58 protein-coding genes and 3 pseudogenes (2 of these 61 running past the window's edge) are annotated in these 55,517 nt (G+C 69.3%); 36 read left to right on the forward strand and 25 right to left on the reverse strand.

The features are described 5' to 3' along the window. On the reverse strand, window positions 1-189 hold the 5' portion of the coding sequence (locus ACWDX7_RS20720; RefSeq protein ID WP_451491747.1) for a hypothetical protein. Its footprint begins 15 nt before the window's first position; only the first 189 of its 204 coding nucleotides appear in the window; it begins with the start codon at window positions 187-189; its stop codon lies off the left edge, out of view. Between the two features lie 400 nt (window positions 190-589). Next, window positions 590-1,483, reverse strand: a complete 894-nt coding sequence (locus ACWDX7_RS20725) for a LysR family transcriptional regulator (RefSeq protein ID WP_451491746.1) — start codon at window positions 1,481-1,483, stop codon at window positions 590-592. A 57-nt stretch (window positions 1,484-1,540) separates the two neighbouring features. Between ACWDX7_RS20725 and ACWDX7_RS20730 the strand changes: the two genes are divergently transcribed. The 7 genes from ACWDX7_RS20730 (at window position 1,541) to ACWDX7_RS20760 (ending at window position 10,046) form a co-directional block, all read left to right on the forward strand. Further along, window positions 1,541-2,233, forward strand: a complete 693-nt coding sequence (locus tag ACWDX7_RS20730) for a hemerythrin domain-containing protein (protein WP_451491745.1) — start codon at window positions 1,541-1,543, stop codon at window positions 2,231-2,233. Between the two features lie 135 nt (window positions 2,234-2,368). After that, entirely contained in the window at window positions 2,369-3,376 is a 1,008-nt protein-coding gene (locus ACWDX7_RS20735) for a GNAT family N-acetyltransferase (RefSeq protein ID WP_451491744.1), read from the forward strand. 59 nt (window positions 3,377-3,435) lie between these two features. Then, window positions 3,436-4,026 (forward strand): dihydrofolate reductase family protein, encoded by a 591-nt coding sequence (locus tag ACWDX7_RS20740; protein ID WP_451491743.1) that lies wholly within the window; start codon window positions 3,436-3,438, stop codon window positions 4,024-4,026. Between the two features lie 65 nt (window positions 4,027-4,091). Then, the gene (locus ACWDX7_RS20745) at window positions 4,092-4,847 is read left to right on the forward strand and encodes a VOC family protein (RefSeq protein WP_451751292.1); all 756 of its coding nucleotides are present in this window, start codon (window positions 4,092-4,094) and stop codon (window positions 4,845-4,847) included. Between the two features lie 172 nt (window positions 4,848-5,019). After that, window positions 5,020-6,237, forward strand: a complete 1,218-nt coding sequence (locus tag ACWDX7_RS20750) for a glycosyltransferase (RefSeq protein WP_451491798.1) — start codon at window positions 5,020-5,022, stop codon at window positions 6,235-6,237. A 297-nt stretch (window positions 6,238-6,534) separates the two neighbouring features. Next, a complete protein-coding gene (locus ACWDX7_RS20755; protein ID WP_451491742.1) occupies window positions 6,535-8,832 on the forward strand; it encodes a WD40 repeat domain-containing protein in 2,298 nt (765 codons plus the stop codon). A gap of 578 nt (window positions 8,833-9,410) precedes the next feature. Beyond that, window positions 9,411-10,046: a DUF4190 domain-containing protein gene (locus ACWDX7_RS20760; protein ID WP_451491741.1), complete on the forward strand. Its 636-nt coding sequence runs from the start codon at window positions 9,411-9,413 to the stop codon at window positions 10,044-10,046. A 492-nt stretch (window positions 10,047-10,538) separates the two neighbouring features. On the opposite strand, the gene ACWDX7_RS20765 is transcribed toward ACWDX7_RS20760, so the two are convergent. Then, window positions 10,539-11,273, reverse strand: coding sequence for an SDR family oxidoreductase (locus ACWDX7_RS20765; protein WP_451491740.1), 735 nt, complete (start codon window positions 11,271-11,273; stop codon window positions 10,539-10,541). Window positions 11,274-11,436: 163 nt separating this feature from the next. After that, a complete protein-coding gene (locus ACWDX7_RS20770; protein ID WP_451491739.1) occupies window positions 11,437-11,619 on the reverse strand; it encodes a hypothetical protein in 183 nt (60 codons plus the stop codon). 815 nt (window positions 11,620-12,434) lie between these two features. Here ACWDX7_RS20770 and ACWDX7_RS20775 point away from each other — a divergent pair. Beyond that, entirely contained in the window at window positions 12,435-12,815 is a 381-nt protein-coding gene (locus tag ACWDX7_RS20775) for a hypothetical protein (RefSeq protein ID WP_451491738.1), read from the forward strand. A gap of 433 nt (window positions 12,816-13,248) precedes the next feature. Next, entirely contained in the window at window positions 13,249-13,863 is a 615-nt protein-coding gene (locus tag ACWDX7_RS20780; protein ID WP_451491737.1) for a class I SAM-dependent methyltransferase, read from the forward strand. On the opposite strand, the gene ACWDX7_RS20785 is transcribed toward ACWDX7_RS20780, so the two are convergent. Continuing rightward, window positions 13,835-14,719, reverse strand: coding sequence for a DUF6454 family protein (locus tag ACWDX7_RS20785; RefSeq protein ID WP_451491736.1), 885 nt, complete (start codon window positions 14,717-14,719; stop codon window positions 13,835-13,837). The two genes, ACWDX7_RS20780 and ACWDX7_RS20785, sit on opposite strands and share 29 nt — an antisense overlap. Before the next feature lie 495 nt (window positions 14,720-15,214). Between ACWDX7_RS20785 and ACWDX7_RS20790 the strand changes: the two genes are divergently transcribed. Beyond that, on the forward strand, window positions 15,215-16,483 hold the full coding sequence (locus ACWDX7_RS20790; protein WP_451491735.1) for an alpha/beta hydrolase family protein: 1,269 nt from the start codon (window positions 15,215-15,217) through the stop codon (window positions 16,481-16,483). 364 nt (window positions 16,484-16,847) lie between these two features. On the opposite strand, the gene ACWDX7_RS20795 is transcribed toward ACWDX7_RS20790, so the two are convergent. Beyond that, complete coding sequence (locus ACWDX7_RS20795) at window positions 16,848-17,822, reverse strand: helix-turn-helix domain-containing protein (RefSeq protein ID WP_451491734.1); 975 nt, start codon at window positions 17,820-17,822, stop codon at window positions 16,848-16,850. 72 nt (window positions 17,823-17,894) lie between these two features. On the opposite strand from ACWDX7_RS20795, the gene ACWDX7_RS20800 reads away from it, so the two are divergent. The 5 genes from ACWDX7_RS20800 to ACWDX7_RS20820 all read left to right on the forward strand — a co-directional run bounded on the left by ACWDX7_RS20800 (window position 17,895) and on the right by ACWDX7_RS20820 (window position 23,193). Next, on the forward strand, window positions 17,895-18,218 hold the full coding sequence (locus ACWDX7_RS20800; RefSeq protein WP_451491733.1) for a cupin domain-containing protein: 324 nt from the start codon (window positions 17,895-17,897) through the stop codon (window positions 18,216-18,218). Window positions 18,219-18,363: 145 nt separating this feature from the next. Further along, window positions 18,364-19,326, forward strand: coding sequence for an oxidoreductase (locus ACWDX7_RS20805; RefSeq protein WP_451491732.1), 963 nt, complete (start codon window positions 18,364-18,366; stop codon window positions 19,324-19,326). A gap of 678 nt (window positions 19,327-20,004) precedes the next feature. Then, window positions 20,005-20,493 (forward strand): hypothetical protein, encoded by a 489-nt coding sequence (locus tag ACWDX7_RS20810; protein ID WP_451491731.1) that lies wholly within the window; start codon window positions 20,005-20,007, stop codon window positions 20,491-20,493. Window positions 20,494-21,312: 819 nt separating this feature from the next. After that, entirely contained in the window at window positions 21,313-22,563 is a 1,251-nt protein-coding gene (locus ACWDX7_RS20815) for a PP2C family protein-serine/threonine phosphatase (RefSeq protein ID WP_451491730.1), read from the forward strand. Between the two features lie 462 nt (window positions 22,564-23,025). Further along, the gene (locus ACWDX7_RS20820) at window positions 23,026-23,193 is read left to right on the forward strand and encodes a general stress protein (RefSeq protein WP_451491729.1); all 168 of its coding nucleotides are present in this window, start codon (window positions 23,026-23,028) and stop codon (window positions 23,191-23,193) included. A gap of 69 nt (window positions 23,194-23,262) precedes the next feature. Here ACWDX7_RS20820 and ACWDX7_RS20825 read toward each other — a convergent pair whose 3' ends face one another. The 4 genes and pseudogenes from ACWDX7_RS20825 to ACWDX7_RS20840 all read right to left on the reverse strand — a co-directional run bounded on the left by ACWDX7_RS20825 (window position 23,263) and on the right by ACWDX7_RS20840 (window position 26,392). After that, window positions 23,263-23,571: a hypothetical protein gene (locus ACWDX7_RS20825; protein WP_451491728.1), complete on the reverse strand. Its 309-nt coding sequence runs from the start codon at window positions 23,569-23,571 to the stop codon at window positions 23,263-23,265. An 811-nt stretch (window positions 23,572-24,382) separates the two neighbouring features. Continuing rightward, window positions 24,383-24,979 (reverse strand): annotated as a pseudogene (locus ACWDX7_RS20830) (carboxylesterase family protein); the annotation flags it as partial. A 15-nt stretch (window positions 24,980-24,994) separates the two neighbouring features. Then, window positions 24,995-25,480: a carboxylesterase family protein gene (locus ACWDX7_RS20835; RefSeq protein WP_451491727.1), complete on the reverse strand. Its 486-nt coding sequence runs from the start codon at window positions 25,478-25,480 to the stop codon at window positions 24,995-24,997. A 258-nt stretch (window positions 25,481-25,738) separates the two neighbouring features. Then, window positions 25,739-26,392, reverse strand: coding sequence for a hypothetical protein (locus ACWDX7_RS20840; protein ID WP_451491726.1), 654 nt, complete (start codon window positions 26,390-26,392; stop codon window positions 25,739-25,741). A gap of 675 nt (window positions 26,393-27,067) precedes the next feature. Between ACWDX7_RS20840 and ACWDX7_RS20845 the strand changes: the two genes are divergently transcribed. The 3 genes from ACWDX7_RS20845 (at window position 27,068) to ACWDX7_RS20855 (ending at window position 28,389) form a co-directional block, all read left to right on the forward strand. Beyond that, the gene (locus ACWDX7_RS20845) at window positions 27,068-27,469 is read left to right on the forward strand and encodes a hypothetical protein (protein ID WP_451491725.1); all 402 of its coding nucleotides are present in this window, start codon (window positions 27,068-27,070) and stop codon (window positions 27,467-27,469) included. Continuing rightward, window positions 27,448-28,014, forward strand: a complete 567-nt coding sequence (locus ACWDX7_RS20850) for a hypothetical protein (RefSeq protein WP_451491724.1) — start codon at window positions 27,448-27,450, stop codon at window positions 28,012-28,014. Before ACWDX7_RS20845 ends, ACWDX7_RS20850 begins: the two co-directional genes overlap by 22 nt. Before the next feature lie 87 nt (window positions 28,015-28,101). Further along, a complete protein-coding gene (locus tag ACWDX7_RS20855) occupies window positions 28,102-28,389 on the forward strand; it encodes a chaplin (protein ID WP_451491723.1) in 288 nt (95 codons plus the stop codon). Window positions 28,390-28,606: 217 nt separating this feature from the next. On the opposite strand, the gene ACWDX7_RS20860 is transcribed toward ACWDX7_RS20855, so the two are convergent. After that, window positions 28,607-28,750 (reverse strand): hypothetical protein, encoded by a 144-nt coding sequence (locus tag ACWDX7_RS20860; RefSeq protein ID WP_451491722.1) that lies wholly within the window; start codon window positions 28,748-28,750, stop codon window positions 28,607-28,609. 515 nt (window positions 28,751-29,265) lie between these two features. On the opposite strand from ACWDX7_RS20860, the gene ACWDX7_RS20865 reads away from it, so the two are divergent. Both ACWDX7_RS20865 and ACWDX7_RS20870 read left to right on the forward strand, forming a co-directional pair. Next, window positions 29,266-29,601, forward strand: coding sequence for a hypothetical protein (locus ACWDX7_RS20865; protein WP_451491721.1), 336 nt, complete (start codon window positions 29,266-29,268; stop codon window positions 29,599-29,601). Between the two features lie 76 nt (window positions 29,602-29,677). Beyond that, window positions 29,678-29,853: pseudogene (locus ACWDX7_RS20870) on the forward strand (MerR family transcriptional regulator); the annotation flags it as partial. A 326-nt stretch (window positions 29,854-30,179) separates the two neighbouring features. Here ACWDX7_RS20870 and ACWDX7_RS20875 read toward each other — a convergent pair. Beyond that, entirely contained in the window at window positions 30,180-30,992 is an 813-nt protein-coding gene (locus ACWDX7_RS20875; protein ID WP_451491720.1) for a TetR/AcrR family transcriptional regulator, read from the reverse strand. Window positions 30,993-31,079: 87 nt separating this feature from the next. On the opposite strand from ACWDX7_RS20875, the gene ACWDX7_RS20880 reads away from it, so the two are divergent. Both ACWDX7_RS20880 and ACWDX7_RS20885 read left to right on the forward strand, forming a co-directional pair. After that, window positions 31,080-31,469, forward strand: coding sequence for a VOC family protein (locus ACWDX7_RS20880; protein ID WP_451491719.1), 390 nt, complete (start codon window positions 31,080-31,082; stop codon window positions 31,467-31,469). Window positions 31,470-31,969: 500 nt separating this feature from the next. Continuing rightward, window positions 31,970-32,404 (forward strand): hypothetical protein, encoded by a 435-nt coding sequence (locus tag ACWDX7_RS20885; protein ID WP_451491718.1) that lies wholly within the window; start codon window positions 31,970-31,972, stop codon window positions 32,402-32,404. A 280-nt stretch (window positions 32,405-32,684) separates the two neighbouring features. Here ACWDX7_RS20885 and ACWDX7_RS20890 read toward each other — a convergent pair whose 3' ends face one another. Beyond that, a complete protein-coding gene (locus ACWDX7_RS20890) occupies window positions 32,685-32,915 on the reverse strand; it encodes a hypothetical protein (RefSeq protein ID WP_451491717.1) in 231 nt (76 codons plus the stop codon). A gap of 200 nt (window positions 32,916-33,115) precedes the next feature. Between ACWDX7_RS20890 and ACWDX7_RS20895 the strand changes: the two genes are divergently transcribed. From ACWDX7_RS20895 to ACWDX7_RS20910, 4 genes are all read left to right on the forward strand, one after another. Further along, complete coding sequence (locus tag ACWDX7_RS20895) at window positions 33,116-34,171, forward strand: hypothetical protein (protein ID WP_451751266.1); 1,056 nt, start codon at window positions 33,116-33,118, stop codon at window positions 34,169-34,171. A 117-nt stretch (window positions 34,172-34,288) separates the two neighbouring features. Next, the gene (locus ACWDX7_RS20900) at window positions 34,289-34,582 is read left to right on the forward strand and encodes a hypothetical protein (RefSeq protein WP_451751269.1); all 294 of its coding nucleotides are present in this window, start codon (window positions 34,289-34,291) and stop codon (window positions 34,580-34,582) included. Between the two features lie 788 nt (window positions 34,583-35,370). Further along, on the forward strand, window positions 35,371-35,505 hold the full coding sequence (locus ACWDX7_RS20905; protein WP_451491714.1) for a hypothetical protein: 135 nt from the start codon (window positions 35,371-35,373) through the stop codon (window positions 35,503-35,505). Window positions 35,506-36,464: 959 nt separating this feature from the next. After that, window positions 36,465-37,685 carry a low temperature requirement protein A gene (locus tag ACWDX7_RS20910; protein ID WP_451491713.1) on the forward strand — a complete coding sequence of 407 codons (1,221 nt, stop codon included), beginning with the start codon at window positions 36,465-36,467 and terminating at the stop codon, window positions 37,683-37,685. 456 nt (window positions 37,686-38,141) lie between these two features. Here the strand turns inward: ACWDX7_RS20910 and ACWDX7_RS20915 are convergent, their stop codons facing one another. From ACWDX7_RS20915 to ACWDX7_RS20925, 3 genes are all read right to left on the reverse strand, one after another. Further along, complete coding sequence (locus ACWDX7_RS20915) at window positions 38,142-38,660, reverse strand: NUDIX domain-containing protein (protein ID WP_451491797.1); 519 nt, start codon at window positions 38,658-38,660, stop codon at window positions 38,142-38,144. Between the two features lie 107 nt (window positions 38,661-38,767). Beyond that, on the reverse strand, window positions 38,768-38,986 hold the full coding sequence (locus ACWDX7_RS20920; protein ID WP_451491712.1) for a hypothetical protein: 219 nt from the start codon (window positions 38,984-38,986) through the stop codon (window positions 38,768-38,770). A gap of 71 nt (window positions 38,987-39,057) precedes the next feature. Beyond that, window positions 39,058-39,927 (reverse strand): SDR family oxidoreductase, encoded by an 870-nt coding sequence (locus ACWDX7_RS20925; RefSeq protein ID WP_451491711.1) that lies wholly within the window; start codon window positions 39,925-39,927, stop codon window positions 39,058-39,060. 88 nt (window positions 39,928-40,015) lie between these two features. Here ACWDX7_RS20925 and ACWDX7_RS20930 point away from each other — a divergent pair, with 88 nt between their 5' ends. The 3 genes from ACWDX7_RS20930 to ACWDX7_RS20940 all read left to right on the forward strand — a co-directional run bounded on the left by ACWDX7_RS20930 (window position 40,016) and on the right by ACWDX7_RS20940 (window position 42,365). Continuing rightward, window positions 40,016-40,483 carry a MarR family winged helix-turn-helix transcriptional regulator gene (locus ACWDX7_RS20930; RefSeq protein ID WP_451491710.1) on the forward strand — a complete coding sequence of 156 codons (468 nt, stop codon included), beginning with the start codon at window positions 40,016-40,018 and terminating at the stop codon, window positions 40,481-40,483. 427 nt (window positions 40,484-40,910) lie between these two features. After that, window positions 40,911-41,063 carry a hypothetical protein gene (locus ACWDX7_RS20935; RefSeq protein ID WP_451491709.1) on the forward strand — a complete coding sequence of 51 codons (153 nt, stop codon included), beginning with the start codon at window positions 40,911-40,913 and terminating at the stop codon, window positions 41,061-41,063. A gap of 318 nt (window positions 41,064-41,381) precedes the next feature. Beyond that, a complete protein-coding gene (locus tag ACWDX7_RS20940; protein ID WP_451491708.1) occupies window positions 41,382-42,365 on the forward strand; it encodes an NAD(P)-dependent alcohol dehydrogenase in 984 nt (327 codons plus the stop codon). Here ACWDX7_RS20940 and ACWDX7_RS20945 read toward each other — a convergent pair. Genes ACWDX7_RS20945 through ACWDX7_RS20955 form a run of 3 tightly spaced genes read right to left on the reverse strand, consistent with a single transcriptional unit; the run spans window position 42,356 to window position 44,341 of the window. After that, complete coding sequence (locus ACWDX7_RS20945; RefSeq protein ID WP_451491707.1) at window positions 42,356-42,949, reverse strand: transposase; 594 nt, start codon at window positions 42,947-42,949, stop codon at window positions 42,356-42,358. The two genes, ACWDX7_RS20940 and ACWDX7_RS20945, sit on opposite strands and share 10 nt — an antisense overlap. Further along, a complete protein-coding gene (locus ACWDX7_RS20950) occupies window positions 42,946-43,443 on the reverse strand; it encodes an IS110 family transposase (protein WP_451491706.1) in 498 nt (165 codons plus the stop codon). Before ACWDX7_RS20950 ends, ACWDX7_RS20945 begins: the two co-directional genes overlap by 4 nt. Window positions 43,444-43,471: 28 nt before the next feature. Next, entirely contained in the window at window positions 43,472-44,341 is an 870-nt protein-coding gene (locus tag ACWDX7_RS20955) for an IS5 family transposase (RefSeq protein WP_451491705.1), read from the reverse strand. A gap of 758 nt (window positions 44,342-45,099) precedes the next feature. On the opposite strand from ACWDX7_RS20955, the gene ACWDX7_RS20960 reads away from it, so the two are divergent. Continuing rightward, entirely contained in the window at window positions 45,100-45,402 is a 303-nt protein-coding gene (locus ACWDX7_RS20960) for a hypothetical protein (RefSeq protein WP_451491704.1), read from the forward strand. 502 nt (window positions 45,403-45,904) lie between these two features. Here the strand turns inward: ACWDX7_RS20960 and ACWDX7_RS20965 are convergent. Then, entirely contained in the window at window positions 45,905-46,174 is a 270-nt protein-coding gene (locus ACWDX7_RS20965; protein WP_451751277.1) for a DUF5819 family protein, read from the reverse strand. A gap of 280 nt (window positions 46,175-46,454) precedes the next feature. Beyond that, window positions 46,455-47,576: an ice-binding family protein gene (locus ACWDX7_RS20970; RefSeq protein ID WP_451491703.1), complete on the reverse strand. Its 1,122-nt coding sequence runs from the start codon at window positions 47,574-47,576 to the stop codon at window positions 46,455-46,457. Between the two features lie 456 nt (window positions 47,577-48,032). Here ACWDX7_RS20970 and ACWDX7_RS20975 point away from each other — a divergent pair, with 456 nt between their 5' ends. Further along, window positions 48,033-48,434, forward strand: a complete 402-nt coding sequence (locus ACWDX7_RS20975) for a DUF6896 domain-containing protein (RefSeq protein ID WP_451491702.1) — start codon at window positions 48,033-48,035, stop codon at window positions 48,432-48,434. 5 nt (window positions 48,435-48,439) lie between these two features. Here ACWDX7_RS20975 and ACWDX7_RS20980 read toward each other — a convergent pair. After that, window positions 48,440-49,266: pseudogene (locus tag ACWDX7_RS20980) on the reverse strand (IS5 family transposase). 72 nt (window positions 49,267-49,338) lie between these two features. Between ACWDX7_RS20980 and ACWDX7_RS20985 the strand changes: the two are divergent. The 5 genes from ACWDX7_RS20985 to ACWDX7_RS21005 all read left to right on the forward strand — a co-directional run bounded on the left by ACWDX7_RS20985 (window position 49,339) and on the right by ACWDX7_RS21005 (window position 52,785). After that, window positions 49,339-49,527: a hypothetical protein gene (locus tag ACWDX7_RS20985; protein ID WP_451491701.1), complete on the forward strand. Its 189-nt coding sequence runs from the start codon at window positions 49,339-49,341 to the stop codon at window positions 49,525-49,527. A gap of 52 nt (window positions 49,528-49,579) precedes the next feature. Next, on the forward strand, window positions 49,580-50,707 hold the full coding sequence (locus ACWDX7_RS20990; RefSeq protein ID WP_451491700.1) for a GNAT family N-acetyltransferase: 1,128 nt from the start codon (window positions 49,580-49,582) through the stop codon (window positions 50,705-50,707). Between the two features lie 629 nt (window positions 50,708-51,336). Then, on the forward strand, window positions 51,337-51,855 hold the full coding sequence (locus ACWDX7_RS20995; protein WP_451491699.1) for a transposase family protein: 519 nt from the start codon (window positions 51,337-51,339) through the stop codon (window positions 51,853-51,855). A 6-nt stretch (window positions 51,856-51,861) separates the two neighbouring features. Next, window positions 51,862-52,008, forward strand: a complete 147-nt coding sequence (locus tag ACWDX7_RS21000) for a hypothetical protein (protein WP_451491698.1) — start codon at window positions 51,862-51,864, stop codon at window positions 52,006-52,008. Between the two features lie 414 nt (window positions 52,009-52,422). Next, entirely contained in the window at window positions 52,423-52,785 is a 363-nt protein-coding gene (locus ACWDX7_RS21005) for a hypothetical protein (protein ID WP_451491697.1), read from the forward strand. A gap of 386 nt (window positions 52,786-53,171) precedes the next feature. Here the strand turns inward: ACWDX7_RS21005 and ACWDX7_RS21010 are convergent, their stop codons facing one another. The 3 genes in view from ACWDX7_RS21010 to ACWDX7_RS21020 are tightly spaced (at most 48 nt apart) and all read right to left on the reverse strand, a layout consistent with a single transcriptional unit that may run on beyond the window. Next, window positions 53,172-53,966: an SDR family oxidoreductase gene (locus ACWDX7_RS21010; RefSeq protein ID WP_451491696.1), complete on the reverse strand. Its 795-nt coding sequence runs from the start codon at window positions 53,964-53,966 to the stop codon at window positions 53,172-53,174. Between the two features lie 48 nt (window positions 53,967-54,014). Next, complete coding sequence (locus ACWDX7_RS21015; RefSeq protein WP_451491695.1) at window positions 54,015-55,241, reverse strand: acyl-CoA dehydrogenase family protein; 1,227 nt, start codon at window positions 55,239-55,241, stop codon at window positions 54,015-54,017. Beyond that, a protein-coding gene (locus ACWDX7_RS21020) for a crotonase/enoyl-CoA hydratase family protein (RefSeq protein WP_451491694.1) crosses the window boundary here: on the reverse strand, window positions 55,238-55,517 show its end. It continues 557 nt past the right edge of the window; 280 of the gene's 837 nt are visible here — the last part of the coding sequence; its start codon lies beyond the right edge, outside the window; it ends in the stop codon at window positions 55,238-55,240. Before ACWDX7_RS21020 ends, ACWDX7_RS21015 begins: the two co-directional genes overlap by 4 nt.

Raw genomic sequence — 55,517 nt, forward strand, 5'->3', positions numbered from 1 at the left:
CCGGAGGCCTGGCCGCATCTGCTGCCGCCGGCGGCCAGCACGGCAGCGCAGCCGGATCTGGTCGTGGGTGGAGAGGATGAGCCAGTCCCGGTACGCGCCACCCGCGGGGCAGGCGACCATCTCGCCGTCCAGGACGAGCGGCTGCGCCCAGGGCATCATGCAGCCGTCGAGCTGATCACGGCTGGGCATCCGCAGCTCCGGCGGAAGGAAGTCGTCCACCACGGCGGTCGGCTCGCTTCGCTCTGGCTCGGCCGGCGACCCACCGATTCCCGGCGGCGCCTGGTCCTGCAGCGCCGCCGCCCTGCGCCGACAGCTCGAAGAATCGGCGCTGCGCGTCGCTGGGCTCCACTGCCGGCGGCGTATCCGGTGAAACACCCTGACGCCCTCTTGCCTCGTGCTGCACGCGTCATGGCCGTGCCTCAAGTTCCTGACCTGCTTCAGTTCATAAGGTCCACAGCCACGACTGGCCGCGCTGGGGGCCGATCGGGCCGGTGCCCTCTGCCCCGTGAGTGTCCCATCCGGAGTCATCATGTCGCTGTCCCCGGCTTGCCCTGGGGGACCAGATGACGGGCGGAGTCGGCAGACTGCGTCAGAACCGGAACACGCCGAGGTCGCGCACCGTGTCGGCCAGGGCGCGGATGAGATCGTTCTCGGCTTCGGTCCGCCAGACCAGCGCGAAGTGCATGGTGGCCATGTCGGGGATGGGAAGCCACCGGATGTGTGACAGGCCCCAGTACTTGGTGACATGGCCGGGGAAGGCATTGATGATCTCACCCATGCCGACGTGGCTGATCAGCTCATCGGAGGTGTCCGAGGCCGCGGACGTGAGGCGCTCGATCGTACGGCCCCGTGGCGTGTGGAAAGGCAGGTAACTGTCCTCCCAGTAGTCCGGCAGGCCGAGGGCGGTACCGTGCGGGAAGTCGGCGAGCACCTCCAGCGGCACGGAGTCGCGTGCCGCGAGCCGGTGGTCGGCGGCCACGGCAAGGACCCGGGAGTCGGTGCACAGGATCGGCCCGACGGTGAAGTCCGGCTCCTCCACCGGCAGCCAGAGGACCACGACGTCCATGGCGCCGCTGCGCAGCTGGCCGAACACATCGGTGAAGGTCACCTGACGGATCTGGAGTCCCCAGTGCGGGTACCGCGCCCGGAACGCCTTCCAGTAGGGGTGCAGATCCCCGACGTTGAAGGGCATCAGGCTGACGCGGAGCTGTGCGGTGATGCCGCGGGCGGCCAGCCGGGCGCGCTCCAGGGATTCCTGCAGGCCCGCGTAGACCGGTTTCAGATCGTCGCGGAGCTGCCGGCCGACCTCGGTCAGGCGCACCGTGCGGCTGGTGCGGGTGAACAGCTCGGCACCGATGCGCCGCTCCTGCTTCTTGATGGCCTGACTCACGCGCGCCTGGGAGACGTGCAGCCGCTGTGCGGTCCGGCCGAAATGCAACTCCTCGGCCAGCACCAGGAAGATCTCGATGTCCCGCAGCTCCACCGGCCCCCCAGCCCCCGTCGATAACCCTGCGGTTATCGAACAGCGTCGAAGTCTACATTGATCATCTTCGCGACTCGCAAGAAGGTTGAGGACATGCAAACCGGCCGGCATGACGCGATCGACCTCACCGTGGTGCGGGCGATGCACGATGCCCTGCGCCGGGAACTGGCGCACCTCGACCGGATCACCACCGCCGCGGACCATGACGTACGGCGTGTACTGGCCACCGCTGCCGGATGGAAGATGCTCAAGCAGGCCCTGCACGCCCACCACTCCGCCGAGGACGAGGAGCTGTGGCCCGCGCTGCGCCGAAGCCTGGCCGGCCGCCCGCAGCAGCTGGCACTTTTAGAGGCTTTGGAGGCCGAACACGCCGCCATCCGATCGGTGATTGAGGCCATCGACACTGCGCTGGCCGACCCCCAGGTGGACCCGGTGCGGTTGGGTGCCTTGACCGATGCGCTGGCCACCGGCCTGGCCGGACACCTCGAACACGAGGAGACCCGGGCCCTGCCATTGGTCCAGGGGGCGTTGACGGCCGAGCAGTGGGGCCGATTCGTCCGCGTCCAAGCGCAGCGCGTCGCCCGCGACGACGCACCAGCGTTGCTGCCGTGGCTGCTGGACGGGGCCGACGAGGAGACGGTGGCGAAGCTGCTCGCTCCCTTGCCCGCCGCCACGCGCGCCGCCTGCACCGAGGAACGGCTATCGGCCTACATCGCTTTGGACCGTTGGAGTCCTGGCACCGCTGGCTGACGCAAGCACAGGTCCCACCAGGCGTGCTCGCTCACCTCCGTGTCCGCGGCCGCGATTCCCGCCGACGAGACGAAGGCGACGGCGTGCACGCGCCCCGTCCGGACGTACGTTCAACGCACTGACAGGAGCTTTTACTTGCCCGACCACGCCCGCCTCCACCTCGCTCCGCTCGATCATGTCTCGGTCACCGAGGCCGCCGCGTGGCATCAGGTCGTCGCCGCATCCATGGCGCACGACCTGCCGGACGTTCCGCCTCCCAGTCCCGCACAGATCCACGCCCAGCTCACCCAGCCCGCTCTGGACAGCCGCCGGCTGACCTGGCTGGCCACCGGGGCGGACGGCGTCCCGGTCGGAGTCGCGGCCCTGCGCCTGTTCACCTCCCCGGCGAGGAACCACTTGGCGGAGATGGAACTCCACGTCCACCCCGCGCACCGGCGCCGGGGAGCCGGCTCCCGCCTGCTGTCCGCGGTCGTGGCGGCCTGCCGCACCGAGGACCGGCGCAGTCTGATCGTCGAAGCGGCGGCCGACAGCCCGGGCGAAGCCTTCTGCGCGCGGTGGAACTTCCGCCTCGCACTGGCCGTGGACCATCTGCTCCTGCGCCTCGACGAGATGGACGAGGCGAGGATCCGCCGGCTCGGCGGGGCCGAGCACCCCGGCTACCGGCTGACCGGCTGGACCGGCACGGTGCCCGACGACCTCGCGGCCGCCTTCGCGACGGCCAAGAACGCGATGAACGACATGCCCGTCGGGGGCCTGGACTACGGCAGCGTTGCCTGGGACGCCGAGCGCGTACGGGCCATGGCCAAGGTGGTCGCCGACCGCGGCGACACCCTGCTGACCCTCGCCGCCGTCCACGACGACGGCACGATGGGCGGCTACACCGAGATCGTGGTCCCCCAGGGAGCGTCGGCCCGGGTGCAGCAGTACGACACGGCGGTCGTGCCCGCGCACCGCGGCCGCGGTCTGGGGCTGTGGCTCAAGGCCGCCATGGTGCGCCGGCTGCGCACCGAGTACCCCGGTGTCGTCGAGGTCGAGACGGACAACGCCGAGGACAACGTCCACATGCTCGCGGTCAACCGAGAGCTGGGATTCTGCTCCTACCGCCGCACCCGCGAATGCCAACTCGATGTGCCTACCGCCTGATCCGTACGACCGGGATGCCTACCCGCATCCGCCATCGCTCTCGAAGGAACGAGTAGTCCGTGCGCAAGTTGACCTACTACATCGCCGCCACCCTCGACGGCTATATCGCGGGCCCCGACGACCAGTACGACTTCTTGCCCTTCGAGGGTGAGGAAGCCGCCGCGATCCTGGCCGACTTTCCCGAAACGATGCCCACACCCGCACGCGAGCCCCTGGGCATCGCCGATCGCGCCCCTGAGCGGTTCGACACCGTCATCATGGGCCGCGCGACCTATGACCCTGGCCTGAAACTGGGGTGGACCAGCCCGTACGCCCACTTGAAGCAGTACGTCGTCTCACGTACGCTCGCCAGCCCCGATCCGGCGGTGACCGTCGTCGACGATCCGGTCGCGCTCGTCCGTGACCTCAAGGAGCAGGATGGCACGGGGATCTGGCTCTGCGGGGGCGGCAAACTTGCGGCTTCCCTGCGCGACGAGATCGACGAACTCATCATCAAGCGCCATCCCATCACCATCGGATCCGGCATCCCGCTCTTCGACGGCCCCTTCACCCCGACGAGGTTCGCTCCGGTTGCCACGCGGTCCTTCGACTCCGGCCTGACCATCACCACCTTCTCGAAGACTCCGCCGTCAGCGCAAACGCGGGCCTGAACAACCTGCTGTCACCACACACCGTCCAAGGAGCAGCCCTGAACGTCTCCGCCTCCACCCTCTCCCTGACCGTCGCCGACGTCGACGCCTCGCGTGACTTCCTCTGCACCCACCTCGGCTACCAGGTAGCCATGGCCGACGACGGCTTCGCCTCCCTGGCCCGCGAGGATGCCGCCGTCGACATCGTCCTGCTCCGCCGGGGCACCGACGTCCTGCCCGCCGAGCAGCGCGACCGGGAGGCGAGCGGTCTGATCCTCGCCTTCACCGTCACCGACCTGGCCGCGGAGGAAGCCAGGCTGCGAGCGGCGGGCGCCCCCATCACCATGCCGCTGCGCGAAGAGCCCTGGGGCGAGCGCCTGTTCCAGATGACCGATCCCAACGGAGTCGTCATCCAGCTCGTCGAGTGGACCGCACCCGAACGTCCCACGGACCAGAACGAGGACACCGCCATGCATGTGATCACCCCCACGCCGGAAAACCTCACCGTCTCCCCGAACGCCACCATGAACGGCCTGGCGGCTCCCAGCCGCGGCAGCGCCGAACTCAGCACCTGGACCGTTGCGATGGAAGCCGGTGCGACCGGCCCGGAGCACTCCATCAGCCGTGAGCAGGTCTGGACGGTCACCGCTGGCGCCCTGGAGGTGACCTGCGACGGCCGTACCGAGAGGGTCTCGGCCGGCCAGACCCTGGTCCTGCCGCCGAACCTGGTCCGTCGGATCCACGCTCCGGAGGCGACTGAGGCCCACGTCTCGATGCGCGCCGACGGCGTTGCCTCCGTTCCCGGCTCCGAGGGCACCCGCGAACTGCCCTGGGCCCGGTAGCTCACAAAACGCAGGTGATCGCTCCCCACCGCCTATCGGCGTAGGGGCAAGAAAATCACTCGCTCCCTGCAACGCGCGATGCGCAGCGCACCCGGGGCGAGGCAAGACCCGGGCCGTACCTTTCTGAAGAGCCGGCCCGGCAGTGAATCCACAGAAATGGGAGATCTACGAAGTGCGTGTGCTGTTGTCGACGTATGGGTCGCGCGGGGACGTCGAACCGCTGGTGGGGCTCGCGGTGCGGTTGCGGGAACTCGGCGCTGAGGTGCGGGTGTGTGCCCCGCCGGACGAGGACTTCGCGGAGCGGCTGGCCGGGATCGGCGTCTGCGTGGTGGGCGTCGGGCAGTCAGCGCGTGCGCTGACGACCGCCGCGCCGCCGCCGTCGAAGGGCAACCTGCCGCAGCGCGCAGCTGAACTGATTGCCAGTCAGATCAAGGTGATGCCCGAGGCGGCCGAGGGGTGCGACGTGCTGTTGGCGACGGGCGCGATGCCGGCCATCGCCGGGGCACGGTCGGTGGCCGAGAAACTGGGCATCGGCTACGTATCAGCGATCTTCCAGCAGCTGACCCTGCCCTCGCCGCAGCGCCCGCCACTGGCGTATCCGGGGCGGCCGTTCCCGCCGGAGGTGACCGACAACCGGGCACGGTGGGACCTGGACGCCCAGAGCATCAACGCGCTGTTCGGTGAGGCGCTCAACACCAGCCGCGCGACGCTCGGCCTGCCCCGGGTGGGCAACGTCCGCGACTACGCATTCGGTGACCGGCCGTGGCTGGCGACGGACCCGGTGCTGGACCCCTGGCTGGAGACGCCGGGCCTCGATGTCGTACAGACCGGCGCGTGGGTGCTGCCCGATGAACGGCCGCTCCCGGCGGAGTTGGTGGCCTTCCTGGACGCCGGCGCGCCGCCCGTGTACGTGGGTTTCGGCAGCATGGCCGTACGCGCAGGGCAGGACGCGGCCCGGGTGGCCATCGAGGCGGTCCGAGCGAGCGGCCGCCGAGTCCTGGTGGGGCGTGGCTGGGCGGACTTGGGCCTCATCGACGACCGGGACGACTGCTTCGCCGTCGGCGAGGTCAACCACCAGAAGTTGTTCGGACGGGTGGCCGCCGTCGTGCACCACGGCGGCGCGGGTACGACGACGACGGCCGCCCGGGCCGGCGCTCCCCAGGTGGTGGTGCCCCAGTTGGCGGACCAGCCGTACTGGGCCGGCCGGGTGGCCGAGCTGGGCATCGGCGTAGCCCATGACGGTCCGGTGGCGACCTTCGAGTCCCTGACGGCCGCCCTCAAGACGGCCCTGGACCCCGAAACCGACGCACGGGCGAAGGCCGTGGCCGGCAGGGTCGGCACCGACGGGGCGATGGTGGCCGCGAAGCTGCTGCTCGACGCCGTCAGCTGAGAAGGGTGGCGGGACGAGTCCGCGTGAACCACGCGGACTCGTCCCGCCGGGGACAGCCCCCAGCGCCGGGCTGAAACGCCGACTCATTGCGCCTGAGGAGGCTGCGTTCTTCGCGGGGCTCCGCGCCAGTCGCCCGACCTCACAGCACGCTCGTGATCAATACACCTAGGCCGTTTCCCCCCGGATCTTGCCGGGCTCGCGCCCCGCTGCGGTCGGCGCCACATAATGGGGTCGTGGTCCAACGCCATGGCCGCCGGTGAGCGGCCCGCGCCCGGGAGCTCACGTCGGGAGGCCGAGGTGAACACGCAGGCTTCGCCACCACCGTCGCGGCCTGAAGCCGACCGGTGGGCAGACATCGCCCAGGAGGCCGCCGACACCGGCACGCTCGACGAGCTGCTGACCCGGGCGGAGTTCCTGGTGCGTGCCGATCCGCAGCTGCTGCTGCCCCTGCTGGCCCGGGCCCGCAGTACGCCGGCCCGCCTGGCCGCAGCGGTCTGGCACACCTCCGCGTACCGGCACGCCGAGGCCGGACCGGAGGCCCGTCGGTGGCTGCTCGCACTGGATGCGGCCCGCTGGGGCGCCCGGCAGCTTGCCACGGATCTAGCCGCGGATCCGGTGGAAGGTTCCGAAGTGGCCCTCCCGTGGCGCGTCGGCTGGGCCACCGGATCCCACGTCAGCGCCTACTTGCGGGCCTTTCTCGGCGGCCGCGCCGACCCGGTGACGGCTGTGGCCGTATCGGCGACGGAGCACCGGCCGCTTGCCGTCACCGGACACGCCGACGGCACCGTACGGCGGTGGGACCTGCGCACCGGCGTCCCGCTGGGGCCGCCGCTCGATGCTCACGAGGGTTCGGTGGCCGCAGTGGCCACGGCCGTGCTCGACGGCCGGCCGGCCGCCGTCACCGGCGGTCTCGACGGGACGGCGCGGATCTGGGACCTGCGCAGCGGGGAGAGCATCGGGCCGCCGCTCATCGGTCACAGTGGCCCCGTCTCGGCCGTGGCCACGGCCGAGATCGAAGGCCGGCCCTTCGTTCTCACGGGCGACGACGAGGAGGGCACCGTACGGATCTGGGACCTGCGCAGTGCCCGATGGCTCGGCCGGGCGCTGGAGAACCCGGTCTGGGACGACGGAGTGGAGGCCACGAGCTGGGTGGCGACCGCGGAGGTGGAGGGCCGGCCGCTCGCCGTCATCAGCAGCGATGAAACCCTCCGGGTGTGGGACCTGCCCACGGGCGCGCAGCACGACCACCCCGCGTGCGGAGCGTCCGGCGGCTGGGTCACCGCGCTCGCCGTGAGTACGGTCGACGGCCGCCCCGTCACCGTGACCGGCAGCGGCAACGGCGCAGTCGAGGTACGCGAATTGGAAACCGGCAGGCAGTTGGGTCCGGCCTGCACCGGGCACGAGGGCATGGTGCGAGCCGTGGCCACCACCGCGCAGGCCGAGCGGCCCGTCGCCGTCACCGGAGGTGAGGACGGCGTGGTACGGATCTGGAACCTCGGCACCGGTGCGCAGCCCGGCGCCTGCCTCATCGGTCACATCGGAGCCGTGACCATGGTGGCGAGCGCTGTGGCGGAGGACCGGCCGGTGGCAGTCACCGGCGGCGAGGACGGCACGGCCCGCATCTGGGACCTGGCCCCCGCCCGGCGGCTGGGTGACCCGGTCAGGGGCCACGCCGCACAGGTCACATCCGTCGCCGCCGCTGTGGTGGACGGCCGCCGGGTCGCCGTGACCGGAGGTGACGACCGCACCGTACGCGTCTGGGACCTGGACACGGGGCAGCAGCGCGGCCGACCGCTGACGGGCCATGACGGCGCGGTGGAATCGGTGGCCACAGCCCTTGTGGAAGGCGATGCCGTGGCCGTCACAGGCGACTCCGACGGCGTCCTGCGGATCTGGAATGTGCGTACCGGTACGCAGGCGGCCGAGCCGTGGGCGGGGCACGAGGGCCCGGTGAGGGCGGTGGCCACCGCCGTCGTGGCCGGCCGACCCCTGGCCGTCACGGGCAGCGACGACGGCCTCGTGCGGATCTGGGACCTGGGAACGGGTCGCCAGTGCGGCCGGGCGCTGCCGGGGCAGCACGGCGCAGCCGATGCCCTGGCGACCACGGTGGTGGCGGGCAGACCGGTCGTGCTCGTGGGCGGCGCGGACTGCGTCGTGCGGATCTGGGACGTGGAGAGCGGCGAGGAGCTGGACCGGTCGCTCCGCGGCCACAGCGCCTGGGTGCAGGCCGTGGCGCCCGGAACACTGGAGGGCAGGCCGGTGGCCGCCACCGGCGGCCGGGACGGCACGGTGCGGGTGTGGGACCTGCTCACCGGCGAGCAGCTCGGTCCGCCCGTCACAGCCGGCGACGCCGCAGTGGTCGGCTCCGGATGGGTGAGCGCGATGACCACCGCGGTGGTGGCCGGCAGCCCGGCCGTCATTGCAGCCCTCCCCGGCGAAGCGACGGTACGGGCCTGGGACCTGCGCTCCGGCGAGCCGCTCGGCGCCCCCCTGCCCTTCCCGCAGCCGGTCGCCGACCTGGCCCGGCACACCGACGGCCGGATCGTCGTGTGCTTCGGCTGGGAGGTCGCCGTCCTGGAAGCCCCAGCCCCCTAGGCAGTTTCCTGCGGTCAGACCAACGATCGGACAGGCCGCACATGCCGCAGCAGCACCAGCCGACGGCGGCCTGGTCTCCTCCATGGCAGCCCTGGCTTGGCTGACCGGACCACTCTCGGCGCCACCGTGGACGACCTCCTTGGGACGAACAACATTCGGGACACAACGGCCCCAGGCTCGGTTGGCGACAACGTGGACCGGTTGCTCGGAATCGGCGGAAGCCTCTGACAGCTCCTTGCCCTGCTTGCCGTTCGTCTCCGCCAGACCCTGCTCCGCCAGCTTCCGCATCGCCCGGCGCACGTACGAGCGGCAATCCGCCTGGACCCGAACGTGCATGCGGTTCGAGCCGGTGTCCGCAGGCGCTCCCCGGGGTGCCGGACGTAGCGTAGGAGGGGCAAAGGCCACCGGCCGGCTGTTCGTCGCGTTTCATCCTCTGCAAGGAGGGTCCGCGCATGTCCAGACCTCCGCAACCACCGTCTTCCCCCGAGCCCGATCCGCAGAGGGGGCCGTACGGGCGGCCGGGGCAGCCCGGTCCGCACGGCGGGCCGCAGGGGTGGAACGCGCCGCCAGAAGGACCGTTGCCGTCGCAGAAGACCAACGTGCTGGCCATCGTGGCGTTCGTCCTGTCGCTCACCTGCATCCCGCTGGTCGCGCTGATCCTCGGCTTCATCGCCCTCAGACAGATCCGCGAGCGCGGCGAGCAGGGCAGGGGCTTGGCCATCGCGGCCATCGCCATCAACTGTGCGGCCATGCTGCTCGCGCTGGCCCTCGGGGTCACCGGTGTGCTCGTTGGCCCGGAGCGCGACAGCGGTGGAAAGGTGACCGAATCGGGCACCAGCGAAGTGGCGGACATCCGTGTCGGGGACTGCTTCAACACGGATGACAGCCTGAAGGACGACAAGGAAGAGGCAGAGACCTCGGTAACCATCGTGCCCTGCGAGCAGGCCCATGAAGCGGAGGCGTACGCCGTCTTCGACCTGGAAGAGGGACCGTACCCGGGCAAGGAGAGGATCATCTCGATCGCCGACGAGAGGTGCGGAGGCACGACGCTCAACGACTACGTGGGCGGCGCCCCGAAGATGCCGTCGAACCTGGAGAGCTACTACTACTACCCGCGGTCCGGCAACTGGGACGCCGACGACCGCAGTGTCACCTGCTTCCTGGGCAACCCCGGCGGCACGAGCACCGGCTCGGTCCGCGCCACCGGTTCCTGAGCCGCCTCAGCCGAGGATCCGGCGCACCGGGCTGACCGGTCACGCGGGCGATGGTCTCCCGAAATGTCGGGCCGGGCGGGCCCCGCGGCAGGTGCAGCGAAAACCGTCAGCGACCTCGACCAGCGGCATGCGTCCTGCCAAGATCGCTTTGGAAACGGGGCGCCGTGCTGGTGAACCTGGCGGCGCCCCGTCGCGCTGTGTCAGTGCTTGGTGTTCCACCACAGAATGACGGCGGAGACGAGCAGTGCTCCGAGTGACGTCGCAGCCCCCTTCACGAGGCCTTCGGCAGCTGGCGTGGCCAGGGCGTGTCTTTCGGATCTTGCCGGGCCCGCGTGGCCCGGCACCGTACCTTCCCCCCAGCTACCGCTGGGAGAGGCCCGTTGTCGGGGCTTCCCAGTACGTCCAGTACGAGGCAAGCTCCTCCGCTTTGCGATGCACGGCACCCGGACCACGCGGGCTCAGCCGACAAGATCCGAAAGACGCGCCCCTGGTCTAGGCGGCGTGGCCGCCGTCCACCGCGAACTCCGCTCCCGTGACATAGCCCGCGCCCGGCCCCGCGAGGAACGCCACCACGTCCGCGACCTCCCCCGCCCTACCGAACCGGCCCAGCGCCGTCATCGCCGCCTGCGGGCCCGCGTACGGTCCGTCGGCCGGGTTCATGTCGGTGTCGACGGGCCCCGGATGCACCAGGTTCGCGGTGATCCCGCGCCCGCCGAGCTCCCGCGCCAGGGCCTTCGTCAGCCCGATCGTCGCTGCCTTGCTCATCGCGTACAGTACCCCGCCCGGCCCGGGCACCCGCTGCGCCATGCAGCTGCCGATGGTGATGATCCGCCCGCCCTCCCGCATACGCGCCGCGGCGGCCTGGGCAGCGAGGAACGCGCCCCGCACGTTGACGCCCAGTACCCGGTCGACCTCGGTCAACTCGACGCTCTCCATGGGCCCGACGGCCCCGACCCCGGCGTTGTTCACGAGCACGTCGAGCCGCCCGAACCGCCGTACGGTCTCCCCGACGGCGTTCGCGACCTCCGCCGCGTCCCCCGCATCGGCCCGCAGCGCGACGCCTCGCCGCCCGAGCGCCTCCACGGCCTTGACCACCCGCGTCGCGGCCTCGGCATCGCTGACGTACGTGATTGCGACATCCGCCCCGTCCTCGGCGAGCCGCACGGCAACGGCCGCCCCGATCCCCCGGCTCCCCCCGGTCACCAGCGCCACCGCGTTCCTGTCCATGTGCACGTCCTCCCGCATCGTTTGGTTGCGAGCTCAATCAAATAGCCCCCAGCCCCCCACCGCTGGCAGGAATCCGACCCCGCGTTCCAAGACCGGACGGCGGGAACGCCAAAACCCCGCCGGAGGCAATCTCCGGCGGGGCTTTGGCTACGTGAGGTGGCTGCTATCCGATGGTGAGGTACTTGTTCCAGGCATCCTCGTCCATGCCGGTCGGGCCGCCGACCGCTGTCGTCCCGCCCATGTAGAGCCGCTGCATGCCGAGACTGTCGACGGCCCAGATGTCCGGGATGCCGTCACCGTTGGCGTCGGGCGTGCCGAGGATCTTCGGAACGGCACTCGGCCCCAAACAGTGGTGGCGTAGCCGTAGTCCTGCCCGCCCAAGGCGCTCGCTCCGTCCTTGAGGGAGACGAGGTCGACGCCCCCCGCTTTTGGACCACGCCGGCGCTGATGGGCGGGCCGGAGTCGTCGACGGCGGTGTTGGCACGATGCGGAAGCGGGGCACTCTCCGGTCGGCCTGGGCGATGAGTCGGACGAGCCCCGTCGCCTCGCCATTCCACCGGCTTCCGATCACGTCCGCGCAACCGCGGTCAGGGCGGTGAGGGCGGTGCGCACCCGACCTCGATCCCATGACCGAGTCCATCGGGGGGCGCCCAGATGCGGTTTCGGACGAGTACATCCTGACCAGTCGTCCTGTTGTGCACGACGAGCCACTGTGGCCCATAGAGGCGCGTGGCGCCGCGACCGTACAAGGCGTGGGCGGGCGGGACGCCCGCCTGTATCTCGGTCCTGGGCGAGGTGGCCGCCCCCGGCCACGGGATTGGTCCAGTCCTAGGCAGTGACCGTGCTCGTCCTTGTTCCGCTTCCGTGCGGCTTCCGGCCCACACGCCCAGCCCCAGGAGTCCCGCGCGCAGCAACCTACTGGGCGTACGCGGCAGCCAGTAGGCGGAGCAACGTCTGGCCGCATCCCGTCCCTGCGCAGGTGACCTTGTGACCGATTAGGTGCTGTCGAGCCCAGGGTTTGGATCAATAGATTCGCAACAGTCCACAGGACGTGGCCCCTGGCCGGCGGCCCGGTCAGTGATGCAGTCAGCGACATTGAAGGCAGGTCTCGCAATGAATCTGTTCCGATCCCGCACGGCTCCTGGCAGCGCCCTTTCCCGGATGGGACGTTCCTTCATCCTCGCCACCGTCGCCGCCGGCGGCCTGGTCGTGACGAGCGCGAGCGCCTCCTACGCCGCCCCGGCCGAAGCAGACTGGATATGCGGAAGCATCACCGGCGCGACAGTCTGTTTCGAACCCGACGGCGACGACTTCCACGTCAAGGACACGGCCCACGACAGCGCTTCGGCCCGCGCGGACTGGACGGTCAACTACTCCCGCGAGACCCCGCACTGCGTCAACAACAACGGCTACGACACGTGGGCGGAGTGCAAGTTCGACATGAAGGAGGGGTACACCGTCTGCTTCCGTCCGCAGGTGTACGACTACAGCGCCAACAGGCTGATCCGTACCGCCACAGAGGCCATCTGCACCGTCATCTGACCCGGTCGGCGGGCGGCCTCGGCCCCGGCAATCACCGCAAGGACGCCGAAACCATCGCCGGTCTCTCCAACTGACCGCAGGCCACGCAGCGGACCTCGAAGCCGACCGGCGCCATTCGATAGTGCGTGGGCGCGGCGGACGGCTTTCAGGAGCACGCCGCTGCGAGACGGGCCTTCGGTCGGTAGCGGATGAGTCGATGCCCTCCGCTCTCGCCCTCCGCCTCGTTTCGCAGTTGCGCGTCAGGTGATCGACGGGATTCTGCATCGGGTGCGACTGGGGTTCAGTGGCGGGACCTGCCGGAACGGTTCAGCCCGCGGAAGACCGTCTGGCGCGGACTTGGGCACCTTCGGCCAAAAGCTTTTTCCGGCCGTTCCGCAAGGGGCGAGGGCGCCTGTTGTTTGCCTGCTGTTCGGGCGGGGGTAGCTGTCGGGACATGCGTGACTTAGTGCGGGAGCAGTACTACCGGCATCGTGCCCCGGTCTACGACGAGACCAGCTATCGCGGTGATCCCGTGGTGAACGCCGGCCTGGACCGGGAAACCGCCGCCATCGGAAAACTGCTCACCGCGCTGCCCGAAGGTCGGGCGCTCGACGTGGCTTGCGGGACCGGCGTGTGGACGCAGTTCCTCCGCGGCCCGGTCGTCGCCCTGGACCAGAGCGCGGAGATGCTGGAGCTGACCCAGGCCCGGGCGCCCTGGGCCGAGTGCGTGCGGGCGCTGTGCCCACCCCTGCCGTTCGCCACCGGCGCCTTCGACCGCATCGTCACCGGCAACTTCTACGGGCTGCTGCGGCCCGAGGAGCGTGCCGTGTTCCTCGCCGAGGCACGTCGTACGGCGCGCGAGCTGATCGTGATCGACCTGCGCAGCGACGGCGACCTGCATGAGGAGAAGATAGAGCTGCGCTCGGTGGCCGACACCACGTATCCGATCTACCGGCGCCGGTTCACCCCGCGGAGCCTGTGCTCGGAGCTGAACGGCGAGGTGATGTACGAGGGGCTGTACTTCCTCGCCGTCCGGGTCGTCATGGGGCCAGCGGCGTCTCAAGGGTGATCAGGTGCGACTCGCCCGCGGTTTCTCCGTCGTCGGGGACGGCGAGCATCCGAAGGACGTTCCCGTCCGTCTCCAGGTGCACCGCGTTGTACGTGACTACGCGGCCGGCTGGTGAGAGCACGGTCACCGGCGCTTCGTGCTCGATGCGGCCGGAGGCGATCTCGACGACGGCGATCCCGCCGAGGCTGAAGATGCCCGCCCCGGCCGTGGGGTATTCCGAGATGCCCGTGCACACCACGTGGCCGCCGCCCGCGCTCACACAGGTCTGGTAGTCGACGAAGTGGCTCTTGTTCTCGACCCGGTGGGTGAGTTTCCCGTCGACCGTGAACGTGAGCAGCCGCCGGGAACCCCAGGTAACGGCGTGCAGCAGGCCGCTGTGGCGGTCGCGCACGATCCCGCCGATGTGGTCGTCGAACCGGAAGGCCTCCCGTACCTCCAGGGTGTCGGGGTCCACCCGGTAGACGATCGAATGAGAATCGGGCCGGTACTCCGCCGTCGGCACCCACAGCGATTCGCCGTCGAAGTCGATACCACCCGGGTGGTAGATCGTCCCCTCGCCCACGCTCACCCGGCCCAGCGCCGCACCGTCGGCGTCCGTGACGAACACATGGCCCTGCCCTCGGCCGGGAGTTCGGTCGTAGCCGTCCACAGGACTGTCGTGGAAGCGGGTCGCCTCGGTGATCTCCGCCGTCGACACGTACAGGCGGTGGTCATGGCCACGCGTGACGCCTTGAGGGTGGTGAGCGGGGAAGTCCAGCGGCACCCGCCCGACCACCGTCCACGGCGTGCTCCGGGTCAGCTGCCGCACCGCCACGACCACGGCTTCGTTCGAGTCGTCACACACACCAGTGGACACTGGAGAATCAGAAAGGCTCATAACCCGGTGAACGAGTCTGCGCCCGGCCCCGTAACGGCAGCGAGCAGCGCGCGCCGGTCCGGCAGCAGTTCATCGAGCCGGGCGATCCAGGCCGGTGCGTTGGCAGTGGACCGGCCCGTAGGTGGCCTTGCGGGTGGTGGCTGGTCTCACAGCATGCTTGGGGTGCAGCACGATGCTGCACCGCCGGGGCGTGCCCAAGGTGCCGACCGAGGCCGGTGGAGATGCGATGTGGCGTATCGGTCACAAAGCCGTGTGCGCTGCCTGAGTTCGCCGCCGGCCGCGCCGTGTTGCGCCACCAGGTCAGCCAGGGCCCGGTCCAGCAGCACATCCGCGACAGCCACCACCTCGGGGCAGATGTCCGGCCGTCACGCGTGAGAAGGCCGGCCGCGTATGCGACTTGGGGCTGAGAGGGGAGCGCCCGCTTGCACCTCTGGTGTGACGCGCCGCGCGGATCGGCGGGTCTAGCGTCGGGTCATGGTCACTCGCACTCGCACTCGGACGGCCACGGCCGTCGCGCTTCTTTGCGCCCTCGCCTTACCCGTCTCCACGGCGGCAACCGCTTCCGCCTCCACTTTCATCGCTCGGTTGTCCGCTCCTTCCGGTCTTGCCGCCTATGTGCCCGTTTCGGCGGCTTCGGCGGCTTCGAGGACCCCAGCCGCCTTCGTCTCCGCCGCCCGCGCCGAACTCCCTGCGCCCGCGGGGCCGTACGCGGTCGGGAGCTCCCTCCTCCACCTCGTCGACCGTTCGCGCCCCGACCCCTGGGTCGCCGAGGCCGGCGCGCGGGAGCTGATGGTGACGCTGCACTACCCGGCTGCCCCACGCTCCGGCCGGCCGGGTCCCGGCCCCGCGCCCGCGCCGTACGCCACGGCCGAGGAGACGCGGCTGCTGCTGCGTGGCATGAAACTCGAACAGGCGGTTTCGGCAGAGGAGTTGGCCGCCATGCGCACGCACAGCGGACGCGATGCCCGACCCGCGCGCGGCCGCCATCCTCTTGTTCTCCTCTCGCCCGGCTTTGGCGTCTCCCGCTACACGCTCACCCACCTCGCCGAGGACCTCGCGGCCCGCGGGTATGTGGTCGCGTCCGTCGACCACGCCTACGAGTCCTTCGGTACGGCCGTGCCGGGCGGGCGGGTGCTGACCTGCGTGGCCTGTACGGCGGTCGAGGACGACGGCGTGGACGCGGGCCGGGTCACCGCGACGCGCGCCGATGACATGTCGTTCGTCATCGACCGCCTGACGGGCCGCCATGCCGTGTGGAAGCACGCGGCGATGATCGACAAGCGGCGGATCGGCATGGCCGGTCATTCCATCGGCGGCGCCGCCGCGGCCACCGCGATGGCGGCGGATCGGCGCATCGGCGCTGGCATCAACATGGACGGCGGCTTCCAGGAGGAGCTCCCGTCCGGGAGTCTCGGCGGCCGCCCGTTCATGATGATCGGCACGGACGACGCCGTACACCGGCCCGGCGGAACCGACACGACCTGGGGTGACGCGTGGCCGGCGCTCGACGGGTGGAAGCGCTGGCTGACCGTGGCCGGTTCGGAGCACTTCACCTTCTCCGACAGTCCCGTCATCGCGCGCCACTTCGGTCTTCCGCAAAGCCCACTCCCGGCAGACAGGGCCGTAGCCATCACCCGTACGTACGTCGCCGCCTTCTTCGACCTGCACCTGCGGGGCATGGCGCAGCCCGTGCTGGACGGACCGACCCCAGCTCAGCCGGAGGTGCGGTTCCACCAGCCGTGAGTGTCCGACTCCTCGTCACGCGCGATAGCTAATCCTGGCGTTCCCGGGAACGGCGTCACCTCGCACATGTCGGCTCGAACGATGACAGGTCGTTGCGACGCGGTTCGGACCGATCGACGCCCAGCAACCCCGACCGGACCGGCCACCACTGCCGAAGCCGAGCAGGGCCCGGTCGGCGGCCGCGCGCAGCAGAAAGACGATCTTTGCCGAGGTCGACCGCGCTGCGTGGCGGCGAGCTCGGCGAACGCCCGCGGTAAGGGAATCCACAGGTGCTGGCGCTGTCGGCCGGCAGATGGCCCGAGTGCTGGCTGTCGAAGCCATCTCGCCCATGCCCGCTCCCGTGCTCCGGTGGCCGGCAGGGCGCTTACCCACTTGATCGCGTGCCACTGGTGCGGAGGCCGAAGGAGCGGCGGTACGCGGCGGGCGTGGTGTGCACCATGGCGTGGAAGCGTCTGCGGAGGTTGGCAGCCGAGGAAAGGCCGACCCTGGTGGCGATCGCCTCCACGGGGAGGTCTGTCTCTTCCAGGAGGGCTTGGGCCGCCCTGACGCGCTGCTGGAGCAGCCATCTGCCAGGACCGACGCCGAGTTGGTCGGCAAATCTGCGGGCGAGCGTTCGCGGGGAGATCCTGGCCTGTGCGGCGAGGTCGTCGATGGTGAGAGGCTGGTGCAGCCGCTCGATGGCCCAGTCGAGGATGGGAGCCAGGGATTGCGGCAGGCGCTCGGCGGGGGCCGGAGCGGCGTACTGCAATTGGCCGCCCTCGCGATGCGGAGGCATGACCATGTGCCGGGCGATCTGCGCGGCGTGGGCGGTGCCGTGGTCAGTCCGGGCCAGGTGCAGGCACAGGTCGATGCCTGCGGCGGTGCCCGCGCTGGTGGCGATGTCGCCCAGGTCGATGTACAGCGTGTCGGGCTCGACCTGGATGTCAGGGAATTGAACGGCGAGTTCGGCGGCCATTCGCCAGTGGGTGGTCGCCCTGCGGTGATCCAGCAGTCCCGCCTGAGCGAGGAGGAAGGCACCGGAGCAGATCGCGACGATGCGAGCGCCGCGACGGTGGGCATGTCGTACGGCGTCGATCACGGCGGGGGAAGCGGCCCTTTCGCGGTGTTGCCAGCCGGGGATCACCACCGTGTCCGCGGTATCGAGTGCGGGCAGTCCCTGATCGACCATCATGTCGTAGCCCGCCAGGGTCGGCACGGCGCCCGGCCGCTCCGTGCACACTGCGAACTCGTAACGGGCGGGCAGGCCGGGGCGGCTCATGCCGAAAACCTCGGCGGCACACGCCAGCTCGAACGTGGACTGCGGCGGCAGGACCAGGGCGACTACCCGGTGAACACTCATGGCGAAAAAGTACCTGCACGTGTCAATCCAGACACTGGGCAGGGCCCGGCGCCTGCTGTGACGATTGGCGTCATGCAACAAGAGCCCAGTGGAGTTCAGATCCTGCACGTTGACGAGGTCGAGCCGGTGGAGGTCGTTCCTGGCATCATCCGGCGGCGGCTGCCAGCCACGGAGTGGGCGCGCGGGTGGATGTATGACTTCGCTCCGGGGACCGAGTGGCCGCAGATGGACGTCCACGAGTGCGAAGAACGCTATTACGTGGTGTCGGGAGAGTTCATAGACCGGGGGCGTCGCCTCGGGCCGGGCAGCTATGTGGTGTTCGCGCCCAACAGCACGCACCGCCCGCGCACCGAAACCGGGGCACGCATGCTCGGCATCAGCATCCTTGCCCGGTAGCCGGCCGGCTTTCGTGCGCCGGTCGCAGGGCGCCGAGGCACGGCCGCCAGCGTCACCCGCACCACCTGGATCCGGTCGCCTCCTCGACCGGATCGGCGGTGATGAGCAGAACACCTTCATCCATCGTCCCCTGAGGTCACACACCATGAGCAACTCTCCCGCCCGGACCCTCCAAGCCGTCCCCGACCAGTGCGGACGGGTGGCGGTGGTGACCGGAGCCAACAGCGGCATCGGCTACGTCACCGCCCGCGAACTGGCCCGCCGTGGCGCACACGTCGTGCTGGCCTGCCGTGACCCGCACCGCGGCCAAGCCGCGCTCACCCGCATGCACGGCGAGGTGCCCGGCGCACACCTGGAACTGCGCCAGGTAGACCTCGGCAGCCTGACCTCCGTCCGAGCATTCGCCGCCGGCTGGAACCGCGGACGGATCGACCTACTCATCAACAACGCCGGAGTGGCGATGGTGCCCTACGCCCAGACCACCGACGGCTTCGAGTCGCAGTTCGGCATCAACCACCTGGGCACCTTCGCCCTGACCGGCCTGCTGATGCCTCACCTGCTCACAGCGCCCGACCCGCGAGTGGTCACCGTCAGCAGCGAGGGCCAGCGCTTCGCCCGCTTCGACCTGGACAACCTCAACGCCCAGCGCAGCTACCGGACGGCGTTCGCCTACGTGCAGTCCAAGCGGGCCAACCTCTACTTCGCGGTGGAACTGCAGCGCCGGGCCGAAGCCGCCGGGCTGAAGCTGCGCAGCATGGCCGTCGCGCCCGGGCTCACCCGCACCAACGTTCTCACCGGCGGTGCCAACAGCGGCAGAGGACGGCTGTACTCGACACTCACGCGGCTGCTCGTCCGCGTGGCCTTCCGCCCCACCATGGAAGGGGCGAAGACCTCCCTGTACGCGGCAACCGTGCCGGATCTGCCCGGGGGCAGCTACATCGTTCCCGACGGACCGCTGCAACTGCGGGGTGAACCCACGCGTCGTTCCCAAGAGCGCGCCATCCGCGACACCGCCACAGCCGCCCGCCTGTGGCAGCTCTCCGAACGCCTCACCGGCGTCACCTACGAGCTGCCCGCCGCCACAGCCACGCGCCTGCCGTATGTATGACGAGGGGTCCGTCGCAGGTACTTCGGGGCAGTGTGCTGAGTCGCGGTCGGCTCGGAGACGTCCTGTCGTGCCCAGGCAGGCGGCAGCGGCACCGCAGGCCGGTCGTACCAGGGGGCTTCACCGCCCGTGGCCAACGCCACGACGGGCCCGCGGCCGCGTCGGCGGGCGCGGCGCCAGTTTCCGGTGGTCGGACGGCGTGTGCGCGGCCGTGTCCAGAGGAGCGCCCATCACAAGGATTGCCGCCTCGATTGCCGGTCGGCACCGGGTGAATCTGCGGGACGCACTGCCAAACCCATCGAGGAACTCGAACTCCGTGACAAGGTGGTCGCCACCGACCCCGAAACGGGCGAAACGGCCGTCAAGGACGTGGCCGCCACGATCACCGGCCCGGCAGGGCCCGCCAGGCGCGGCCCAGCTCCTCGATCGGGGCAGCGAAGGCGGGGTCGGCCTGGCCTAGGCGCTGCCACCCGTCGTTCGCGTAAGGGTATAGGGCAGCGATCGTCGAGTAGGCAGCACCGACCAACTGGATGTCCATAGCCGCCGCGGGCCGGTGGCGGTACCCGGCTCTGAACCCGCCAGCCGATCTTGCTCAACAATCGATCGATCGCTTGAGGCCACGGTGTGCACGGAGCTGGGTCGACCGAGTAACGCTGCTGTCGCTCAATCGTTGATCGGCCCATGAAGAAGATCACAACACTCAACGCACCCTTCCGTGCCGCGATCACCAGGCGCACACAGTCCCGGTTCCGACGTCTGGCCACGGCCATGACCGTTCTCGGCGCTCTCGTACTCCCCTTGGCCGGTGCGGTCCCGGCCCACGCCGTCACCCGCAAGGTTCACGTCGCCTACCAGCACACCCACTACGAAGTCGACTTCATCGGCACCGTCAAGCCGAAGGGCGCCACCGGCTACATCCTCGACGGCGATCTCAGCGCGTGGTGCGGTGCCGGCGCACTGACACACCAGTCCTTCATCCTCTACTACCGCGGCGCCTCCCAGAGCTGGCAGTACAAGAGCTTCTGGTGTGATGACTCGCCCCAGCACCTCCACCTCGAAGAGACCCGCGCGAGCGGTGAGAAGGTGGAGCTCCAGGTCGGCGCCACCAGCGGCATCGCGAACACCTACGGGTACGGCAAGAAAATGGTCTACGACATCGGTACCAGCTGACATCACGCCCCGCACGCAAGCCCAAGTACGGCGAAGGGGCCGCATCGGATGATCGTGGCCGGAGCTGACCGGCTAGGAGCCTGAAAACTGCTTCTGGTCTGCGGGACTTCGGCGGTGAGCACCATGCGCCGCCCTCTCAGGCACATCTGCCGCCCTCGACGACGACCAGGCGGCGGTGCGTGGCGTCCGTGGCCGCACCGCGGCCGAGCGGGCTGCCGCGTTCGGATGGGGCTTCGTCAGACCGCTGCAGCGCGCCTGATGGGATCGGCGGGACGGTCACGTCCCGCTGGGGTGTCGGTGACGGGACGGCGCACTTCTTCGTTCAGTCATGCCATCGGCCGCGGTAACCGCAGCAGCAATTGGTCGTCGGCGCCGGAACGGTCGAGAGCGCCCTCTTCCCAGGCCACGACCGCCGGCATCAGCGGAGCCCGCCCAGACGAGACAGGAGGCCCCAGGGGCCTGGCCGCCGACAGCGCATTCACCCTGGCCGCACTGCTCCGTTCATCAGCGACATGCTGGAGATCACCCAGATCGACACGGTCCTTGCCGTGGTCCCTTTCGTACAGCAGGCACTGCGCACACCACCAGGCTGCAGGAAACGGTGATCAATTCCTGGCAGATCCCGCCTGACCGCGCGCGGTCCGTGCCAGGCGCCCGCTCACGCTTGCAGCGGAGCGCAGCCTGGGCGTCGACACCAGGTCGGCGACCTGTCGCCACCGTCCACGTACCTGGGGCAGGCATGTGGGCCAGTATGGAAGAGCGGTCCTCCCTTCGTTCGTTGGGCTCGGGTCCGTACACGCCAGGAAGGGATCGTCTGATATGTCCGATCACGGTGCCGGTATGCGGCGGATCCTGACTGCTCTGCTGAGCGGCAGCCACTTGATCTCTTTTGCGGAGATCCCCGATGAGGTCCGTCGGCAGGCCGCGCAGGCGGGGCTGGACGATGTGCTGATCTATCTGGCTGATCTGCAGCAGTACGTGCTGCGGCTGGTGACCGGCCGGGGCTTGGATGCCCGGGAGGGCGCGCCGGCCGGGCTGGGGGAGCTGAACATCGATGGCACGGTGGCGGGGCGCGCCTTCCAGCAAACGCAGACGCTGCCGCACCATCCGGCCGGGGACGGCGTGGTGTGGTGGGTGCCGGTGCTGGACGGCACCGAGCGGCTGGGGGTGCTGCGGGTGTCCACCGCGCGTGCGGATGACGGTCTGCGGGAGGATCTGGAGCTGCTGGCGTCGGTGGTGGCGATGCTGGTGGTCGGCAAACGCGACTCCAGTGATGCCCATGCCCGCCTGGTGCGGACCGAGAGGATGAATGTGGCCGCGGAGATGCAGTGGCATCTGATGCCGCCCATGGCCTACGCGGATGCCTCGGTGGTCATCGGTGCGGCTTTGGAGCCGGCCTACCAGGTCGGAGGGGACGCTTTCGACTACGCGCGCGCCGGGGACGTGCTGCATCTGGCGGTGTTCGATGCCATGGGCCATGACACCTCGGCCGGTGTGTCGGCCAACCTGGCGGTGGCTACCTGCCGAAACGAGCGACGCCACGGGGCGGGGCTGGTCGAGGCGAGCGTGGCCATCGAGCAGAGGCTGATGGAGCAGTTCGGCCGGTTCCGGTACGTCACGGGCATTCTGGCCGATCTGGACGTCACCACCGGCATTCTGTCCTGGGTCAACCGCGGCCACCTGCCCCCGCTGGTCATCCGCGACGGCCGCTGGATCACCCAGCTGAAGTGCCCGCCCTCCCACCCGATGGGAACCGACCTGGGACTGGAGATCACCGTGTGCAGGGAGCAGTTGCAGCCCGGCGATCACCTCGTCCTCTACACCGACGGGATCACCGAGGCCCGCAATGCAGCCGGCCACGAGTTCGGCCTGGACGGATTCACCGACTTCCTCATCCGCCACCACGCCGACGGCCTGTCCCTGCCCGAAACACTGCGACGTCTGGTCCACGGCATCCTGGAACACCACCGCGGCCGGCTCTCCGATGACGCCACCGTACTGCTGACCCAGTGGCTCGGCCCCGGCAACCACCGCAAGGACGCCGGAGCCATCGCCGGTCTCTCACACTAACCGCAGGCCACACCGCGGACCTTGAGGCCGACCGGCGCCATTCGATAGTGCGTGGGCGCGGCAGACGGCTTTCAGGAGCACGCCGCTGCGAGACGGGCCTTCCGTCGGTGGCGAATGAGTCGATGCCCTCCACTCTCGCCCTTCCACTCGTTTCGCAGTCGCACGGAGCCGAGAGCGGCCCGGCCGTTCGGATTCCCGTCACACCCCTGCGACAGGCGCAGCAAGGCCCCCTACGGCCCCGTATCCCAGGGGATGATCTTCACCGTGGACACCGGCCGCAGACCGGTGCGAGTCCACCTGCTCTGTGCGTTCCACGACGCGCGCCGCTCGCTTTGGGCTGGCCGCCGCGTGGCTGACGAGGCGTAAAAAAATCGGCGACAAGGGCGTGAATGTGTCCCCGCGAGTGGGGCACGCGAGTGTCGCAAGGAACCACCGACTACGTGAGTGAAGGAGTAGTAAGGCATGACTGCGTCCAACAACTCCGGTAACTTCGCCGACGATCCGCAGCGGGCTTCGGAGGCCGGCCGTAAGGGCGGTCAGGAGAGCGGGGGCAACTTCGCCAACGATCCCGAGCGGGCTTCGGAGGCCGGCCACAAGGGCGGCCAGGCTAGCGGTGGCGGCAACCAGTAGCGCCAGCGCTACATCGGCTCTTTCGCCGTGAAGGTCCGGTCCCCTCGCCCGGGACCGGGCCCCGGCGTGTCAGGCAGCAGCCACACAAACCCCTGGGCCGGCCAACAACTGACCGACGAGACCAGTGACCACGTCACCTCGGCCGGGCGTGCTGCTGCGCTCGGCCCTCTGCCGCTGCTGGGCGATGCTGGCCGCGAGGCCGGCCGGGCCGAAGTACCGCCAGGCGGAGCGCTCCTGCATACCAAGCCGCTCGGCGACGTTGCGGATGTTCCGCTCGATGGTGTCGGCGACCGTACCCGGGCGGACGGTCAGACCCAGGTGGGCCGGCTCGGCCAGCGTGTCGGCGGCCGCTTCCTTGAACGCCTTGGTGTTCCTCATGGACGCCATCCTCAGGAGAGCCCACGTCCCTGGGCCCGATCCATCCTGCTTCATGACTGCGGTGGGCGAGTTGGCCCCCGCTCTCAGAGTCCGACGGTCAGCCACCGCGCGGCCGGCCGACCGGCCACTTCTCGGTGAACGCTCTGAGCCGGTCCCGCTGGAGTTCCTCCTCCGCGATACGGGGCATCGAGCAAGGCCTGATCGACGTAGGGAGCGACAGCGGCGAGGACCAGGCGTCGCGTAGCGGCAGTCGTTCTCGGGAAGCTCTTCGACGAACGACTCGTAGTTGCTGTCGTCCGATGCCTTCTCAACCACGATCTCCGCGGCGTTGTCACTGACCTTCCCGTGCCTGCCCGCGGACCGGGATGTAGTCGCTGAAGAGGACCCCCAGCTCGTCCCGGATCCTGATCGCCCTTCCCTTCGGAGATGGCCGCCCGCGCCATCCGCACGGTCTCCGTCGGGATCCCACCCGGCCCGCTCGGCCGCATCGACATCGACACCCTCCCCATACGACAACGTCAATTGACCAACAGCGTCCTTGGCTCAGGTCAAGGAGAAACGCGCTGTGTCAGCGGTCACGTAATTCCCCACGATCGGCGCTCCTGCCTCACATAATTCCCTCTGGCGTAGTGGGTTGCTCAGGGAGCGGGGGACAGTTACCAGCTGGAGCGGAATCGCGGACCGGGTGGCCAGGCACGCTGGAGGTCAGGCCGCCCCGTGGCCAGGGTCAGCGCAGGGCTTTCCAGAAGTTGTACCGGTGGTCCTTGGCGAAGTCCACGAGATGGATACCGCCGGGCCCCGAGACGATCGATTATACGTTCGGTGCCGCCGGGGTGGTGGGCTTCCAGTCGGCCTTGCCCGTGCGGGCGAAGCGGGTCCAGATGTGGATCATCTCGTTGGACAGGCCCTGCTGCGCAGGGGTGAGCGGCTCGTAGGCGTCGACCTCGAAGAGGTACGGGAGCTCGAAAGTGTGCGAGGCCCCTACGACGAACCCCGGTTTCTGGTACTGCGCATCCGAGTACCAGGGAACCTCGCTGTCCGCGAACTCGTAGCTGTACGTGGGCACGTGGTGGGACAACGCCCGGCCGCTGTCGACGGAGGGGCGGGCCCAGTTGCCGTCGGTCAGGGCCGCCCCGAGGGCGAGGGCCGGTGAGTTGCCGTACGCGCTGACGGGGTACTGCGCGGCGACGACGGGAGCCAGCTCTTCGAAGACGTCCTTCATACGGAAGTCGTAGTCACCCCGGTCGATCTGTGCGGCCGGGTCCTGGGTCACGGCCTTCTTCTCCAGCTCGAAGCCGTAAACCCTGCCCCGTTCCTCGTGGCGGTTGATGCCTTGTAGCACCGAGACCTTGTTGAACTGCCCGGTGGCGAAGGCCTCCTGCGGGGTGCGGGGCAGCAGTATGCCGCCGTAGACAGGCCCGTACTAGTTGACCGTCACCACGACGACATCGCCCTGCGCGGCGAGCCGCCGGGCACCGTACAGGGCGCCTGCGCCGTCCGTGTGGTCGCCACCGTGCAGATACACCATCACGGGCCGCGGCGTGGCGGCGGCCTTGCGGGGGGTGGTGACGTCGACGAAGAGGCAGTCCTCGTCGACGGACCGGGACCCGACCGGCGGGACGGAACCCGTCTGGGGGCAGGCGGAGCCCGGCTCGGTGGCGTTCCGGACGCCGCGCCACCTCTTGGCGGGAGCGGTGGGTGCCCAGCGGAGCCCACCCGTGGGCGGGGCGGCGTAGGGGATGCCCTGGAAACTGCGCACGGTGTCGGTCACCGTGCCTCGCAGGATGCCCCTGTCGGTCCGTACCAGTGAATGATTGCCGTGATCCGTCGCGCCGGCGGGGCCGGCGATGGCCACGGCGCCCAGAGCGAGAGCGCTAGCGATGGTTGCGTGTGCTGTCCGCTTCAACATGTAGACAACCGTATAAACTTGGCGATCTCCCGAGCAGCCGGTCAGCCACCCGTTGGGGGTGGGGCTATCCCCACCCCCAGCCTCCGCGGGGCACCCCGCGACGACCTCTACTCACGCTCGACGGCCCTCCCGGCCTTGAGCGCGACCGGCCGACGGGCGGCCATAAGACTGTGCCGCCGCTCCGACACGAACTTGTTGACGACGGAGCCCCTTCCGGGATCCCCCTGGGGAAGATCGTGAACTTCGACCTGGGGAATTTCATGAACGTCCACACGCTGCACCGGGCACCCCCGGAACACCGCACCGAGGCCCGATGTGCGCCACTTCCACCCGTCGGCGATCCACGGCGAGCATCGTGTACTGGGTCGGGTCGTGACCACTGAGTGGACGCCACCGAGTGGAGCCACTGAGTGGGTGCGTACCCGGTGTGGCCGGTGCGCGGCTACCGGTGCGCCCCCGCCGTGTGCACCGTCGGGCCAGCTCCAGGCGCCCGTCGCGTATCACCTCCAGGGCGCGGGCGACGTCCTTCGGGTCGGCGACGAAGACCTGGGCGATGAAGTGCACGATGCAGCGGGCGATGGCCGGCGCCGCGCGGGCGGGGCAGTTGTGGGTCCACGCGCGGATGGCCATGAGGAAGATGACACCGAGCTCGCCCAGGACGAAGGAGTCGGCGTTGATGTCGTCGGGCAGCGCAGTCACTGGGAAGACGAGCTCCTCCGCGATGGCGACCCGCAGACCGGTGTGGGGGAGGATCTCGGCCGCGAGCCGGTCCACGGCAGCGACGTCGCCAGCGTCGACTGCCAGCACGTAGTCGAACGCGAGCTGTACCTGCGCCGGGGTCAGCTGCGCGCAGTTCGTCGGCATGTTCTCGGGCACCGGAGTCTCCTGTCGTACGGCCACCGGGTGGGTCACGGCGACTTCTCCAGCAGGGTGGAGCCGCGGGCCTGTGGATGCGGGACGGTGCTCTCTCCCTCCTCCGTAACGGGCGAAGCATCTAGTCAAGGGTCATAACGGATGGTCAAGGGTCATACCGGGCACCCTTGCCCGGGTGCTGTTCCGGGCGGTCGACGGGGCGGTGGACCCCTTGTCCGGGTAGGCGGGCACGTGTTTCCCCTGGACACGGCCCGCTGACGGCGGCCCTCAGACAGCGGTCAAGGGGCCCCTCTGCACATTCTTCTTCCACGGCCCCGGTGTGGGGCGGTGAAGGAAGCGAAGGAGATACGACGATGGCGACCATCCACTGCCGTCCGGGACGCGGCCCGCTGCCACCGGGCCGGCCGCGCGCCGAGCTGGGCGCGGGCAAACCCCGCGCCGGCTGGACAAGCCGAAGTGGGCTCCTTGAGGGGGCACTTCGGGCCCTCCTTCGGAACCCCCTTTGGTGCCCGACATCCGGCAGGGTGGGAAACGTGCTGGTCAGCGTGCGAATCGGCGCGAAACTGCGCCGTCACAAACCCTCTTCTCTCCTCCTGTGTCCGTATTGGAGGAGAGCATCAGGTTCCGGGGGGCCCGGACGCCCTCCCAAGCCGGGCGCGGCCAGCAGCGGCGGTCGGCCGGCGGCCGGTCGCGAGTGACAAGGGAGCAGAGCTGATGGCGGGGAAGCGGGTGACCAACCCGGCGGGATCGACGAACGGCTTGCGCGGGGATGTGCTGTGCGTGCTCGGAGCGCTGAAAGTCCCGACGGCTGATCAGATTCAGCGGATCGGTGCCCCGCACCTGAACTACCGGCACACCGACAAGAAGATCCCGTCCGAGCAGAAGACCGCCCGGACCGCCGCGCACACCGGCGCGCTCTCCGACATGCGCAAGCACGGACTGTCCAAGACCGGCGGTCGAACCGAGACGGGAGACTCCCTGCGGAACCTGACCCTCAAGGGTCTGGAGGCTGCCTCCTACGAGCTGCGCGGCGCCCGGTGTCGGAGATGGGCTCCACCGCCCGCGGCGCGGGCTCCAGCGGGGCCTCCCATCCGATGGCCGTCAACCAGACGGTGATCGCGATGCTGCGCCCGAAGCCGGACCTCGCCAAGCTCGCCGAGGATCCGGCCGAAGTCCGCGCCGCGGCCCAGGCCGTCGTCGACGCACCCCGCGGGGTCGGCACGATCGCCTCGTACTGGGTCGTCCAGCAGGACAGCGTCCAACGCCTCGTCCCAGCGGCTGCGGAAAAGGAACGGGGCGTTATCCATGCGCTCGCAGATGATCAGGCTCTCGGGCTGACCGGCCAGCATGTACCGGCCGTGCGAGGCGGGCTTACTGCCCGGCCCGTACGCGCGCAGCAGCTTCTGAAGGCGCCCCCGGTGCCGGTCGGCGAACGCCTCCAGGCGCTGCACGGCCTACCCGGCCCGCTCGTCCTCGCGTACGGCGCTGAGTGGCACGGTCAGGATCTCCTCCGACGCCTCGGCGCTGAGGAAGTCGCCCGGGTCGGCAAGGCCCACGTGCACCGCTGCGCCGCGGCCAGAACCCGCGTCGCGTCCAGTGCCGTGGCTGGGGCCGGGGCTCCGGATTGGCGGCAGGGGAGGCCGGGTCACCATTCGGCCTAATTTCTGTGACCGGTGGGAGGGTCGTGCTGTTGGGAGGGCGTCCATGCCGCATTCCCTGCGGCGGGTCCGGTTTTCAAGGAGATCTCGATGTCGCGTTTCGCAAAGTCGGTAGCCGTAACCCTCGCCGCTGGTGCTGTCATGGCCGGTAGCGCCGGCATGGCCGCCGCTGACGCCGTTGCCGAGGGCGCTGCCGTGGGCTCTCCCGGCGTGCTCTCCGGCAACGTCGTCCAGGTGCCCATTCACATTCCGGTCAACATCTGCGGCAACACCGTCAACGTCGGCGGCTTCCTCAACCCGGCCTTCGGCAACACCTGCATCAACAACGGCGGCTTCAAGGACGGCCACCACAAGGCCGACCACAACGGCAAGTACTGACAGCAACACCGGTCGTGACGTCCTGCTGAGAGCAGGGTACCGGCCGCAGATCCGCCAGCTTCAAAAACCAGCCGCAGGGCAACCGCCCTGAACAAAACGGCCTCCCCTCACCCTCCAGGGGAGGCCGTACCCATATCCGCCCGATGCGGTCGCCGGACCGTGCGAGGGCGCCGCCGAGGTCGGGTTCGGGGCCGGGCTGCAACGACCGGCCCGGACTTCACACGGCGGGGATGCGGATCGCGGGCCCCGACTTCAGTCCGGGGATCTTGCCGTAGCAGCCGGTGTGGTAATCGACGGCGACGACGCCGGAGTTCGCCCGGAACGGAGCCGGGCGGGCGCCCCGCACCCGCAACGTGGGCACGGCCGCGCTCGACGAGCTCGGCGCGGGCGATTTCTTCCAGGTCGCCGTTCACCTTGCACACGGCCCAGCCGAAGCGACCGGGTGCGACACCCGACCGCCGTGCCAGTGTTCGCTTTGACCTGTGGTTGAACCATCACCCGCACGGGTGATGCCCGGGCGGCGGGAGTTCTTCCGCAGTGCGCCCTCCTTGCGCACCGGCACCCCCTCCCCTCCGGCAGCGCACGCGAACGGTTCTATCGGCGTCCGAGGATCTGGGCGTGTCCTGGAAGGCCCGGGTGCCGTTACAGGAATGCCGCGGTGTTCCTTCCGGGGAGGCCCGTTGCGTGGCAGGGAGCCCGGCGGACACGGGTACGGCTCCCTGCCCATTCCACGTCCGGCCAGAAGGCGGTGGCAGTCCGCGCTGTTTGCGGCGCCGGTCGGTCACGGGACGCCATCGGGGGAACGAGTTGGACGAACCGGCCCGTGCTGGCGGCAGCGCTGTGACTGCGTCCGATACCTGCGAGGTGCTGCCATCCATGACCGATTCCTCACCTTCCCCACGACCCCGCGCCGCGCATCCCGAGGACCGCTCGGCGTGTGACGGCCCCCCAGACGCGGTGCGTGTCGGCGACGTCGCCGACGCGACCGGCACCATCGGAAACCTCCACACCACTGTGCCCGCCGACCCGGTCGCAACGCGCCGGATGGACCGGCTGCGCCACGCGGTCAACATCACCCGCTGGCGTGTGGACGGCATGACACGAGACCGGCTGCTACTCCTTGCCAGTGGTCGGCTCCCGGCATGCGAGCGCGACCTGGTCCTCATCGCTGATGCCGCCGGCGTCACCGTCGACTGGCTACTGCACGATTGAACGACGGCAGCATGTCCGGGCGCCCGGGCCGGGCGGGTCGCGGCTCAGACCGGTGTGCCGCGGTTTAGGCCCCTGCTACTCCCGCTACCGGCTTCGGATCGCGGCCCGCCCCGGGAACTCGTCGACCAGGGCACCCCTGTCGAGGCGGCCTGCCGGATCGTCATCCTCAAGGACCAGTTCGAGGAAGCACAGCGCATCAATACTGAATGCCGCCGCGCTGCTGAATCAGTGAACCGGGCGGCCGCGGCTTGAGCTGGGACGTGCCTGCCGGTCCTCGGCGGGCACGCGCGCACCCAGGTCCACGGCATGACCCCCGCGGGCACCGCGACCCCCGCGTACGGCTGCCCGTACCGACCGGAACATCGGACGCCGGACTCCTCCCGGTGACGTCGCCGGGATCTGAGGCGTACCGAATCAGAGCTGTGCAGCTGCTACTGCGCAGCCCTGACCTGTTGTTGTGGCCCTTGACGGCGCCGGAGCTGTAGCGCAGGCTCAGCCCGGCGACAACGGCGTCGAGGTCCTGTTCCAGGCCGGTGACGAAGGTGTGCAGGGCCGGTGCTCCGGCTCACGCGGCAGCCTCACGGAGCAGTGGCGTCGTGCCGGTGCGATGAAGTCGATGTCTTCGCATCTGCGCTTCGGTCGATCAGGGCGGCGAAGGCGTCGAGGACGCGTTGCAGGCCGAAGGCGTAGGCGTGGGCGGGGTCGTTGGCACTCTTGTGTGCGGCGCCTGCTGCTGCGCCGACGCGGACGGCAGTGGGGTAGGCGTTCTCGTCGAGGACGCGAGCGAGGAGTGGGGCGTTCAGCTCCCACCATTGTTGGTCGTTCAGGGCGCTGTCGTGCTGTGCGGCGCGGGCGTCGTCGGCGGCGCGGGCGCATGCCTGCACGAAGGTGAGCAGGTGGGTCAGGCAATCGTCCATCTCGACGTCGCTGAGGCCGAGGCCGTCGAGCCCGGACAGTTCGTGCTCGTACTTTGACATCTGCCCCGGCCCCAGCGGAGGCCTGAGGGTGGAGACGGCCGCGGCCCATGGGTGGCGTTCGAAGAGGGCTTTGTTCTCCTCGGCGATGGCGGTGACGCGTTGGCGCCAGGGCTGTCCGGTGGTGTCGGTGCGGGGCATGCGGGCGTAGGCGGCGTCGAGCATGAGGTCGAGGAGCTCGGCCTTGCCGGGGACGTAGGTGTACAGCGTCATCGGCACCACGCCGAGTTCCTTGGCCACCCGGCGCATGGTCACCGCGTCCAGGCCTTCAGCGTCGGCGACGGCGGTGGCGGCCTCGACCACCGCGTCGATGCTCAGCCCCCGTCGCGGTCCTCGGCGACGGTCGGAGGAAGAGCCGCGCCACAGCAGTTGCAGAGTGTGGGCCGGGTCGCCCGAGCTGGTTCGTTCCGTTGGCACGGGGCCATCCTCTCGCATCCAAACTCTGTACGATGTACATTGTACGGCGTACAGAGAACATGCTCAGTGCGATCTCGAGGAGTTTTCATGAAGATCACCTCTAGTGCTGTGTCGCTCAACGTCGATGATGTCCCCGCATCGAGCGCCTTCCTCGTCGAACACTTCGGGTTTCGCGAGGAGATGGCGGCGGACGGCTTCGCGTCCCTGACGCGCGACGACGTCGGCATGAACGTCATCTTCTTGCGGCGGGGGCTGGAGAGCCTCCCGGCAGACCAGCGCGACGAGCACGCCGCAGGTCTGATCCTCGCCTTCGTCGTCGAGGACCTCGAAGGCGAGCTGGCGCGCCTTCGCTCCGAAGGCGTCTCGATCACCATGCCGCTGACCGACGAGGAGTGGGGCGAGCGCGCCTTCCAGGTCCGTGACCCCAACGGCGTCATCGTCCAACTGGTCGACTGGAATGCACCCACCAGCCACTGAGCTCTGAGCCTGCACCCGGAATGTCGCTGCGCCAGGTGTTTCCGCGTGGCTCGTGGCCCTACGTACAGGGACGTCGACGCCTGCCCCGCGCCTGCCCCTGGGCCCGAACGCCTCGTAGGGCGACTGACCGCCCCTGTGGCCGTTGGGTCAGGTGTTCCTGTGGTGAGACCGCCACTGGGCCGCTGCCGGCGACACCCGGCCCGCCCGGAGCTGCGGGAGCGCGGCGCTCGACGTGGTCGGCGGGCGCCGCGCCTTCCCTCGCAGATGTCGGGCCGCGTTCTGCAGAACCGTTTCGCTACAAACTTGTTCGGTCTCCGGGTGCACACACCACCCGCTCCCGGCCCCGGTCCATCTTCCGGGGCGGCCCCGGGACGAGTGCCCCAAAAGGGCCGACGCGCTCCCTCAGTTCGCTGCCGGCCGCGCCGTATTGCGCCGGTGTGCCTCCCGTCTGGCCACTGTGGTGCGCGTAGGGTCGTGGCGCGGTGGGCAGGGAGGTAGCGATGAACGCACGCGATGATCGTGGAGGCGGGAGCCGGGATCTGCTCGATGCCTATCTGGAGGGCTTGCGGGCCCGGATCGGTGCCAGGAGGTTCGTGGCGGTCGTCCGGGCTGCTGACGCCACGTGTGTCCTGTTGGCCGACGGGCATCCTGCGGTCTTGGCCGGCCCGGACGGTGAGGACGGCAGAGATGACGCCGGGTTCGACACCGACCTGCAGCGCGAGTACCTGACGTTGCTGGCGGTATTGATCACCGGCCGTACCGATCACCGCGTGGTACGTCTGCCGGGCCTGGATGGACTGTCCGGCTGGGCGGTGGTGGAGGCCGAGGCGGCCGACGACCCGGCGGCCCTGGGCGTCCTGTGCAGGCAGATGACGGTCCGGGCCCAAGCAGGCGCCGAGAACGCGCTCACGTTGGAAAGCCTCTGGAAGGCGTGACACGGCCGTCCGGGGGAGGGAGACCCCCAGTGCCGACTCGTCGTCTGCAGACCGCATACATGCCCGGGCCCGCTGTTGTGCGGCGTCTCTCACGTGGTGGCTTGGCTGATCTTGCGGCGCCTCAGCTGACGCAACGGGTAAGTCAAGCCTCCAGGACGGCCGCGCGGCTGTCGGCGGCGCTTGAACTTTCGCCCGTCGCCGACACCGCGTGAGCCCTGCGCAGATGTAGTCGGGACGCGTGACGGCTGTCGGGGTGGCGTGTGGCTGCGTCTTTCGGTGGTCAGCGGCGTGTGCGGCAGATGCCGTAGAGGGCGGCGACGGCGCTGATGATTCCGGTGAAGCCGCTTTCCCCGACGGCCAGATAGGTGGCTGCGCACGTGACGAGGAGGGCGATCAGCACGAGGCTGTCGTGGTGGTGGTGCCGGTTCGCTGTGGGGAGTGCGGCAGGCTCCGGGCGGGTTGGGTGCTGCGCGGGGTCGGGTGTGTGGGGTGCCGCGTCGGTGTGGGTCATGTCCTTAAGAGAACGGGTGCCGGGGAGTGTTTCCCAGTGATCCGTACGGCTCCGCATGGACCCGGACGCCGCCGTTCACCATGTGGCGGATCCGGCCTGGACTCGAACGCCTTACAGCGTTCGGCATCGTTCAGGGCGATCCGTGTACGTACAACGTCGTGGCCCTCTGGCGTTGCTTTCCCGACGGGGAGGGTGATCTGGTGACGGACGAAGAAGCCGGGGTGGACCCGCAGGACGCCGCCGCGATCGCCGCGTTCGAGGCCGCCGTAGCCAGGTTCACCCAGGACCTGAACCGCCTTCACATCGCGGGCGGCGCCCCGCCTTACGCGACTATGGCAGGGGCCTCGATCAGGCCCAGACTGACCAAGGCCGGCCTCAACGAGATGCTGTCCGGCAAGCGATTCACCTCCCTCGAGTCGCTGCTGGAGTTCGTCCGGGTCGTCACCACCCCCAGGGACCTGGACGCCGCCACAGCGGCCAAGTTCCGCACGGATCCGGCCCTCGTGAAGGAGTGGCGCGGCCGCTGGCAGGACGTGAAGATGCTCCAGCGCCAAGCCCAGCCTGGGAACAAGCGCCTGCGTGCGACGGTGCGCCAGATCCTCGACGGCGCAGTTGGGGAAGCCGAAGCACTGCGTGGGGATGCCCGCGCGGAAGCCGAACGCATCCGCACCAGCGCGCAAGACGAAGCCGCCCGCCTCCGCGCCCAGGCCCGGCGGGACGCCGAAAAGCTCCTTGACGGGGCCCGTGAGGCGGCCGGCCTGGCACACGGATCGCCGCACGGGCCTGGCCCGCAGACCCCGGCGCGCGCCGGGCCGTTGTGGGCTGCGGGGCGTGTGCTGCGCCCCGCGTTACGTCCGCTGGCCGCTGCGTCAACGCTGGCCGGGCTGGCACTGGCCGCGACTCTGGGGGCAGACGCTCTCACCGGGGCTCCCGGCAACTGCCGGGCCGTTCGGACCCCGGCCGCCGGGCTCGCTTTCCCAGCCGGCCGCCAGGATCCCGGAACCGTGCAGCAGGCGGCGTTCGCCCACAAGCCGCAGTCCATCGTCCCCTTCCCCAGCAGTCAGACGCTACGGGCGCCCTTCGGCTTCCCGAGCGGGCCCTCCTCCAGTCCCTCGACGGATCCCCCTCCCACACCGAGCGCCACACCGACACCGAGCCCCACTCCCGCGCCCAGCACCTCACCGACGCCAACTGCGTCACCGTCACCAGCTCGGAGTAGATCCGACCCTTGCGCTACCCAGACGCGGGGCCGCTGATCCGCGCGACGGACACCGCCGGTGCTCCCGAGTTCTACGCCAGGTGGCGTCCGCCCGTAGGGGGCGCTACCAACTGCCCCGCCGTCGACCCTCAGCTACCACCCGGCCATCCCCGTCGTGGTGACCACTGCAGGAGCACGGCGCGCGGCGGTGTGGTGGCGCCTGGGCCGCGAGAACTGGCAGACCCTGGCCGCCGCGCTCGACAACCCCGACGGTGGGCAGCTGTACCACAAGGAGCTCGCTCAGGCCCGCGCTGAGACCGCGGGCCCCGCGGCGGCCGAAAGGCAGAAGCGACGGCCGGTGTGCGGCGACTGCGCGAAGTTCACCGACGAACGCTGGGGTCACCTTCGACGGCGGGCTCTCCGCAGCCCGCCAGTAACCCCAACCACCCTGGCTACGCCCTTCGATTGACAGATGCGAAAGCGGTACGGGGGACGTCCAATCCGCAGCACGAGACCGTGCGGTATGGCTGGTGCCCCTTGACGAGGGCTCTGCCTGGTCGCCGAAGCGCCAGCCGTCACCCGTACATCAGAGCGGTGGTGCGTAACTGGGTGCGAAGAAGCGGCAGGAGCGCCTGTTACAGAGCCCTGCACCCATTCGGCGCACAGCACACGGCATGGCGTGAATGAACTGCTTATGTGGCCGAAACATCCTTGCTCCGACATCGGACGGGCAGCCCCCGCCCCCGCCTCGTCCGCGTCAACCGGATCTTGACGCTTGCATCCTACAAGGGAGGGTTACGGACATGTCCGCATTGGGCAACGCGAGTCCTGAGTTGTGGCGGTTGATGGCGGCCGCGGGCCAGAGTGTGGCTCCTCGGCAAGGACGCCGGGAACCCCCGCCCGGCTTGCACGAGGCCGGGCGGGGCTGACTGTTGAAGGAGTCAGGGCGGCCTACTACAGGCAGCACCCCGAGCTCATTGGAAGCAGCAGCGGCACATCCGACCCCCCGGGAGGTTCTTTGTGGAGTTCTGGCAGTATTCCCCGTCCGAAGTCACGGTTCCTCAGCTGGACCTCGACCCTTACCGCTTCCCCGGTGCAGACATTGTCGTGCCCGCGGCCTGCGACGCCCCGCCGCACAGCCGCCCAGGTGACACGGACTGGCAACTGCCTCACCGCGGCGAAGAGCATCCTCGCGCCCACTGGCCGGCGTCCGACCCCCGCCTCGCCTGGCGCCTACCGCCCTTGGACCGGCGGCGCTTGGACCTCCACGCGGCACTGACCACCGTCGGCATCCCACCACTCCCCGGCGACCTGGAAGCCATCCACACCCTGTCCGCACTCGACGACACCATCAACGCAGCCCTCGTACGGTGGATCACCACCAACCGCTGAACCCGCACTGCGGCACTGCCCCCCACTGCAAGTGCGCCCCGACACTTGCTGAGCATGACCGCGCTCGGCGTAGGTCTGCTGCCACGCCCTGTGGAGCGTGGCGGCTTGCGACGATGCGGGCAGGGCGGGACGGGCATGCGGTGGGCAGCGGGCCGGCGGCGCCCTTCGGCAGCATCGCAGACGACGTCACTACGTCAGCGGTGAGCTGGCGAGACCTACCGCGCCCAGAAGCCTTCGGACTGGCGGCTCGGCTCCTCACCGCCCAGCTCCCGCCCGGCCGCTGAGCGGACGGCCGGGTGGTGTGGCGTCGGCCACGGACAAACCGGCCTCGGTCTAGGGGTAGTCAAGGTGAAAACGGACACCGGTCGACGGCGATCGTCAGACCGCGGTCAAGGGCTTGCTCCTCACGGTGGCTCCGGCCCGTGCGCAGATTCGCGTACGGGCGGACGACCGCCGCCCGGCCCGCAGGCCGGAGGATCCGAAGACACCGTGCCCGCCGACCACATGCCCACTCCCGCCTACGATCCGCACGCCGCCGACGACCAAGAGCCCGTCGAAGACCTGGACCAGGCCTCCCAGGACCCCTTCACGGGCCCCTCCATCGCCCCCTCCACGGCCGCCGCACCCGAGCGGACGGTTCGTGCAGGTCAGCCCCGGCGGGCAATGTCCCGCAGCGCGTTCGACAACCCTCCCGTCTCGACACCCAAGGTCTGGAAGCCGACGAAAGATCCCCACGCCCCACACCGTGATCATCACGGCACGAGGCGCGGTCCGGAACCCCGATCTATAACGGCCTATAGCTGGGGAAACGACCTGTGAGCCTGACAGACCTCACCGGCTGACGTGACACCCGGTGCGTGCCAACGAATCCGTCTGGGGGGTGCGGCTTTAGCGGGTCCGCTCGTCCGATGGGCGCGGTAGGCGGCTGCAGCAATCCCAGTATGGTGACATGTTGCGTTATGAACCAAGGGAAGAGGGCCGACGACGATTCAGCTGTACAGGAAGCGGACGGCAGTCGGCACGCCGGCTGGCTGGAGCTGTTCTTCGACCTGGTTTTCGTAGCTCTGGCCGCCCAGCTCTCGCATTCTTTGCACGGCGATCCCGGACTCACCGAGTTCGGGAGCTTCCTCGCGCTCTACTTCCCGCCCTGGTGGGCGTGGATCAACCTCACAGTCGCAGCCAACCTCTTCGACGAGGACACCGTCCGCCGACGCTCGCTGATGCTGTGCGCCATGCTCTGCCTCGCCGTCATGACGGTGGCAGTGACCGACGCCACGGGGGAGAGGTCCGCGGTGTACGCCCTCGGATACGCCGGAACCCGCGTCGTCCTGCTCGGGCTGTGGTGGCCCTCCACACGCCGTGCGACCGAGCCCGGAGGCCCGCTCGTGCCACGGTGGCGGCCTTTGAGTTATTGCCTGGCCTCCGCATTCGGCTGGGCCGGATCTGTCTTCGTGCCCCTGCCGTGGCGATTCGTCATGTGGGCCGTGCTGCTCGTCGCTGAACTGGGCGTACTGCTCACCGCAGGAGGGGGTGGGCTACCCCGCAAGTTGCATGTGGGCCATCTGGTCGAGCGGGTGGGACTGTTCGTCATCATCGTGCTCGGCGAGTCCATCGTCGCGCTGCTCACGTCGCTGGACGCGGCGTGGACGGGCTCTGCGGGATGGGTCGCGCTCCTCGGATTCATGCTGCTTGCCGCGCTGTGGTGGTCGTACTTCGACTTCGGGGCGGCGTCGGCCGAACTGGTGCTGAGTGCGGCTTCCGGCCCCAAGCAATTCCCCCTCGCCAGGGACGTGACGGGCTTTCTGCACTTCTTCGTGACGGCGGCGGTTATCTCCATGGCCGGCGGTCTGGCCACGGCGGTGGAGGAGGCCGGGCAAGGACATCAGCACCTTGCCCGCGGTGCGGTGATCGCCCTGGCCGGCGGGCTGGCTCTCTATCACGCGGCTCACGCGTGCATCGCGCTGCGCTTCGGCCGCTCCCCGCTGAAGGTGGCGGTATGGGCTGCGCCGGGCATCGGCATCCCGATCCTGGTCGTCGCGGTGTCCGGGAAGCTCACGCCTTGGCAGGTCGTGCTGATCCTGGCAGCAGAGGTGGTGGTGCACCTGTTGTACGCGCGGAGTGCCGTGCGGCGCTGGGCCAGCGGCAACAGCGGTACAGCACCGGGCGCGGTCGGCTACTGACGGGCGCACATAGAAGTTGGAGCCAGAACCCGTTCTCGTGTACAGAGCCCGTCCGGGTGCTGCTGGATGGCACGGGTGATCTGTCCTTGCCCACAGCTCGGCGTCCACGAACGGCTTGCGCTTGTGCGCGCCCGCCGCCGCAGGCTGCCCCCGATGCTTGCCCCTCGCAAGGCCGCCGAGCCCCGCTGCCAGCGCGCGTCCGGCCCTTGCGCATGCCCGGAGCCGCAGCTCACGGCGGTGATCTCCGGTCAGGCGCATCTGGCAGAGCCCTGCGAGTTCATGACCCCGGCCGGGCTCTACACCGCCTCGTGCCGGACTTGTGGCGGCCTGTATGACAGGCCATGGCGCCGTATCCGGCCCTGACCTGGTCAGTCTCGGCGTCCTCCGTATCGCCGAGGCCGGGTCGCGCGGGGAGAGCCTGGTGCCGGGCCGGCCACGGGCCGGGGCGTCTGAGCGCTACACCCAGGCGTAGTTCGCGTCGGTGACGGCGGCCAGGGCCGCGCTGGTGACAGCGGCGCGCGGATCGGCGAGGGCGGGGCCGATGGGCGGGAAGATGTGCAGCTCGGCGGTCTTGCGGTAGTCGATCCACTCGATGACGCCGACCTCGTGGCTGCCGTCGGGGAACTCGTCCAGCTCCTGTTCGGCGAGGGTCGCGCGGATGTCGGGGCGGATGTGGAAGCGGTAGATCAGGTGGAGCTTGCGCGGCGGCGGGGTCGGGCCCGGGCGGGTCATGCGCTGGTCGACGACCCACATCAGGTCCCCGCCCTCGGCCGCCGCCGTGTCCAGGCCGAGTTCTTCGGTGAGCTCGCGGGCGAGGGCGAGGGTGAGGTCTTCGCCGTGTTCGACGCTGCCGCCGGGGCGGGGTGTAGTGGGTGGAGTCGGCGCGGTCGCGGCGGATGAGGGCGACGTCGTCGCCGCAGAACAGCTAGGCCCGGGTCCGAATCTTGATCTTTGAGAACGGGGCGGATGTGGCAGGGGCGTTCGTCATGGCCGCCAGTATCGCGGCGGGGATCCGGGTGCCGGGCGGGCTTTGCCCCGAGTCCACCCGCCCGGAACCGGACACCGTGTCCGCTTACAGGCGGTCAGGCGGCGGGCAGGCCCGGCAGGGCAAACGCCTTGCGCCCCTCCTTCATGCTGGTGTGCTCGATCCAGCCGTCCGGCAGGGTCAGCACGTGGCGGCGCAGCCGGCAGCCAGTGGCTCGCATCACCGGTGAGAGGTGGCAGGGGTCGAGTTCCTCCACCAGCAGGCTCGGCGTGCTCGCGGGCGGATTCTTCTTCCCCGCGACCGCGGGATGCTCCAAGACTTCGGCGGACAGCGAAGTCTCGCGGGATGGAATCCGCCCGGGGAGCGGCCGGAGACCCTCGGGGCCGGTCAGGCGACCCAGGTTCCGGTCATGCCGAGGACGGCCGCGCCGTCCTGGTCGGCCAGCTTGGTCCCGGTGAAGTCGCGGGCCCACGGGGAGGTCTGGATGCGGAAGGGGGGCCGGTCGGCGGTGAGGGCCTCCATGACGGCCTCGGCCGCGCCGGCCGGGGTCTGGGCGGCGTCGCCCAGGAACTGGCCGACCGTACGGTCGACGTAGTGGCGCAGGGCGTCGGTGTACGGTCCGGCCGCCGCGAGCCGGGCATCGAGGTCGAGGCCGATGTTGTTGACGAACTCGGTCGCCACCGCACCCGGTTCGACGACGGACACGCTCACGCCGACGGTGCGAGCGACGGGCGCCAGGCTCTCCATGTAGCCCTCCACCGCGAACTTGGCCGCGCAGTAGGCCTCGTTGAAGGGCTGGCCGATGACGCCGCCCACGCTGGTGACCGTGATCAGGCGGCCTCCGGTGGCCCGCAGGTGGGGAAGGGCGGCCTTGGAGACGTTCAGGACGCCGAAGAAGTTGACCTCCATGACCTGGCGGACGTCGGCGACGGATTCGAGTTCGAGGGTGCCGACGTGACCGGCGCCGGCGTTGTTGACGACGGCGTCCAGTCGGCCGTAGTCGGCGAGCACTCCGTTCACGGCGGCGGCGACCGAGTCCTCGTCGACCACGTCGAGCCGTCGGACGTCGATCTCGACGCCCGCCTCGGCGGCGGCCTTGCGCAGGGCGTCGGCCCGGCCGGTGTCGCGGAGGGTGGCCACGGTCCGCCATCCGGCCCGGGCGGCGGCGATGGCGGCCGCCAGCCCGATCCCGGAGGAGGTGCCGGTAATCAGGACGGTACGGCGGGCGCTGTCGGGGGTGGAGGGGGAGGGGGACATGAGGGAGCCTCTCTTAGCATGGATGTATGTGCGTGCACACACACTTTAAATTTATGTGCGCGCGCACGCAACCCCTAAACTGGGCGGCATGCCGAAGAAGCTCACCGAAGCCGAGATGCCGACGGCCGACTACGCGTTCTACGGGCTCGTCTGGGCCGGTACGACGATGACCGACCGCGTCGACAAGGCGCTCGTGAAGGCCCACGACCTGCCCGTCTCCTGGTTCGAGGTCATGCTGTGGCTGGCGTCCAGTGCCGAGCCCGTTCCCGCCTCCGTACTCGGCAACAGCACGCTGCTCAGCCGCAGCCAGGTCTCCCGGGTCGTGGACGCCCTCCAGGGGCGGGGCCTGGTGGAGCGTACGCCGTCGGCCCGCGACGCGCGGTCGGTGGAGGTCGCGCTGACACCGGCCGGGCGGCAGGTGTTCGCCGCGGCGGACGCCACCCGGCGCGAGGCCTTGGCGCCGGTCTTCACGGACCTCCTCGACGCACAGGACCTGGAAGCCCTGGGTACAGTGTGGCGCAAGCTCAAGGCCGCGAAGGGGACGCGGGAGGAGTGAGGCACGTGCGGCCCGCAGGGCGCCCGCGCCGGGGAATCACGCGGTCGGGCCGGGGCTGAGCGCGGCAGCGGCGAAAATGCAGGCCGGGACGCGGTCCCAGCCTGGAGGACCAGCTGCGCCCCCACGGCCTCACCCTGCGTAACTTCCCGCAACCTCAATTCCCCAGTCCGGACCGTGTGTGCGCTGGTGTGTTGACTGCACCTTGAGGCGACCTGTGTCCTCCCGCGGGCGCAGCGCTACCAGCACCGTTCGCAGGCGTAGCAGACGCCCGAGTGGTGAGCCGGGCCGGCCGGAGTGAACCTGGCCATGTCGACATTCATCGCCGTCGTACCGCATGCTCCACGGTGGCCTCGCTATTCCGGGACTGTCGCGGTGTATCGGCTCCTTCAATGGTGGGTCGGTGTTGCTGTGATGTGGAGGAGGAGTCGTGTTGTACACGGAGATCGTGCGGTTCCGGTTGAAGGACGGGGTCGACACGAAGGATTTCCTGAAGGCTGCCTTCCGGATGGACAGAGAGTTCCAGCCCACCCAGTCCGGATATGTGGCCGGCAGTCGCCGCACGATGGTCTCGGACGAGTGAGAGTGGGCCATCTCGGTGGATTGGCTCACCAGGAAGGACTCCGAGCGTTCCCAGGCGGCGTTCCGTGAGGCGGGTGAGGTGACCCGCGACTACCTGGCCGCCATGGATGAGAGTTCGATCCGTATCGAGGTGTGCACCTTGTACCAGCTTGGTGACGAAGAGTAGGAGCCGCCATAGCCGCTTAGCTAAGCCATATAGCCTCTTCTTGTCGTCAGACTGGTTGGTTAGAACTCCTCAGCCCGCAGCTGACCTGTGATGTTTCGACTCACCATTATCTGGAGGCGACGGATGTCCGTTCACGTCCATGCTTATGCAGGTATGAATCCCAGGCAGGCACTTGAGCCGTTGGAGTATGAGCTCGACAGTCTGCGCCCCGATGAGGTCCGGATTGAGGTGAGTCACTGCGGGCTTTGCCGCAGCGATCTTGATCAACTGGACAATCGGTTCGGCACGGTGCCCTTCCCCTTGGTTGCCGGGCACGAGATCATCGGCAGGGTCAGCGCCATCGGCTCAGCGGTTTCCCATCTGCGAGCGGGGCAGCGTGTTGGAGTCGGGCCGATTTGCAGTGCGTGCCTCAGCTGTCGGTACTGCGCGGATGGCCGGGACAACCTATGCGAGAAGGTGGAACTTACGATCAGCGGCGGACGGCGCGGCGGCTTTGCCGACATGGTGCAGGTGCGAGCCGCGTACGCCTTCCCAATTCCGGAGTCGCTCATGTCTGAAAACGCCGCCCCGCTGCTCTGTGCCGGAGTGACGTCGTATGCGCCGCTCCGGCACCACACCACCTCGAGCTCGCGCGTCGGCGTCATCGGTATCGGCGGACTTGGACACTTGGCGCTGAAGTTCGCGGCTGCGCGGGGCAGTGAGGTGACCGCGATCTCGAGCAACGCCAGCAAGGCGGATGCGGCCCACCGCTTTGGTGCGCACCACTTTGTGGTCAGCTCGGATCCCGAGCAGATGCGCAAGGCCGCCGGTTCGCTCGACTTCATCCTCTCCACGGTCGACGTCGATCTGAACTGGATCGATTATCTCAACCTGCTGCGGCCCGACGGGAAGATTTGCATCGTCGGCGCCGCGCTGGGGCCGATCAATGTGCCGGCCGGCATGCTCCTCATGGGCCAATATTCGTTTGTCGGCAGTGCTGCGGGCAGCCGGGCAATGACGGCAGAGATGCTCGAGTTTGCAGCGAGGCACCGTATTTGGGCTGAGGCAGAGGTTATGCCGATGTCAAAGATCAATAGCGCCATCGAGCGAATGCGGAGCGGCAAGGCACCGTTCCGCCTCGTACTCGCTCACGAATAGGTGGGTGCGGTGTCCTGTCGGCAGACTCTGTAGCCACACGACTCGCTAGCAGTCAAACCATGGATTCCGCTAATCCATCCGATCCGGGTGGTCATGTGGCGAGGGTGACGGTGGCGGTTCTGGACTCGTAGAAGGTGCCGTCGCGGAGCATGGCGAATAGGACGCTGATGCGTTGGCGGGCGGGGCGGAGGAGCGATTAGGTGTGGGTCTTGCCGCGGGCGCGTTGGCGGTCGTAGTAAGTGCGGGAGGCGGGGTGGGCTTTCATGCAGGCGAAGGCAGAGAGGAACATCGCGCGTTTGAGCTGCCGTTTCCGCAGTGGGGTGCGTGTTCGCCGTGGATCGAGGTCCCCGAGGATCTGGTCGTGGGGCGAGGCCGGCGTAGGAGGCTAGATGAGCGGCGCTGGGGAAGCCGGTGCCGTCGCCGACCGTGACCAGGAGGACAGCCGAGGTCCTGACGCCGATTCCGGGCGTCGAGGTCAGGACCGGGTGAAGAGGGTGGGCCCCCAGCAGGCTGCTGATCTGCGCTTCCAGTGCCCGGCGCTGGTCGTGGACCGCGGCGAGCGAGGCGGCCAGGGACGGGATCACGAGGTCGAGGGTGCCGGTTCCCGGGACCAGACGGTCTGTTCGTCGGGGGCGTCGAAAACCTCATCGATCAGCCGGGCGGCCAAGCGGGGGGCCTTGGGACGGATCACCTCGACCAGTCTGCGGCGGCCGGCCTTGCGCAGTGCGGCCGGGGAGCCGTGTTGTTCGGGGAGACAGGTGACGGCGGGGTGGTCCAGTCGGGGGGCGAGCACGCGCTCCAGCGACGGGTGGAACTGGGTGAGCAGGCCGCGTATCGGGTTGCTGGTGCGGGTCGCCTCGCCGCGAGGTCCTGGTGGAATCCGGTCAGCACCGTGAGCTCGGCGGTGATCTCGTCGGTCAGCTCCAGCGAACGCAAGGTGTGGGGCAGTCCGGGCTGCGTCCGCGATCACCGCCGCGTCCTTCGCGTCCGGTTTCGCCTCGCCCGGGTAGAGGTCGGCGATCCGCCGCATCGTGAGTCCGGGCAGGGAGGCGACCTCGCAGCCCGCGTCGCGGGCCACGGTTAAGAGGTCGTTTTCGTCCGATGTTTCATCCCGAGATGGGCTGTTTCATGGCCTTCTTCGGGCCGCGCCAGGAGATGGTGTTCTCGTCGGTGAGGCGGCGGGCCATGAGGTCGGTCATTGCCAGGTGAACCAGTGCTTCGGAACGGGTGGGCAGGGATTCGTAGTCCCGGGCCAGGCGGCGGTGGAGCATCAGCCAGCCGTAGGTCCGCTCGACCGCCCACCGTTTTGGTAGCGGGGTGAAACCCCTGGTCCCGGGCTTGCGGGCAGTGATTTCCATGTCGATGCCAAGGGCGGCGGCATGCTCGACGAGGTCCTGGCGGTAGCCGCCGTCCACCCAGACCTTGCGGATGCCGGGGTGGTCGGCGGCGACCTGGTCCAGGAGCTGGGTGCCGGCGATGGAGTCCTGCACGCTCGCCGCGGTGACCAGAACGGCGAGGAGCAGACCGAGGGTGTCGGTGACGATGCTCCGCTTCCTGCCGACGATCTTCTTGCCGGCGTCGATGCCCTGGCCGGCGGAGGAGACGCTGGTGGAGGTCTTGACGCTCTGGGCGTCGATCACGCAGGCCGACGGCTCGGCGTTCCGCCCCTCCTTCTCTCCTAAGAGCTGCCGTAGCAGGCCGTTGAGCTGGGCGAACACACCCTCGTCCGCCCACTTGGCGAAGTAGCCGTAGACCGTGTTCCAGTGCGGGAAGTCGTGCGGCAGGTAACGCCACTGCACCCCGGTCCGGTCGACGTACAAGATCGCGTCCATGATGTCGCGCAGGTCGTGCTCGGGCGGTCGGCCGAAATCCAGAGCCCGGCCACGGCGCTCGAACCGCCAGGCGGCAAGCACTGGCTCGATCAATTCCCAGCGGGCATCGGACAGATCACTCGGATACGGGCGTCGCTTCGGCATGCATCCGGCGTACCGCCGCAGACCGAGTGCGCCCAGGCGCACAGCGATGACGACGGAAGCACACGGGCGGCGACGGCCGGACAGGGACGATCCCATCAGCATTGACCCATGACGCTGAGGAGATCCCTGTGATCACACAAGGAGTACAGGTCACAGGCCGGTGCACCGCCTGCGGAGGCACGACGACCTGCGATGTCGGTCAGTTCTTCGACCGCGGCATGCTTTGTCGGGGCACCGAAGGGCGATGCGCGGACTGCCCGAATGGGTGGTGCGAGGAAGACAGCGGCCCCATCACGCCCGAGAACATTCGACAGGCTCTGCTGCAAGCGCACGGGCCAGCGCAGCTTCGCCTGTCTGGAGACGTGCCGAGCCTTGTTCCCGTGCTGCAAGCCCTCCGCAGTGCACGGGAACTGTCCCTGGGCGAAGCACGAGCGCAGGCAACGCAACTCGCCGAGACCGGTCTCATCGGCACGCTCGTCGAGATGGAGGTCCTGGCGGTTCACCTTCGGAGACGAGCCATCGCGGTAAGCGTTGAACCAGCGGCGTAGCCCTGTCGGGGCCGCACCTGCTGCGGCTTGACACCGGCATTGAGAACTCTTTCCACGCAGTAGCCGTGGGAAGAGGAGCGCCTCACTGCCCGGCCGGCGGCGACGACGAGACGCTAACGACGCCCGTGCTCTACGTTCCCGCTCGCCCGGTCCCGTGACCGCATCTCCATCCGGGAGACGGCACACGCCCGGGCAGAGAGGAAGAACACCATGACGTACATCGAGGACGGTCTGCGCGTACGGAACGGCCTCGCCGAAGGGCCGCTCGCCGACGCGGCACTGGACCGCGGAGCCCGCGCCAGGCGACTCATGGACGAACTGCAGGAGCGGCCGGAGACGATGACGGACGCGGAGCTCCGCGACGGGGTCAGCCGCGCCCTGCGGTACTTCATGCAGCGTCAGCCGCACGCCGACCAAGTTTTACGGCATCGCCCGGCTCATCCGGCGCGGGGGACGCGTCGAGTGGCTCGTGGCCGACCGGCTCGTCTGCGCCTGACGTCCTGCCCCGCTTGAGCGGGAGTGGGGGCCCCTGGCCGGGGGGAGGCTGCGGCCCTCAGCGCGCTCCGCGGGGGACGGATCGTGCACGTCCAAGGACAACGACGCCGGAGTTGGCCAGACACGGCGGTCCAGCCGGAGGGGCCGCCGCGCGCGATAGCGGGGGCTGAACGAACGCCGCGCGTGCGGGGGACCGGATCACCCACGGGGGGTTGCACGGGTCGGTCACGCCACTGAGCTGCGGTTTGGCCGATGGCGGGAGACGTATCGGTCACGCAGATATGGGTGACCGGTCATGGGCTCGGTCGCCCGGTCGGGCAAGCCCAAGGCTTCCTGGGCAAGCTCACCGGCGGCAGGCTTGCCCAGGCGGCCGACAGCTACGACCGCCGAGAATGCCCCCGACTTGCGCACCCGCCTCCGCCCCCGGGCAAGCCCTCTGATGCCCGGGTGAGCCTCCCGCCGACGGCCTGGGCAAGCCCAAGGTGATCCTGGCTGGCCGCGTTCTCCCCGTCCACGCCGTTCAGATCAGTAGAGTTGGGCATTGCGTCAGCTCCTGATGTAGGCAGGTGTCTGATGCGGCCCCCGGTCGGCGTTTCTGAGGCCCCGACCGGGGGCCGACTTGTGGGCGCAACGCTGCTTGCCCGACAGTATGGGGAGCGAAGAGCTTCCAGTTCTGCTCAAACAGCGGATAGACCCACGCGTCGATGTGCCGTCTGTACCTCTGAGAGACGGTGCTGGCGGGCGCCACATGCTGGAAGAGCAGGGATACATGGACCAGGGCCACCCCCACGCACAGGAGACAGCCGCGGCGGTCACCACGCTGAGCCGGGCGCGTCTCTCTGGGTACCGCCGCGGCGACGGCGGCTTCCCGTCACCGTACTCCCCGCTCAATTCCTTCGCATCCACTGATCCGGCCCCGCCCAGCACAGCTCACCCGGCCTTCCCGAATCCGACTTCTGGACCTGCTGCTCTCCGCTGTCACCTGTGGCGTGCTGCGGAGTCGACACCGACCCCGCAGCACGCCACACGGTTCCGCTCAGGTGGCTGACCACCTCAGCCGGTCACCGCCGTCACGCGTGATGGCCGGGCTTGTTGCCGTGGCTACGGTGCTTACCGTCGTGGCCTCCCGGCTTACCCGGCTTACCCGGCTTGCCGGGCTTGCCGTGGTGATCTCCCGGCTTGCCGGGCTTACACGGCTTGCACGGCTTGCCGCCACCGCCCGTGGTGCCACCGGTCACGGTGCCGCCCTGCGTACCGCCCGTGGTACCGGCGATCGCACCGCCCGTCACCCCACCGAGAACTCCGCCCAGCAGGCCACCGTTCGCACCGCCCGTCACCCCACCGAGAACTCCGCCCAGCAGGCCACCGTTCGTGCCGCCGGTGGTACCGGCGATCACACCGCCCGTGGCCGTGCCACCGTTGGTACCGGCGGTGGTGCCGCCGTTCGTGCCACCGTTGCAGTTGGGCACGGTGATGTCGTTGGTGTCCAGCGTCACGCTGCCGTTGCGGGCCAGCGCCCGACCGACGATGTCCGCCCCGGTGGTGACGGTGATCGAGGTCATGGCCATGATGGTGCCGACGAAGTCCGAGTTGGTACCGAGCGTGGCCGAACTACCTACCTGCCAGAACACGTTGCACGGGGAGGCGCCGTTGACGAGAAGCACTTGACTCGCGGATGCCGTCGTCAGCCCCGACCCCACTTGGAAGACCCAGACCGCCTGGGGGTCACCCTGGGCGTCGAGCGTAAGTGTGCCGGTCAGCCCGAGAGTGGTCGGCGCGGTGTAGACGCCCGGAACGAGCGTCAGACCCCCGGCGTCCGGGGGGAGGACAGCGTCCGTAGCCTGTCCGGCGGCGTTGTTGTACGCCGTGACCAGGTCACTCTTGGCCTGGGCCGCCACAGCGTCCGCAACGTGGATGGTCCCGTTCACGATACCGGGCGGGAACCCGGAAACGGCCGTTCCGGGGTGTACCCCGAGGTCTCCGGTGACGACCGAGGGACCGGTGTTGGTGACCGATTCACCGGCCAGTACTGCGAAGCTTGCCGCCGTACCCAGGGGTACCGGTGTGGCGATCGCGTTCGCCCGTGTCGGCGTCACCGCCACAACGAGAACGGCGATCAGCACGGTGAGAACCGCCGCCATCCAGGCCGACGTTCTACGCCATTGAGAAACTTGTTGGATGTCCAGCGCCATCGAGAAGCCAACTCCTGAGGATGGGAGCCATCAGGCGGTTTCCAGCCAAGCCGGGTCGCCCTTTTCTGTAGCTGGCATATTACGGGGATATATGGGCGTGGTTGTGATTGATTGCGGCGATTTCGGCGGATACCGCCATATGCACCGACCGGCCGGCGGCGGGTTCGCGCCGATGGGCAGATCCTCTGCCTCGCCTTCGACATCCGTGACCTGGTGGAGTTCTTGCGTCGGGCCGGCTTGGACGGCCTGGATGAGAAAGAGTTTCTTGGCCGCGCAAGGGGCACTACAACTGGCCCGGACCGCGAGGGCCGCCAGGATCAGAACGGGCCACAGTCCTTACCCTTCCCTCGCTGAAGCGGCCTCCGTAAGTGATCGTTTCAGAATGCCGTCCTGCGGAGACGCTGGCGGCCCCATGGAACAATTTCTTCAGTCACAGGCTCAGGGGGATGACGCCGTATGGAGTGGGTTGGGGCTGCGCGAGACCTCGTGCTCGGGTACGTCCGCGCTCTGAACGCGATTGATGAGGCCATGAGGGTGGCGATCCCCTCGCTTGAGCGACTAGCGGACATCGTCGGCCTGGCCCGTTCGCGCCGGATCAGCCGGAGTGCTGACATCGGCACCTACACCTACACGGTTCATGGGGCAGGGTGCCTCTTCGTGCGCGACAACGGCACTGAGGTCGATGTGGACTTCGCAGCCGACGGGAGCGCAGTCTTCGACCTCTGGCGGCTGCGCGGGTATGGGCTGAGCCTGCCAGAGCCTCTTGACGTCACAGATCAGGACATGCGGTCCGCGGTGCGGTCGTTGCAAGCGCTTCTGAACGAGGTCCGGCCGGGATGGTTCGGCGTAGCCAACTGATCTTCTCAGGATGAGGTTCGTAGGCGGCGGAGGCATATGAGGCTGCAGGCCAGTTCGAGCAGGCCCTGGTGGAGGTCGGCGCGCCGTTCGTAGCGGGTGCGGACTCGTTTGAACTGGTGCAGCCAGGCGAAGGCGCGCTCCACCACCCAGCGCACTTTGCCCAGTCCGGAGCCGTGGGCGACGCCGCGTCAGGCGATCACCGGCTTGATGCCTCGCTTCCACAGCAGGCGGCGGTACTTGTCGAGGTCGTAGCCCCGGTCCGCATACAGGCGCCGGGGTCTGCGGCGAGGACGTCCCCGAAGTCCCCGGATCGACGGGACGGCATCCAGCAGCGGTAGGAGTTGAGTGACATCGTGCCGGTTCCCGCCGGTCAACGTGACGGCGAGCGGGGTTCCGTGACGGTCGACGATCAGATGGTGCTTGGAACCGGAACCGGAACCGGAACCGGAACGGGCGCGGTCGACGGGCGAGGGGCCGACGTGATCCCCCCTTTTAGAGCCCGGACGTGCGACCCATCCACGGAGCAGTCGTCCAGGTCCAGCAGGTCAGCGCGGCGCAGCTCGGCCAGCAGAGCCGTGTGCAGGCGTGGCCAGACGCCAGCCTCGGTCCAGTCCCGCAGGCGGCGCCAGGCCGTCACCCCGGAGCAGCCCACCGTCTCGGCGGGGACATCGCGCCACGCGACACCGGTCCGCAGCACGTACATGATGCCGGCGAGTGCCACTCGATCGGGAACGCGCAGCCGCCCGGGGTGGCGACGGCGCCGTTCGGGAGTGGGCGGCAGCAGCGAGGCCACCGTATCCCACAGGTCGTCAGGGACAAGATCAGCACGCACCCCGGACACCCTGCCGACCAAGATCGTCGAACACAAGACCCGCAGCTCAACTCATTCCGAAACGATCAGTTAGTGGGCGACACCCTCTACGCGCAGACGCAGATCACCGGCCGCCGTCTGTCCAACAGCCGACCGGACACCGGGATCGTCACCTGCCGCACGATCGGCCACAACCAGAACGGCAAGACTGTCATCACCTTCACCCGCAGCTTCTTCGTGCCGGTCAAGGCCGACGCCGTCCGCGACCACACCACCTACTAGGGGGACGCCGAATGTCCGATCCGCTCCGGATCATGGAGGCCGACGACGGACTGTGGCAGCAGTACAACGACCTCGCCGCCCGCAGTTACGGCCACCCCGTTGGCGACATCACCCGCCTGCCCCCCACACGGACATCCGCGTCGCGGTCCGGGACGGCCGCGTCGTCGCCGGCGGCCTGGGCCTCCTCACCGATCAGTTCTTCGGCGGGGCCCCAGTCCCCTCCGCGATCACCAGCGCCGGGTGCATCGCCCCCGAAGAACGCGGAGACCACCTCGCCGGCAGACTCCTCGCCGAACGGCTCCGCCCCCTGCGCGACCAGGGCGCGGTGATCTCCACCGTCTGGACGACCTCAAACGGACGCCTGCGCCGCCTCGGCTGGCAGGCACCCGTCCCCGTCTTCGCCTGGTCCATCGCCACCGAAGACCTCAAGCGCGGCTTCACGAGCCCGGGGCTCCACATCGAGCACGGCCGGTCAAAGGAAGGTGAAGAGCTGCAGCGCCGCCTGGCCCGGCAGTGGAACGGGCCCGTGCACCGTCCGGAATGGTGGTCTGCCTGGATGGACGACAAGCAGCAGCTCACCACCTACCGCTTCGGGTCGGAGCAAGCGACGACGGGCATGCTGTCCCTCTCCATGAAGAGTCACCAGCGGCACGGGACGGACCTGACCGTGCACGACTTCTGGGCCGCCGACGCGGAGACCGTCAACGAGATGATGGCGTTCCTCGGCAGCCACCACACCCGCGCCGCCGCCGTCCACTTCCGACGCTCCGCCCTTCCCCCCTACCCCACGCTGCTCCACAACCTGCACCGCTACCGGCTGACAGCGGAAGCCTGGCACCCGTGGATGCTCGGCATCCTCGACATCCCAGAAGCCGTCCGGCTGCGCGGCTGGCCCCGTGACCTGGCCATTGCCCTGGCCATGGAGATCGAAAGCGAGAACGGCGGAAACTGGGAATCGTACCTCCTGGAAGTGAAGGACGACACGGGCCAGATCACTGAGACCCGCGCCCAAGGCGATGTGCAGCTCACCCGCGGGCAGCTCGCCGTCTGGTACGCCGGCGGCTACCAGACAGCCGCCGCAGCCCGCCTTGCCGGGGTCACCGCCAGGTCCGACGAAGCCCTGACCCAGCTGATCCGCGCCACCTCGGACCTCGAACCCTGGCTGCCCGAACACCTCTGAAGGTCGGCCGGCCCTTCCGCTCAGCCTGACCGGATCAACGACGGGGCGCCTCCCTGCTGAGAGGCGCCCCGTCGTTATGAGCTTTCAGGCCGCGTGAAGGGTGGCTGCCCCGTGTTCGTCTCGGACGGCCGGGACGGCCGCATGCCGGTGGCGGCTCCGCCACACCCTGCCCGAACATGAGTACTTCGCCGCCGACGACCAGTGCACCACCGCTCAGACAGTCTTCCTGGAGGCGGCCCGCCGCGACCTCGACTACCACCCCGCCCCCTGGTAACTGCTGCGCAAACCATGGGAACGCAAGTCCCGGGAACGATGCGCCCGGCGGCGCCCTGTCGACGTCCACCCTGATAGGGCACGCTGAGCCGAGACGATCACCAGGAGGGGGAGCCGCATTGAGCAAGCAGACGAAGAAGACGGCCGGACGGGCCAAGGGATCCACCGTCCCGCTGACCGCGGCCCGCGTTCGCCAGGGCATGAGAGTACCCGGCGTGGCTTTGTCCACGAGAACGGGTTCTGGCACAGGTTCTGTGCAGTCGCCACGGTGAGTGACGGCTGAGCGTTCCCGAGCGGCATGCGAAGTCGCCCGAAAATAGTTGGTGGTCAGTGCCGCTGGGCTGACAGTCCGGGCCGTGGAAGAGGTCGTGCTCCGGCTGAAGGAGCTTCTGTTCCCGGCGGTCGCGGACATCGCGGTGCTGTCGGTGAACGTGGAGATGGAGAAAGTGCGTCTTGATGCGCAATGCACCACGGCCGGCGCCGCCTGCCCGGGCTGCGGAGCCTGCTCGACCCGGGTTCACAGCTCCTACCTGCGGTTTCTCGCTGATGTCCCGAGCGCCGGACGAAGCGTCGTACTCCAGCTGCGGGTCCGGCGGTTTCGGTGCCGGAACACCAAGTGCCCGCGCCGGACGTTCGTAGAGCAGATACCCGGCCTGACCCGCAGATATGGCCAGCGCACCGAGCGGCTGCGTTCCGCCCTGACCTCAGTCGGCCTTGCCCTGGCCGGCCGGGCCGGCGCCCGCTTGGCTGCCGTGCTCGGCATGTCCATCAGCCGAAGTACGGTCTTGCGCCAGGGCGCTGCGGGCGAGCTCATCGTCATCAAGCGCGAGCCGGCCGCAGTCGCAGAAGCCCATGCGCTTGACCAGGGCCAGTGAGTCCTCTTGGGCGAGGAAGTCGGCGATCGCGTCGACGGCCACGAAGCCGAAGTCGATAGCGACCTGATAGGCGTGATGGCACATGGTCGGATCGACGGCGAACTCGCCGGGCAGCGGGGCGTGGGGGCGGGTGACGGCTGGCGGACGCGGTGAGCGGCGGCGAGGACGTGAAGACGGCATACAGCGTCACACGCTTGATGCGCGGGCGGTACCGCCGGGTCCCCCACTCGGCGCACCGTGCGCACTGCCTGTCTCGTTCAGCAGCTGGATGGGCCGGCGCGTGCCCTGGACACAGGGAGTGGTGACGTGGCGGTCAGCCGTACGAGGAAGAAGAACCAGAACCGGACCAACCAGGTTTGGGAGGGCAACACCGTCTACGGCTTGGGCAAGGAAGCAGCCGGCGGCGGGCCGTCGCGCAGAAACGTGGCGGTGCGACATGGGCGGCCGAAGCCGATCGGGTGTGGTTCGACCGTAACCCCGACGCTTCGGTGCGCGTACGTCAGGGCCAGCGCCGCGCCCTGCACGACACCGTCCTCTGACCGGTCTACAAGAGGAGGTCGATCATGCGTGCGCCGCATGGACACGGGTGAAGTCGATGTAGCCACCTCGGTCGTCGCGACCACAGATGCCGCTACTGATGAGCCGGTGGAAGGCTTCGGTAAGTTCTGCGGGGTTGGCGGCCTCCTCGCCGAGCAAGGGAAGCAGCTTCGGCTGTTCGCGTTCCAGTTAGGCGAAGGCGAGGCTGGCGAGAATGTCGGCGCACTCGCCGGTCACCTCGCCTTGGATGACACCGTGCATGTTGGCGACGAGGTCGAACCGCATCGGCTTGCCGTCCACGTGCAAGAGTGCGGTCACCGGGTACGCACGCCCGTCGACGAGGTCCACGCGGTCCCGGTAGACAGGCTGGCGGCCGACTGCCTGCTGGGGTAGGCAGGAATGACTTTCGCCGGCCACCGGAAGCCAGGCGCCGCCGATGGGACGCGGCGTGCGGTTGACGCTGCGGTGCCTACGGCCCTTCTTCTGCTTGCCCATGTGTGCCTACCTCTCGTGTGCCGACTGTTTCTGGCGCTGGCACAACGACCGGTTCGCGCATTCAGAAATCCGCCGATCGGTAGGGATGGCAGACCCGGCCATCCCGGGTGCGTTGGAGCGCCAGAGACCCGGTCCTTCGTGAGGCGAGCTGCCGTGCGTTCCCTGAGCCGGAGGCGGTCCGTGACCGGCCTCTGGGGAACAATCGAACAGCCGTTGGCACTAAGGAACGATCGAGGGCGAGGAGAAGTAGGAGGCGGGCGGGGGCCTTGCGGCCCCCGCCTGGCTCAGCCGGTGGCGAGGATCCCGCCGTCCACAGGGATGACTGCTCCGGTGATGTAGCTGCTGGCGGGGCTCGTGAGGAACACGGCGATACCTGCCATGTCTTCGGGACGGCCGATGCGCTTGAGGGGGATCTGGTCGGCGACGGCGTCGGTGCCGAGGCTGAGGATGCCTGCGGTCATCTTAGACTCGAACAGGCCGGGGGCCACGGCGTTGACGAGGACGTCGGGGGCGAGGGTTCCCGCGAGTTGCCTGGTGAGCATGTGCACGGCGGCCTTGCTGGCGCTGTAGGAGAAGTTGTTGAAGCCGGGGGCGGGGGCGCGCAGCCCGTCGATGCTACCGGTGTTGATGACGCGGGCGGGGTCGTCGGGTGTCGACGCCGCCTTGAGGAGCGGCAGCAGGGTCTGGGTGAGGGCGAAGACGCCCTTGACGTTGACGGAGAGCACTTTGTCCCATGCCGAGTCGGGGAACTCCTCTAGGGGTGCTCCCCAGTTGGCGCCGGCGTTGTTGAACAGCGCGTGCACGCGACTCTCACGTTCGCGGAGGTAGCCGGCCAGGGTCTCCACACCGTGGGCGGTGCCGAGGTCGGCCGACACAGCGTGTACCTCGCCGAGGGGGCTCAGCTCCTCGACGGCCGATTTCAGGTCGGCGTCCTTGCGGCTGGAGATGTAGACCTTGGCGCCGGCTTCGAGGAGTCCTCGGGTGATCATCTTGCCGATGCCGATGCCGATGCCGATGCCGCGGCCGCCTCCGGTGACGACGGCAACCTTGCCCGCCAGGACAGGCGTCTGGGTGCTCATGTGATGCTCCGATGAGGTGGTAGGGGCTGGACGTGCGGGAACCGGTGTCTACTGGATGCGGCGGCCGGACAGGGCGCGGCTGATGGCCAGGCGCTGGATCTCGCTGGTGCCTTCGTAGATGGTGAAGATCTTGGCGTCGCGGGCCCAGCGCTCGACGGGGTAGTCGCGGGTGTAGCCGTTGCCGCCGAGGATCTGCACGGCGCGTTCGGTGGTGCGGACGGCGACCTCGCTGGCCTTGAGCTTGGCCATGCTGCCCTCGGCGCGTGTGAAGGGCTTGCCGCGCATCATCATGTGGCTGGCACGCCAGACGAGGAGGCGGGCGGCGTCGATCTCCGTCGCCATGTCGGCCAGGGTGAAGGCGATCGCCTGGTTGTCGATGATCGGCCGCCCGAACTGCTCACGAACGCCGGCGTACTCCAGGGCGTACTCGTAGGCGGCGCGGGCCACCCCGACGGCCATCGCGCCGATGCCGGGCCGGGTCATCTCGAAGGTGGCCATGGCCGCGGGAACGCGGACCCGGGACCCTTCGCGGGCTGCCGCCAGACGCTGGTCGAGTGCATCCTTGCCGCCGAGAACCAGGTTGGCGGGGATGCGTACGTCGTCGAGGACGACCTCGGCAGTGTGGGAAGCGCGCAGGCCGTGCTTGGAGAACTTCTGGCCCTGGCTGAGACCGCGGGTGCCGGGCGGAATGAGGAACAGGGCGTGGCCGCGGGCGCCAAGGGCGGGGTCGGTGACGGCGTTGACGACGTGGATGCTCGCGATGCCGCCGTTGGTGGCCCAGGTTTTGGTGCCGTTGAGCACCCATTCCCTGGTGGCTTCGTCGTAGCGGGCGTGGGTGCGGATGGCGGCGGCGTCGCTGCCGGCGTTCGGCTCGCTGGCGCACAGGGCGGCGACGGCCAGGTCGCCGGGGGTGCCGAAGAAGGCGGGCAGCCAGGTGTCGATCTGCTCCTTGGTGGCGGCGCCGAACAGGGCTGCGGCGGGCAGGAACGTGCCCAGCAGGGCCTGGCCCATGCCGCCGTCGCCCCAGAAGATCTCCTCGGCGACCACGGGCTGCAGGAGGCCGGTGGGGTCGGCGATCATCTGCAGCGCGAACTCGGGGGTGTACAGGCCGATCTTGGCGGCTTCCTCGATGACCGCCCAGGGCGTCTCCTCACGCTCGTCGTACTCGGCGGCCACCGGGCGTACGTACTTCTCGGCGAAGCCGTGGGCCCACTCACGGGCCTCGGCGATCTCGGGCGGCAGGTCGAACAGGAAAGGCGTCTTCGTGGTGGTCACAAGAAATCTCCTGGTGTGGCGGGCCGGGCTGGTCCGCGGCCGGTGAAGACGGCGTCACGGCGCTCGATGAAGGACTGGACTCCCTCGGCGCCGTCGGCGGTCGAGAACAGCCGTGCGATGTCTGGGCGCAGCCGCTCGATCGCGGCGCTCTCGCCGTACTCGTGGGCCAGGTGGGCGGAGGCGAAGACGGTACGCACGCCCAGGGGCGCGGACTTTTCGGCGATGAGGGTGGCGATTTCGGTGGCGCGTGCGATGGCGGCTGGCCCGTCGGCGGCG

This window comes from Streptomyces sp. NPDC003034, from assembly GCF_053591375.1.

Bases quoted from the DNA above. Each gene is read 5' to 3' on its own strand.
- ACWDX7_RS20800 (WP_451491733.1), top strand. From the start codon at position 17,895: ATGCAACAAGAGCCCAGTGGAGTTCAGATCCTGCACGTTGACGAGGTC.
- ACWDX7_RS21010 (WP_451491696.1), bottom strand. From the start codon at position 53,966: ATGAGCACCCAGACGCCTGTCCTGGCGGGCAAGGTTGCCGTCGTCACC.
- ACWDX7_RS20765 (WP_451491740.1), bottom strand. From the start codon at position 11,273: ATGGACAGGAACGCGGTGGCGCTGGTGACCGGGGGGAGCCGGGGGATC.
- ACWDX7_RS20880 (WP_451491719.1), top strand. From the start codon at position 31,080: ATGAAGATCACCTCTAGTGCTGTGTCGCTCAACGTCGATGATGTCCCC.
- ACWDX7_RS20890 (WP_451491717.1), bottom strand. From the start codon at position 32,915: ATGACCCACACCGACGCGGCACCCCACACACCCGACCCCGCGCAGCAC.
- ACWDX7_RS20805 (WP_451491732.1), top strand. From the start codon at position 18,364: ATGAGCAACTCTCCCGCCCGGACCCTCCAAGCCGTCCCCGACCAGTGC.
- ACWDX7_RS20775 (WP_451491738.1), top strand. From the start codon at position 12,435: ATGGGACGTTCCTTCATCCTCGCCACCGTCGCCGCCGGCGGCCTGGTC.
- ACWDX7_RS20970 (WP_451491703.1), bottom strand. From the start codon at position 47,576: ATGGCGCTGGACATCCAACAAGTTTCTCAATGGCGTAGAACGTCGGCC.
- ACWDX7_RS20925 (WP_451491711.1), bottom strand. From the start codon at position 39,927: ATGTCCCCCTCCCCCTCCACCCCCGACAGCGCCCGCCGTACCGTCCTG.
- ACWDX7_RS20910 (WP_451491713.1), top strand. From the start codon at position 36,465: ATGAACCAAGGGAAGAGGGCCGACGACGATTCAGCTGTACAGGAAGCG.
- ACWDX7_RS20795 (WP_451491734.1), bottom strand. From the start codon at position 17,822: ATGAGTGTTCACCGGGTAGTCGCCCTGGTCCTGCCGCCGCAGTCCACG.
- ACWDX7_RS20780 (WP_451491737.1), top strand. From the start codon at position 13,249: ATGCGTGACTTAGTGCGGGAGCAGTACTACCGGCATCGTGCCCCGGTC.
- ACWDX7_RS20825 (WP_451491728.1), bottom strand. From the start codon at position 23,571: ATGAGGAACACCAAGGCGTTCAAGGAAGCGGCCGCCGACACGCTGGCC.
- ACWDX7_RS20930 (WP_451491710.1), top strand. From the start codon at position 40,016: ATGCCGAAGAAGCTCACCGAAGCCGAGATGCCGACGGCCGACTACGCG.
- ACWDX7_RS20850 (WP_451491724.1), top strand. From the start codon at position 27,448: ATGGCCGTCAACCAGACGGTGATCGCGATGCTGCGCCCGAAGCCGGAC.
- ACWDX7_RS20790 (WP_451491735.1), top strand. From the start codon at position 15,215: ATGGTCACTCGCACTCGCACTCGGACGGCCACGGCCGTCGCGCTTCTT.
- ACWDX7_RS20835 (WP_451491727.1), bottom strand. From the start codon at position 25,480: ATGTTGAAGCGGACAGCACACGCAACCATCGCTAGCGCTCTCGCTCTG.
- ACWDX7_RS20810 (WP_451491731.1), top strand. From the start codon at position 20,005: ATGAAGAAGATCACAACACTCAACGCACCCTTCCGTGCCGCGATCACC.
- ACWDX7_RS20865 (WP_451491721.1), top strand. From the start codon at position 29,266: ATGACCGATTCCTCACCTTCCCCACGACCCCGCGCCGCGCATCCCGAG.
- ACWDX7_RS20815 (WP_451491730.1), top strand. From the start codon at position 21,313: ATGTCCGATCACGGTGCCGGTATGCGGCGGATCCTGACTGCTCTGCTG.
- ACWDX7_RS20820 (WP_451491729.1), top strand. From the start codon at position 23,026: ATGACTGCGTCCAACAACTCCGGTAACTTCGCCGACGATCCGCAGCGG.
- ACWDX7_RS20940 (WP_451491708.1), top strand. From the start codon at position 41,382: ATGAATCCCAGGCAGGCACTTGAGCCGTTGGAGTATGAGCTCGACAGT.
- ACWDX7_RS20975 (WP_451491702.1), top strand. From the start codon at position 48,033: ATGGAGTGGGTTGGGGCTGCGCGAGACCTCGTGCTCGGGTACGTCCGC.
- ACWDX7_RS20955 (WP_451491705.1), bottom strand. From the start codon at position 44,341: ATGCCGAAGCGACGCCCGTATCCGAGTGATCTGTCCGATGCCCGCTGG.
- ACWDX7_RS20960 (WP_451491704.1), top strand. From the start codon at position 45,100: ATGACGTACATCGAGGACGGTCTGCGCGTACGGAACGGCCTCGCCGAA.
- ACWDX7_RS20855 (WP_451491723.1), top strand. From the start codon at position 28,102: ATGTCGCGTTTCGCAAAGTCGGTAGCCGTAACCCTCGCCGCTGGTGCT.
- ACWDX7_RS20845 (WP_451491725.1), top strand. From the start codon at position 27,068: ATGGCGGGGAAGCGGGTGACCAACCCGGCGGGATCGACGAACGGCTTG.
- ACWDX7_RS20885 (WP_451491718.1), top strand. From the start codon at position 31,970: ATGAACGCACGCGATGATCGTGGAGGCGGGAGCCGGGATCTGCTCGAT.